The organism is Lutispora saccharofermentans (genome assembly GCF_024363565.1).
Classification (GTDB): Bacteria; Bacillota; Clostridia; order Lutisporales; family Lutisporaceae; genus Lutispora; species Lutispora saccharofermentans.
In genome coordinates, this window is sequence record NZ_JAJEKE010000012.1 from 57672 (window position 1) to 115342 (window position 57671).

Consider the following 57671-nt stretch of genomic DNA (forward strand, 5'->3'; position numbering starts at 1 on the left):
TATTGACAATATAGTTGATAAGTCAGTAATCAACGATAATGTAATAAATCCCATCATGTCGGAGTGCAGTGTGGGCATAAATGATATGGATAGGCTGGTCCATGAGCTTTCCAGTAAGATTATAAATGCGGGATCGGTAAGGATTACAAAGGATTTAAAGGATATTATCACTTTCATTTTAAGCGGACATTGCCTGATTATTACAGACGATAGTGATGATGTGATTCTGATCGACAGCAGAAAATTTGAACAGAGAAGGGTCTCAGAACCTCAATCCGAAGCAGTGGTCATAGGCCCCAGAGAAGGATTTATAGAAAACATTTCAGTGAATATCTCTCTCATCAGAAAAAGGATAAAGTCCACTGAGCTTAAAGTTGAAATGATCCAGATCGGCAAGTACTCAAAAACAGATATTGCAATACTCTACATAGACGGAATAATTGATAATACCATACTAAATGAAGTAAGGACCAGGCTTTCAAAAATAAACATAGATGCAATAATTGAATCTTCATATATAGAACAGTTTATAGAGGATAACCGGTTCACGCCTATGCCTCTTATATCAAGAACCGAAAGGCCTGATGCCGTGACTTCGGCGCTTCTTGAAGGAAGGGCTGCAATAATGACCGATGGGACTCCCTTTGCACTTTTAGTGCCGAGTGTATTTATACACTATGTGCAGTCAAGCGAGGATTACTACCAAAAGCTTTATGCTGCAACGGCTATAAGGTTTTTAAGATATATATTGCTTGCCATATCCCTATTAGGCCCTGCAATCTATATCGCAGTTACCAATTTTCATACGGAAATGGTTCCCGCTCCCCTCCTTGTGAGCATAATGGAAACAAGGGCAAGGGTACCATTCCCAGCTATAGTTGAAGCTCTGCTCATGGAATTTACATTTGAAGCCTTAAGGGAAGCCAGTATAAGGCTGCCAAAGACAATAGGCCAAGCGGTAAGCATAGTAGGTGCACTGGTAATAGGGCAAGCAGCAGTGGAAGCAGGTATAGTGTCACAAATCATGGTCATAGTGGTCGCTGTAACAGGTATTGCATCCTTTGCAACCCCTTCATATGATCTTGGGCTGGCTATAAGGCTGTTAAAATTCCCCTTTATGGCACTTGGGTCTATTTTAGGTATATTCGGCATAATGTCAGGGTTGGTTGCACTGCTTATACATCTTGCATCGCTCGAATCCTTTACGGTACCCTATCTTGCACCCCTGGCCCCCATATATTTCAGCGACTGGCAGAATGTTATTTATAGGACTCCCCTGCCATTTATGAAAAAAAGGCCTTTATTCCTAAAACCCAGAAATAAAAATCGTATGGGTGATTAACACAATACGGCATAAGGTGAGCGTATGGAAAAAGAACTTAAAATCATAGTTTTTGTTTGTATTCTGGCTATAATAATAACAGGCTGTACAGACAAAAGGGAAATAAATGAAACAAGTATAGTATCTGCGACTGCAATCGATTATGACAGTGAATCAGATGAATTCGTTGTCTCGGTGAGCACCATAACTCCTGCTGGCAGCCCATCTAACAAAAATGGCCAGAATGAAAAAATGATATGGACTGCAACTGAAAGAGGAAAAACCATACTTGATGCTACAAGGAACTTGAGGCTAAGGTCGGCATTATCCCTTTCATGGATACACTGCAAGATATATATAATAGGGAAAGATGCTGCCAGCTATGTCTTGCATGAAATCGCAGACACTATGGCAAGAAGCAGGGAAGTAAAATACAGCAGTTATGTGCTTCTCACAGAAGGCAGGGTCCAGGATATACTGACAATAAAGCCTGAGATGTCCAGGGATATTTCAACCGAAATCCTGGGCATGATAACTGCCACAAAAGAACATGGAAGGTCTTACACCTTAAACATAAAGGATTTTCTTGCAAACTTGTCGGGAGAATATAAAGATTCAATTTTAGGAAGGATAAACCTGCGTATATTGCCCTATCCGCCCCAGCCTACCGAACAGACCAGAGATATACTTGAGGGCAAATCTACCGTAGTCATGCTGGAAGGGGCTGCTGTTATAAGGGATGGCAAACTTTCGGGCTGGCTTAATAAAGATGAAACAAGGGCTTTCCTTTTGATCAAAGGTAAGCTCAAGGAAGGGCTTATACCGGTTATTTATAGAGATAATACAGTGTCCGTTATAATAAGAAATATTAAAACGCAGATCGACCCTGTTTTAAGCGGCAATAAGCCGGTATTCAATATCAATATAAGCTATAACGGCCAAATTGACGAGCTTGGACTCAGGGAAAATGCAAATCAGCATACAGAAGTATCTATCATAAAGGCACTGCTGGAAGAGAAAACAAAAGAAGATGTGCTTGGAACAATAAAAAAAGTGCAAACAGAATATGAGGCCGACATATTTGACTTTAATGGAGAGGTATATAGGAAGCATCCTCATATTTGGAAGTCACTGAAGGATAAGTGGCGGGATATATATAAGGATGCGGAATTCAAAGTATCAGTGAATGTAGAGATTAATAAAACAGGATTCATAACCAAACCAATAATGAGGGAAAATGAATGATAATTTTTGTGCTCACCGCTTTTTATATATCAATGATCTATCTGCAGACAAAAAAAATGATCAAAAACAAAAACTATAAAGAATTTATACTGTATCTTTCAATGATGATGGTATCCTTTATATACTTTTACTTGTTTATAAACGATATGAGGATATTAAACCCAGCCATTATTATTAAAAAAATAGCCAGATATTCATCCTGGGGCATCTTAGAATATCTTAAAGAGTAAAGGTGGTGACCATAGTGGAAAAATTAAGTGCAAAGCAATGCCTACTGACCACTATATTTTTTAATTCGCTGCTGATTTTCTGAGGCTTTCCTATGGTCACCAGTGGTGGCACCAAGCAATATGTAATAGGAGCATCAATACTCAGTACAATTTTGGGAATAGCCTTAAGCTATTTTTACGCCCATATAGCCGACAGCAAGGCCCAGGATTTTTATGATTTTTGCTCTATAGAGCGGGTAAAATACTTGCAAAGTTCATTTACCTCTTATACTTTTTTATATTTTTGACCTCTACATCCGTATATTTAAGAGACTTCAGCGAACTTTTTTATTTATCAATACTGCCAAGTGTGCCCTTGCAGGTGTTCGCTTTATTTATAATGGCTTTGGTCGTATATTTGTCATACATGAAAATTCCAATACTTGGGAGGATAAGCGAAGCAGCCTTCATAATCATATATTTCTTTGTATTTATCGTTATTTTGATATCGATAAACAAGCTGGATTATAAAAATTTGCTTCCTGTATTTAATGGCGGGCTAAAGCCTATAATATACGGAACAATTGCCCATGCCCCCGTATATGAAGATCTCATAATATGGCTTTTTCTTATACCCAATCTTCAAAATAAAGCGGATATTAAAAAATGGCTTCCGCTGTCAGCTCTTGCGAGCGGTGTTATAACTCTTGCGGTATCCACTACGGTAATAGGTTTTTTTGGCGCACCGCTTACAAGTAAACTGGATTTTCCCTTTTATTATTACTTCAGAAGCCTTGAGATAGGAAACAACATAAGCGGTATTGACATATTATTCATACCTATATGGTATTTCGTAAGCTTTATAAAAATAGGAGTGTATTTTTTTGCATTGCTCAACATAGTAAAAAGGCTTTTCGGCCTTTCATCATGCAATGACTATATAATCCCCATTTCCCTCATTATCATATCCCTAGCTATGATAATGTTCAGGGGCCATGATGATTTGGTTGAATTTATAAGCATAAAGGTAAGCGCTGAAATAGCTCCAATATATGGTTTATACATACCGGCTTTAATATCAATCCTATACCTTATAAGGAGCAGCTTAAAAAATAAATCCTGTTAAATCATCAAAAACTGTTGCACACCTTCTCTATCTTATTTGCAGCTGCACCGGCCCCTCCGGCTTCCTGCAAGCTTTTAGAGATCACTTCTGCATTTCTTTTATAGGATTGATCATTCAATACTTGTAAAACAATTTCCCGGATACTGCTTGCAGCATCCGACTTTAATCTCTTTCCGGCATTCAGTTCTGCTACCCGGTTTGCCACCATAGCTTCTTCACTGTGCAATGGAAATAAAACGGATGGTACGCCGAAATATAAACTTTCACTTATACTATTCATCCCACAATGTGTAATAAATACATCTGCCTGTTGCAAGACTTTTAATTGTTCAACTCTGGGATAAACTTTAAAATGATCCGGCAACCTAACAAAACTTGAAATATCCGTCTTCTCTCCGACAGACATGATAATTTGACAATCCACATCAGCTAATGCTTGAATACAGTTTTGATAGAAATGTATATTCTGATTCAGCACGGTTCCCAATGAAATGTAAATCAGCGGGTGCTTCTTTTCATTTTGTTCAATCTCTGGAACTAGGAAAGAAGGCCCCACAAAAGCATACTTATCCGAAAATGTTTCTGCCATAGGCTGGAACTCTTTAGATGTATAAACAATCGTATCAGTTTCATTGTCATTTTGAATCATACTTATAAAGTTTTTTACCTTAAAGCCTTTTTCCTGAAGCAGCTTTATCTTTTTATTAATTCTTGGAATGCCCGCAAGCATACGAAGCATTTCTTTTGGACTCTGTTTCATCAGCTTTGCAGTATATCTATTCATTGCAAAGGTCGTAGTAGAGCAAATATAAGGTATATCTAATTTTATTGCAAATAATTTCCCCCAAATACATATGGAATCCGATACAATACAGTCCGGTTTAAATTCTTTAAGCTCTGCACATACCTTTTTATCCAGGTTCACCGTTGTATCTGCTCCCATCTCAATAAGTGCTGCAAAATCCTTCCCAACCTTCTTTTCTATGTCCGGCGTAAACTCTGGCAGATAACCATCACAGGAGATGAATTTTGCCCCTGCTTTTTCAATATTATTTTGAAACATGGAAAAGGAATAATACCAAACTTCATGACCACGTTTTACTAACTCATCTACTACCGCTATAGTAGGATTAGTGTGCCCATAAGCCGGGATGCTGAAAAATACTATTTTACTCATCATTCTCTCCTTCGGACTCACTCAATTTTTTTATTTCTTTGGCAAAAATAATTGAACCTTCTGCTTTACCCGCAAAAATTGCATCAGCAATCTTAGAAAAAACATCATACCGTTCAATCGCAATACCCCTTTGGACATCTGCAAGCAAAATTAAAGTATCTCCCGGAGAAATATCAAACATATCTCTCACTTCCTTTGGAATAACAATCTGCCCCTTTGGACCTACCTTCACAGAACCCATATATTTATCTTCCGAAGTTTTTTTATTCATAGCGCACTTCCTTTTGGTATTACTTCTCATACTAGTTATACTAATTTTACTTCTATATTGAGTTTCTGTCAATATAGCCAACTTAAATATCACCAGATAAATATATAATATTACAAAAAGCTCCTAAACTGTAAGTCTAGGAGCTTACAACATATTGACCTCGCTATACTTAGAACGCACCGACTTCAATCGGCTTCACCGAGATTAGCCTGAAGTCTCCGCTGTCTGCAGGCAGCGCCTCGTACAGGTCACACGGGGTGAACTTTGCCAACACCCAATTGCCTCTGTTTTCCATAGTTTTTTACTCCTTTCATTTTTCCAGTTCAATTACTATCATTTCCGGCAAAATGCTGGCCATCGCTGTAGGCAACGGCTTTGACGGGATGGTGAAGCATGAGGGACTTACTTTTCATGCTTCGGTTATGTTGGGTATACATTAAAATACTGCATGATTTGTACCATCGCTTGTAAGCTTTTCGATTATAATCAACTTAGATTTTTACCTCTTTCTACCCCTACCACACATTCTGTATGCCTTGAGGATACAGAAAGAGCAGAGTACATATATCCTTTTTGCACTACATGGCTAAGGATATGGCTCTGCTCTGTCAGTTTCATGATTCTATTATTTAAGTTTTGAATATATGTTAAATTTTTAATTCCCTGATTCATAAAACGCCATGTTTACCACGACACTGTTAGGATAACAGCCCTCATTGGTTATTGCTAAAATATAGTTAGTATCATACTGAAGGATTCTTTCGTACAGGGTGGATTCTACCGGGGAGCCTCCATAAAATGCGTACCTCGGTATCATACTTTTCTCCAATATTATTCCACCGCAGACATCTGAGGCATCTGAGTAAAAGGAAGTAGCTGCTTGTATTTTAGATCTGCCATCCATATTGATTGCCGGAATCTGTTTGTTTCCAGCTTTAAAGCTTGGATTTTCTATTAGTTTTATCCCCAGTTGCTCAGCCTGACTTGTGATCGTTCTGTTTGTTACATGAGTAATGGTATCTTTCCCTGTGGATATTTGGATATATAAGCTGTTTCCGGGGTTGATCGTGCTCCTATAGGAAATCGTAAAAGCCTGACCTGCAAATGTAAAACCAAGCCAGTAGGGCTGATTCCTGAATTGATAACTTGTCAATGCCATACTATTTCACCTCGAATACTCTAATTGTCACCGGATATTCCTTGGTTTTGGCATAAATGGTCAAATCCTCATTTGGATCAAGATCATATACAATTACTTCGGCTGGTACATTAAAGATGTATTTCCCGCTTTCAAGCGTAAAATCAGGATCAGTAGAATGGTAAATATAAGTTGCAGCATCATTGACCACCCATAGCTGTCTTCTTCCCGGAAGATTTTCCGATTCAACCCTTAAAGGTGTTGGATCAGTTGTAACCCTTACCTTTCCTATCCTGGTGTCTTTTGTCCAATATAACCCAGGTATATTACTATAATCAAAATCATTCACAATATTTACCTCCAAATAACTCCTGCTTTATATTATGTTTCCAATAATTTTCGGTTGCTTATTAGAGAATGATCATTTATTATAAATATATTCAGGTGTTATATAAGAGAAAAAAATATGATGAGGGCAATACCTTTCTTTTTCATTCTACTCGCTCACCTTTTTTGACAACCGGATTGCGGAATCTACTGCTTCCTGTATATCGGCACTATTGGGATGGCCAAATTTTATAAACAAAAAGCTTCCCTGACAGAGTATTTCATCCATAACTTTAATGTTTTTTTCATCCAGAAGCTTTCGTATACTGTCCTGTCCTTGCTTTTTCGATACACAGGATGTAACCAAGGCGGCACTTTTGATTTTTCCCCCGTCTAAATTCTTCACAAAATCTAAAAGCTCCGGCAGACTTCCACCCCCATAAATGCCGCCGACAATAAATAGTAAATCTACGTCTTCCAGTGCAGGATTGTCCGATACGTTATCCGCTTTAATATTCAGAGCTTTTCCAATCGCTTCAGCAAGCTTTTTGGAATGCCTTGTTTTGGTTGCATATACGATTCGAAACTTATTCATAATGAAGGGCCCCTTTCAAAATAATATTGACTGGTTAAGTTGACTAATGTGGCTTGTATATATTTGCCTGATGAATTAAATTCATCTTTACTACAGAAGGTCAATCCAATATATTTCTGTTATTGTTTCGCTTTCTTCATCAAAGCCTTCTCCTGATAAAATGCCTCCGTTGTTTATGGCGACCTTTGCAGAGGCTCTATTGCTTTTATCACATGAAATCATTACTTTTTGAATCTGCAGCGCTCGCGCTTGAAGCAATACAAGCGCAAGCTGCTGTGTCCCATAACCTTTGCCCCTTTCTGACGGGCATATTCCATAACCGATATTTCCTCCGTCTTTCTTTAGCTCTTCTGTTAAATGATGACGCAATTGAATAGAGCCTATGATTTTATTGTCTTCTTTCCGTATTGTGAAATATGTCGTGGCAGGCGTGTCTTCCTGCGAAGCTTCCTTACATTTTTCAAGCTCAATTTTCCTTAGCCATTCATCATAATCTTGATAGTGAATAAATCCACTGCTGCCATTTATATGTTTTTCTCCATGGGATATATAGTCTTGTCTGTATACCATAGCTTGCCTCTCGTATTTCTTTGATGCTTCAACTAATAATAATTCGCACATAATATTCCTTTCTTTTCATCTACATCATCTTTATTAATCATATTCCATTACCATCCTTTTTCTTATTATAAAAGAGAAGGTTATATCTGTAAATTGAGTTTTATTTAATATAGCCGTAACGGTTATATTGTCTTTGCCATACGTCTTTGTCAAATCTTTGACCTGTAAAATAGCCATTATTTGCCCTCCCTATTTTCTTGATAAAAAAGCCCGTTCCAACCTCGTTCCCAATCGACTCAAAACTTCAGTTGAGACTGTGCCTGCTCGCTCTGCAATTTCACAGGCGGTTATCTCTGCTTTGCCGGACTTGCCAATAATAACCGCAATATCGCCCTGCCTTACGCCTTCTATACCCGTAACGTCAACCATCATCTGATCCATACAGATACGGCCAACAACAGGTGCTTTCTGCCCGTTAATCAGGACATGGCCGATACCGCAGGAAAGGCATCGTGGGATGCCGTCAGCGTAGCCGAAAGTCAGCGCCGCAATTCTCATGTTATGCGGCGCTGTAAATGCAAGCCCATAGCCCACCGTTTCACCGGCAAAGAGTGTTTTTACCGCGCTAACCCTTGTCTTTACCGACAAAACGGGGCGAAGCCCGGTATTGTATCTCTCTGTGTCGTTGAGGGTGTATAACATGCCATAAAGGGCAATGCCCACTCTGGCGTAGTCAAAGGATAAATCGGGACGGTTGAATATCCCATAGCTGCTCTGAATATGTGCTTTTGGAAGCGCGAAGCCTTGTTCCTCAATCTTTGAGAGAACGCGATAGAAATTATCAATCTGCATCTGTGTAAAGTCTTTATCGGTTTGCCTGTCGCTGTCGACGGCACAAAGATGGGTATAAATGCCGTTTATAACAAGGTTTTTGCACTTGAAAACCCGCAAAATCTTGTCGATATTTTCCGAACGTTCACCCAAGCGGTGCATCCCCGTATCAATCTTAACATGGACTACGAGTTTTTCGCCGAAACCGTTTAACAATTCAGCATAATCAAGGTCAAGCACAGTCTGCGTCAGGCCATATTTTATAAGCAGGGAAAATTGCTCGGGATGCGTATATCCCAAAATTAAAATCTCACCTTTTATGCTGTGCTTGCGTAATTCCACGCCTTCCGAAACCGATGCGACACAAAACGCGCGTATGCCGTTCGAGTTCAGTTCCTTGGCAATCTCCACCGCCCCATGCCCGTAAGCATCCGCTTTGACGACGGCCATAAGCCGGCACCCATCGGGCAAGAGGCCCCGCACAACGTTTATATTGTGACGCAGGTTGTTCATGTCAAGCTCAATCCACGCCCTACCTGTGCCCTTCATCATCTGCTTGACCTCCATACAGTGACGACAAATCCATCCATATTGTTACCGGATACTGAATATGGCGTATCGCCCTCTATATCAAACGTGACGATTTCCTTGCCGGCAGGTAGATAGGATACTTCTATCTTCGAACTGCCAAAATCGTATTGCAGCGGGTCGCGCCCATAGGGAAATTGCCTAATTCTGGCGTGGTATTCTTCCAGTGTGTCACCCATCTGCTCCATTATCATGGCGTGGGGAGCACCGACATATCTGAAATGCCAGGGTTCATAGGCAATACCTGTTATATTCTCTTTACCTTCCGGGTATCGTTCGATAAATCCAAACCTGCCCGCCATCTCCCTGAAGGCTCCGCATACTCCAGTATAAGGGAAGTATGGCCGTATAAAGTCTATATCCGGCTGGTTCAACGCAAGGTCAACCGCGAGTCCAGTCTGATGTTCGCTATGCCCAGGAAGCGCAACATATTTCGCAGTAAAGTCTGCTCCATTTTCCAACAAGGATTCACTGTAAATCTGTTCTTGTTCCCGTTGTGACCGCCAACCGCTCACCGCCGTAATCCGATTTCGAGCGTATAACTCGTCCATTAGCTTATCGTAGACCGAAGCGACACGGCGTTCCAAAAGCACATTGTTGTTCGTGGCATCTACGGGCGCGAGCGTTTTATATGGTGATCCTTCCCGGTATGGATGATTCCGGTTGACGAGGATTAAGTGACCTGTATGCACCATATTTCTTGAAAGCGATACCGTTTTCATGCGCCCACCGCCAATCCAATAGCCGTATCAATGATCTGTTCAAATGACATGCCAACAGCTTTGAGCATATGCGGGTAGTGGCTGTGTGTTGTAAATCCGGGGATAGTGTTCACTTCGTTAAAGATGATTTCACCTGATGGAGTTAAAAACATATCCACCCGCGCAAAGCCGGTACAACCTAAAGCCCTGTATATCGTCCTGGCAGTATCCTTGATTTCCTCGGCTTTTTGCGCCGGTATTCGCGCCGGAACATGAAAGGAATACGTTTCAGGCGTGTATTTTTCCTTATAATCGAAAAAGCCGTCTGCAAGCTCAATCTCGCCTAATTCTCCCACAGTCAGTTTATCATTGCCTAAAACAGCGCAGCTAACTTCAAAGCCGGATATATTTTCCTCAATGATAACCCTGTCATCATGTCCAAAGGCCAGATTGACGGCTGCGGGCAGCTCATCCCTATTCAAAACTTTGGTAATTCCAAAGGATGAGCCGGCTCTAACGGGCTTGACAAATAAGGGATAGCCGATATTTTCCGCTTGCTCCCAAACCGTTCCCGCATCCATTTCGTTTTCAAGAATGAAAGAGCTAGGTATTCGGACACCGGCCACATGAGCGATTTTATGCGCCTTGTCTTTGTCCATGCAGAGCGCGGAACAAAGAGAGTTGCAGCCGACAATGGGTATACCGGCAAGTTCCAATAAACCTTGAACCGTACCATCCTCGCCGTTTTTACCATGAAGTACGGGCATAGCGGCGTCCAACCTGATTGTGCAGACTTCACCCGCCTCAAATTTCAACACCCCATGCACTTCTCGGCTGGGCGAAATAATGGCCCGAACACAATCAGCGGGATTGTACCAAGTATTTTCTCTTATTTTTACAAGCTCACCGGAAAAATGGAACCATTCGCCCGACGGTGTGATACCGAGCAAAACCGGATTGTACTTGCTTCTATCCAGATGTGTAATCACAGAATAGGCGGATTGTAGGGAAATATCATATTCAGTAGAATAACCGCCGAACAGTACGGCGATTTTAAGTTTATTCATAACATTTTTCTCCTCTCTCAACTATTGATGTATTGTCGGGAAGCCGATAACCAATCTCGCAAAGATTTTTATATAGCAATCTTTCAGACAAGATCACCTGTGTACCGGCGGCCATTTCTCGGCGGTAAATCGAAATTTTCTCATATATCCTGCCGTTCTCGCGGGAATACGATAAGTCTTTGCCTTCGATTTCGTAGACAAAAGATGAATCTTTGTCCGTGAATAAACTCCCGATAATATGCGTATCGTCAAAAGCAATACCAATTTGAAACGTCATATCCGTTTCATTCTTAACTTTAAGGTCAAGCCAACCCTCGCTAATCGTAGCGTCCACGCCCTCCGGCTCCTCATCCCGCATAGTGGGAAAGTCTTTTACTTTGTGCGTATGCCTTTCCACGACGGCAAGCGGCGAGTGTAAAAACACCCAAAACAGCAGATTGCTCATCTGACAAAGACCGCCACCGTTTGAAACACAGAGCTTTCCGTTTTTTAAAACCAGCCCGTCTTTATAGGGCGTATGTTTATCGGCGTTCCGTACTGTTTGCCAGAACGAAAAAGTTTCTCCAGGCTTTATCAAAAGACCGTTCAGTGTCTTAGCAGCAAGTTTCAAGTTAAAAACCTTGTTTTCCTGATATCTCATATCAAAGCCTGTATTTTCATTTAGAAGCTTCGATTTGGTTTCATATATGCAAAAAGGTAAAAGCTCTGGAGCCTTTGTTTTCGCATAACGGTTCCGGTCAAAGTACATCTTGGCATAAAAGATTATTTCTCTTTGTGTCCTACGGATCGGCAGTAAGAATGGAAACAGCTGAGTAATTCTTTTTCTTTTCATGTATGAGGCCCCCCTTTCAGGAATATAAAAGCCTGCCCGATTCGACAATTTCATCTTATCGAAATCATGCAGGCGATGTTGGAATTTTAACTTATCAAAATATAAATAAATTCTTATGAAGAACTTATTATTTTCTTATGCTGCTGTATACGGCTATTGCATCGGTAATGTTAAACTGCTCCGAGTGGTTATCTCCTTTTGCACCAGCTGTAACCAAAACATATTCTTGATTATCCACTTTGGCGAGACTCGCGAGACACAGACCAGCCTCATCAGTATATCCGGTTTTTCCTCCTAAAATTTCTCCACCAATAACATTATGATCACTGAGTCCTTTAAACATGGTACTGTAAAATGATGGATTTGTAAACAAAAGCAGCAACGACAACCATCAACAAAAGTGTTAAAAATATGCGTATTCCTGGCTTTTTCTTTTTTACTTTTCGTACCATAATAGAACAGCTCCTTATTCTGTGATGATATTATTCAACCACAGAACAAGGAGCTATGTTGGAATTCCATCTTATGAACTTCTTAAGATTTTCTTATAACGAATAGGAAAGTTCAACTTTTTCTTTTATAATATAAGGAACTTTCCGTTTATGGGTTTCAAAAAGGCTTCATTGATCTAATAGACTTCGATAGAAGCCTTTTTATAACGGAAGCTTTACTGTAAATGTAGTATTTTCTGGGTTGCTTTCCACAGAGATTGTTCCACCGTGAACCGTGATAATTTCTTGTGCGATTGCCAAACCTAACCCTGCTCCACCGGTGTTTGTGGAACGTGCAGAATCTAATCGGTAAAATTTTTCAAAAATAGTTTCAAGCTTTGCCTGCGGGATTGGATTTCCCTGATTAGTAAAAGTTATAATTATATTTTTGTCCTGCTGTTTAGCAGAAATGTCAATGACGCTGTTTTCATAGCTATAGGCTATCGCATTTTTCAAAATGTTATTGAACACACGGGCCAGTTTGTCTGCATCTCCCCACAGCATGAGGTCGTCTGGTATATTGACAGACACCTGCTTTTCCTGTGGAGTCAGCGTGGGATAGAATTCATCTGCCATCTGCTGGAGCATGAACAGTAAATTGATTTTTTCTTTATTCAAAACAATAGTTTGAAGATTAAATCTTGTGATCTCAAAAAACTCATTTATAAGCTGCTCTAATCGATAAGCTTTTTCCAAGGTAATACCGACATATTTTGCCTTCTGTTCAGGAGGCATATCAGGAGCTTCATCCAGAAGACTTAAGTATCCTATAACGGAGGTCAGAGGTGTCTTTATATCATGAGCCAAGTAAACTACCAAATCATTTTTGCGCTGCTCGGCATCAAGCGCGGCCTTTTTTTGTTTTTCCAAGTTGTTTTTTATCTGATTAAGCTTATTTTCCATAAAATCCAATTCCGGTGATAATATAATTTCATCATCGGATTCCTCAGCAAGTTTATCCATTCCGGCACTGACTTCATCGAAATATTTAGTAAACCAGGAAGTTGAAAATTTAAATATAATAACCAAGAATACGAGAATTATAATTAATGTAATAACTTCTATATTATTGTAAAATATTAACCGATAAATTAATAAAGCAACGTTTTCGCGCAAATGTAACGTATTCTTTAAAAATTGTACAATACTATCTCCAACACTAAAGTTTTTTTGAATTACAAAGCGCAGAAGGATAACAGTTGCAGCCGTGGCAAAAATAATAAGAAACATTCGAAGAAATACTTTTCTTTTTAATTTTGTATAATCATTCCTTCTTTTATCTCTCTTACTTTTCAATTTTATAGCCAACCCCCCACACCGTTTTGATATATTTAGGATGCTCCGCGCTATCATGCATTTTTTCTCTTAAATGCCTGATATGAACCATTATCGTATTATTGCTGTTAGTAAAATATTTATCTCCCCATACCTCATGGAACAATTTTTCCGAACTGACCACACGTCCGCGATTGGAACAAAGGACCCAAAGAATTGAAAACTCTGTAGGAGTGAGAGATAGCTTTTTTTCATTCAGCGTACATTCATGGGTATCTATGTCCAATACCAAGCCGGAAAAGGCAATCAAGTGTTCTTCCTGGTTTGGCTCCGCAGAATTATATTTGGTAAATCTCCGGAGCTGCGCCTTTACACGGGCAATAAGTTCCAAAGGGCGGAACGGTTTAGTCATATAATCGTCCGCGCCTAATGTCAGCCCGGTAATTTTATCGATTTCTTCTTCTTTGGCTGTCAGCATGATAACCGGAAAATTATGCTTTTCCCGGATTTGCTGACAGATTGAAAAACCATCTGCATCGGGAAGCATAACATCCAAAATGGCAAGATCTAACCTTTCATTTTCAATGCAGTCAAAAGCATCCTTCCCGTTATAAAATTTAAAGACATTATAATTCTCATTTTTTAAATAAACTTCTACCAAATCGGCAATTGCTTGTTCGTCATCAACTATCAAAATATTTGCAGCCAAAAGCGTCATCTTCTTTCTTTTAAGTATATATCCCCATAATTATTATACCACGAAGCAAAAATCCATTTTATAGCTTTTTACTTATTAAAATCTTAAGATTTTCTGAATATCGCGATACCGATAGTCTTTTATTGCTGCACCTGAATCTGTGGATGCCGGGAAATCATGATCCCCCAACCTTGTATACTATGAGCAGCAGTACATACCTGCTTCAAGACCTTACGGACCGTCTTATGATATAACCCATGGAATCTGTCATGGCTTGTTTGATTATGCGCACATTTTGGAATGGTCCATAACACGGCTAAAGCGGAAAGCTCCTTCTATACGCTCATCCTCACAGTATTCTTGCACATCCAATCAGGCGATGGAAAAAGTATATAAAGAACGAATTGACTGAAGACTTTGTTCCTTTAATTTATATATTAATAAAACAAAAGCACCAAAACTTTTACATCTCAGTGCTTTTAATACCAGAACAGTTATGTCAAAAAAACGATGTCACATCAATATTGTTTCTTTTTTGCCAGATGATTTGTGTCAATAGATTTTCGGAATACGAAAAATCGGTCATACAAAAATTCCAGAACAAAATTTGTCAGCATAATGAGCAGCGTAACCAAATATTCATTCCAAAGAAGAGTGTCCGCAAGATGATTTCCTAGAATCGTTGAGGCAGGAGTAAATACGCAATAGAAACCTAATGTTTTCAGCATGGCAGCGGATACATTATCAGCAGAACGAAATGTATACCGGCGGTTCAAGGTAAAATTCCACAATACAGACAAAAATAATGCTACTAAATAGCATGGCCAATAACGCCAATTTGTCAGTTCATTAAGCAGGGAAAAAACAGATATCTCTATTATTCCTGCGGAAGCAGAGAATAATCCGAATTTAAGACCGCGAATCATTTCTTTTTTTATGCTTTGATTTTTCTCACTGTCATTCCTTTTGCCCTCTTTTTTTGGTACAATGTTCATTTCATACCCCCATTTCCAGATTACGTACATGATTTGCCGCAACCGGATTTTCCGCAGATATTATTGCTGCACATCCTCACCGCGAAATTCGCTCATACACACCTCAAACGTTCAAACGTAAAGCTTTAAAGCTGCTTTTATTAGATTTGTACAGCCTCTTGAATACCTCAAAATTTCTGTCATACACAGCCTTTGTTTTTTCATCGGGAACAAAAATTTGTTCCGCAGCAACATATTCCTTTATAGTTTCCAGATTGGGAATAATTCCCAGTCCTACTCCCATAACTGCCGCCGCACCTACAGCACCTACATTCTGAGGATTTGCGTTCACATCAATCCTATGTCCGGTTATATCAGCCAAAATCTGCCCGGTTATAGGCGAAAGGGCACCTCCTCCCACAAACCGTATCGTTTCGGACACTTTTATTTTCTTCTCCTGACACTCAAGCATCCATCTCAAATGATAGCAAATACCTTCTACCACTGAGCGGATCAGCTCCGTTTTGCCCGTATCCAAGGTAATATTGAAAAATATTCCGGCAGCATTGGGATCTTCAAAAGGACATCTGTTCCCGTGAAGCCAGGGTGTAAAAATCACGCCGCCTGCCCCCGGTTCTATTTTCTTTATTGTATCCATCAGGTAATCGTACAAATTAGTATAAATGGCTTCCTGATTTTCTGCCACATGCTTTTTCCCCAGGTAAATGCCTATTTCATCCAAAGCCAGATGGTCCTTCATCCATTCCAGGCATTTCCCTGCCGTTTCCATCTCCGCAAAATAATTGTAACGTCCGCTTTGTGCTCCCACTATTGCCGCAATCATTTTGCCTGCATCAACTTTTTGCTTATCCACGATTGTAGAAACCCATCCGGAAGTTCCCAAATATATGTGAGTATCTCCAGTTTCAACGCATCCCGCCCCTATTCCTATCAGAGATGCATCCCCTCCGCCGCCAAATACCGGTATCCCGGAAACAAGCCCCAAATCGGCGGATGCCTTTTGAGTAAGACCGCCCGCCTTGTCCGTGGACTTTATTATATCAGGGAGGTGCTGCATCCGGACGCCGTACATTTTGCACAGGGCTTTGCTCCAGCCTCTTTTCCCCCTTCTGGTATCATACAGCAGGGTGGAAAATGCCGAATCTTCCGTCATGATAAAGCGTCCGGTGCATCTATGAATAAGGTATTCTTTTACATCCAGCCATTTATGTATCCTTTTAAAATTTTCCGGTTCGTTATGCTCAACCCATTTGTATTTCCATACGGGATCTTTGACGCTGGTGGAGGCCGCACGCGATATGATCAGACTTTTAGTCAGTTTAAAAACATTGCCTCCCGCAATCTGTATTCCGTGTGCCATACCTTCCTTTATTTCCTTAACGGCACGCTGGTCCATATAGCTCATGGGCCTGCGGACAGGTGTGCCGTTTTTATCAACCAGCACAAGCCCCTGCATTTGGGAACAAAAAGATATCCCCGCTATTTCGGAGGATTTGATATCAGCAGCTTCAAACAGCTTTTTTGTGGTAGAACACATGGCACTCCACCATTCATCTTCATCCTGCTCCGCTCCGACCTTTCCCACTATATATAGGCCGTAGCCCTGATGGGCATCGGCTATCAGCTCTATATTTTTGCCTATCCCGAATAGGCAAGTTTTTACGCCGGTAGTCCCTATATCATAAGCGATCACGTATTTCATAATTTTATCCTCTTCTTCGTGCTTTTAGCACGCAACTACTTTTTATGGACAACCTCAGATTGGCAAAAAGTAAATGCGGATTCCAGGAATTTTAGTAATTCCGAAACCACCTTTTCATCATCCTCCAAAATATCTTCCCCGCAATATACCTTCGCCCTCTCCGTGTAATAATCACAACAATATGAAAACTGCAGCATCATAAGCAAATTATCAAAGAAAAATGCAAAAAGCCGTGGATTAATATCGTTTCTTATGTCTCCGTCCTTTATGGCCCTTTCGATAAACCCGGTATATACTTTAGCTGTCATGCTCTCTATCTCCGCCGCATACAGCGGTGCATATTTTTTGCCGCTCCCCGAAGTGATTAAGTTATACATTTTAATATAATTACTATATTCCCTTGAATAGCGCTGCACTGCCCGTATCATCTTTTCCGCACGAGTCAGAAGCTTGTCATCACTTTCTATTACTTCATGCAATACCGATTCCAGAACACCGAGGCTTCTTCTGAGGCAAGCCTGAAAAAAAGCTTCTTTATTTTCATAGTATTTATATAGAACCCCCACACTGATACCGGCTTTCTTTGCAATCACATTGACATTAGCCCTGTCCGGCCCTTTTTCCGCAAATTCCGCTATTCCCGTTTCAAGAATTTCCGCCAATTTTTCTTCTGTCAGCTTTTTCAGCATATATTTTACCTCATTATTTTTTCATCTTCGAATATTTCTTTACATATATAATTCGTTGAATGTAGGCATCCGCTGTGCTTAGCCTGTCCGTTTTATTCAGCGCTGCAGCATATAAATCTGCCGTGCACCCCTTCCTCAGCACCATAGCCACCGCCTCCGCATCGCTTTCGGTTATTCCCGTGCACAAGGCGCCTTCATTCTCCAGTAAAACAGCGTTTTTATTCTTTAATTCCTTTGCCACAGCTTTTGCATTTATAAAGCCGTTTTTCACCGTCTTGATATTTACGCCTGCAATCTGGGCAAGGTCATCCAACAATGGCCTTAAAATCCGTCCGGTACTGCTGGCTTCCACTACCTCCTCATCTGTGGAATGGATGATATGAATGGCATTGCCGCATTTATAAATTTCAGCATGAAGCACCGCTGCTTTTGGAGCTCCCTCAGGCAGCCCGTCTATCCTGTATTCGGCAGCATGCCCGCCGCATTTCAGAATAAATATATTCCCTTCCCGTTTACTCCTTCCGTAATCCGTAATGGAGGCCGACGGCTTTTTATTTTCTCCGCATGCCTTTCGGTACCTTTCTTCTGCCATCTTTTCAAGAGCCAGCGCAATTTCAAAGGAATTCTCAAGATCTTTTCCCATACACATTGTTCCGTGATACTTCATCAGTACAGCTTTACTCCCGGGATAATTGCATACCGCTTCTGCCACCTTCTTACGAAGCTTCCCGGTTGACGGCATTCCATAGGCTGCACAGGGAACTGTGTCTCCCAATATTCTTTTATATTCATCATCATGCACTTCGATGTCTTTTCCTTCAATGCTGAGAACAGAAGCCATTACCTGGTGCGTATGGATTATAAAATTAACCTCCGCCCGCATCCGGTAGGCTTCCGCATGTATCCCCTTTTCACTGGACGGTTTTATGTTCCCCTCATAGGAGCAATCCGCAGTATTAACCGCCACTATCTGTTCAGGGGTCAGCGTTTCATAGGCCAAGCCGCTTGGGGTTACTACAAATTGTTCATCTGAAATCCTGGCGCTGATATTTCCCCATGTCCTCGCTATAAGGCCCTTTTCCACCAGTATTTTTCCTGCGCGGATTACAAGCTCCTTTGCCTCTTCTATTGAATATGCCATATTAACTCCAATCTATGCGCTCACGCACATGTACAAATCAAGAAATATCCACAGGCCCGCATTTGGACAAAACACGTTCAAACCTTACTAATACATCATCTATCATATCTTCCGTATATGCGGCACTTGTATATAATCTTGAGCCGGCCAATGTTACAATTCCTTCCGCCATATATGCAGCTCCCATATGCTCCATTTCTTTTTGACGGATGCCTGTTTCTTTTAAAACATTGGGAATTTTCCACGGTCTCTTCCAGTCTACGCAAAAATGCATGGTGCCCGCATTATCCAGATGACAGATAGAGCCCTGATTAAATGCCACAAAGGGCAGTCTATATTTCTTAATTATTTCCTGCAGACCCTTAGTCAGACGGTCACCCATACGTCCGGCAGTCTCGCAGGCATTTGTCCTTTCAATCTCACAAAGTGTATGATATCCTGCCACACAGGATATAGGAGTTGCGGCCATCGTACCTCCGCACATGGCCTTGGGTATTTTCTTGCCGGAGGAATCGAGCCCGGCACCCAAATGCGCCATACAGTCCTTGTGCCCTCCTACTCCGCCGGCACCGGGATACCCGCCTGCGATTATCTTTCCGAAAATCGTCAAATCCGGATCCACGCCGAAATAACCTTGGGCCCCGCTTGTTCCGATACGAAATCCCGTCACAACCTCGTCAAAAATTAGAAGCGCTCCGTATTTGTGGGCCAGATGCTCGGCTCCTTTGATAAACTCTTTGGAAACGGGGCGCGTACCGCTTTCCGGTCCCATGGGCTCAATATAAACCGCTGCCGTACCGCCGTACATTTTATTTTTTCTCAGCTTTCTTTCCAAATCCTCCAGGTCGTTGGGGAAAAATTCATCCGTGTGTTTAAACACAAACTTAGGTACACCCTTTGACATGAGACCCTTCGTACCCGGAACGCGCATACCGTAGGCCAGTTGGTCCGACCATCCGTGATAGGCTCCTCCCATTTTCAAAATATTTTTCTTTCCCGTTTTCAGCCGTGCAATGCGTGCGGCACACATACATGCCTCCGTTCCGGACCCCAGCATGCGGAACATATCAACAGACGGCACCATTTCAGATATTTTTTTTGCCAGCTTATATTCATATTCATGAAAAAGCCCCGTTGAAGGACCGCATGTATTCAAAAGTTCAATCACCTGATCTCTTACGGCAGGCGGATTGCTCCCTAAAATCGTGGGCCCTCCGGCCTGCAGCAAGTCATAATACCAGTTCCCGTCAATATCATATAATTTTGCGCCTTCAGCTTTCGTTATTACGATAGGAAACGGATAATTAAACGCCAGATTATGCTGTACCCCACCGGGTATTATTTGTTTTGCTTCATCAATCATTGCTTTGGACTTAGTACATTTTTTATCAAAATAATTTTCAACATAATCATCCAGATATGTTTTCCGAATTGAATACACAGGTTTCTTAATTAATTCATCAAGTTCCCTGGTTACCTTTTCCGCATCGAGGTAATTATCAATAGCAAATCCGTTATAAGCCATTTGAGCACCTCCCTCTTTCACATGAATCTTCGCTCACGTCTTACATATATTATATGCTTCCAGATATTTCTTGTCAATATATAGAAATTAATATACTTCTATATAGGCAGAGCGATAACCATCAAAGAGTTCTGTGAAAAAGCAGGTATCAAACGTGCTTTCGATGAGTTGCGTACCAACGCTCGTACGGTTTCATCCCTAGATAACAGAACACGGGGAAATATTGCCGCCTAAATTTGCCTTTCTCAATTCAGCTTCGGCAAATCATTGCCACCAAAGCTATGTGGTGGCAAAAGCTCCATATCCTCTGGCTTTTACATCATTATTTTTTCCTTGCCGATACAATCAGCATCATTGGGCGCCGCATTTCATCCTCCATCCCCGGAATATCCATCATGTTCTCTGGCGGCTGTGGCTCCACAATCTGATTTATTATAAAACCATTTGAAAGCAGTGTATTTAAATACGTAGTCAATGTTTTATGATATTTTGTAACTTTTTCTCCCAAAAATACAGCTGTTCGTTTTCCCTCATAATAATAATTGTCCACCGGAAAATGCAGTATTTCTCCTTTTTCGTTATAATACCAATCTTGTGTTCCATAAGCAGTAAAAACAGGATGTTCAACTGTAAAAACTAAATTGCCATCAGCCTTTAGCATTCTATATATCTTTTTTATTAAAATCTCATAATCTGCTACATAATGAAACGCAAGTGAGCTTAATATTACATCAAAGCTCTCCTCTGGAAAATCTACATCTTCTATGGCACAGCATTCATATTCAATCTGTGGAAAACGCGTTTTTTCTTTTGCTACTTCGAGCATTTTATGAGAAATATCAACACCTACAACAGAAGAAGCACCATTTTCCATAGCATATATACAGTGCCATCCATAGCCGCATCCTAAATCAAGCACACGCCTACCCTTAAAATCCGGCAGCATCTTTTTCAAAGTCTCCCATTCTCCTGCACCAGCCAGTCCTTTCTGCGAGCGCCCCATTTGACTGTATTTTTGAAAAAATATATTGTCATCATATTTGTTTTCTTTCATATGAATTCTCCTCATTTCAAAAGTTATTTATTTCCGATGCAATTTGCTTCACCTCTTTGCCTTCTATATAAGGCAAAGAGGATAGTTTCTCTGTTACTAATTCAATAATATTACCTGCCATACAAACGCACTCCTAATAATTTCTATTTTGAATCTAACTTCCTGACCTCATTCACCATAGGACAAATTACAGCAATGCCGATAATTAAAATACCTGATATTAAAAACCAATGATTTACACCGATTTTATCAGCAAAGAATCCGGAAAGGATTAACCCAACGGGCATAGCAAGCGACATGATGCTTCCTGTAAGGGAAAACACGCGTCCTAAATATTCAGGCTTAATTTTTTCTTGAAAAAGAGCTGTTTGAACTCCACTGTAAAATGGCACTGAAAGTCCCATAATCGCACAGCAGACTACAAATATAACAAATCCGCTTGGAGGAAGTAACCCCGCAATGGCTAAACTAGCTCCCATCATAAAAATAGACGCCGTTATCAATAGGGTCCGCTTTTTAAAGCCGCCAAATAGTCCTAATAGCAAACCACCTGCCAGCATACCGGAAGCATAGGCAATTTCGGTAACAGATACATGCATCGGTGTTCCCGAAAAATATTCCATGCTGATCAAAGGATAAAGCGCATTGATTGGCATATAAACAAACATATATGCTGTGCCTATGAGCAGCAATGCAAATAATCCTTTGTTTTGTTTCAAAACAGCAAGTCCTTCTTTCATCTCTTGCATAAAATTTTGATTTAAACTTTGTTGCTCTGGCCTTAGCCTGGGAATGCGTACAAGCCCTACCGTGATACATGCAATCACAGCACCCAGCACATCGATGGCTATAATTGCATTTAATTCCCAAACAGTATATAAAAATGCCGCAGCAGCAGGGCTAAGAATATAGCTTACAGACTGCAAGGACTGGCTGTAACCTGCACATTTGGTCAGCTGTTCTTCCGGTACTAAAAGAGGTGTAACCGCGCTTAGTGCCGGGGAATGAAAAGCAGTTCCAATGCTCCTGACAAACAACACTGCCATAACCATCCAGACCGGTAATTCCATATACAAAGCGATAATAGCCTGTACTGCCCCGGCTGCTGCAATAATTAAGTCAGCGCCAATCATTATCTTTTTTCTATCATAGCGGTCCACTAATACGCCTATCACAGGCCCAAAGACTGCGTATGGCAGAAAACCAACTAATGAAGCAATTGACAGCACCATCGCTGATCCTGTTTTTTCTGTAAGATAAAAAATTATCGCCATTTGCAGGACAGCACTGGTAATAAGCGAAATTGCCTGCCCTATCCATATCGTAAAAAAGTCCTGTTTCCATTTTGAAATTTGTTTTCTCATATCTTATTCTCCTGCCTTTTTATTGTTGGTTTGGTTCTGTTTATAGGCAATAAAAAATGCAGACTAGAATCCACAGTGCAAGCTTTAGTCTGCATTTTAACGTTAAAAAGACATAGGTAAAAAACGTATCGCCTCAGTTGGTTACGCTCCACCCGTATCTATGTCTCAATTCGCAAAATAAGCACAACAAAAAAGCCCACCGTTGTGGATGACATTACAGCTTTTTTATTGCCGGCTTATCTTAAACGAACAGAATACATAGATAGAATGTCCCCCTTTAATTTTCTTTGTTTGAAAAATATTTTATCATAAGTAATATATTACAGTCAAACTTAAGATTAAAAATCCCATCTTACAGTTTATTCAGGTTTAGAGGCTGGCTTCCCTGCCTCAATCAGCACTTTGTTGCCTAACATGAAAAGGCTTTCAGTAAGCATCAGCAAACCGGTTCCTATAAATAACCATTCTATTTTGATGAAATCAGCTAAAGGCCCATACACAAGCATCCCCAGTGGCATAATAGAACTCGAAATCATGCTTAAAACGCCAAATACTCTGCCTAAAAAATCTCCTTGTACCTTCTCCTGCAGTAAAACTGTAAAGGGTGTATTAAAGAAAGGCATCGCAGCACCGATCAATCCCATGGAAAAAAGGTAGAACCAAAAGATGGGAATAATGCCAAGTGCACATGTACAGGCTCCAATAACAAAGATTGAAAGGGCCATTGAATAAACTTTGTTTTTAAAACCGCTCCAGGTCGCCACGATCACGCCTCCCGCCATCATGCCGGCAGAATAGGCGACAGACATTGCAGTTAGGCGCCAAACATCCTCCCCGAAGCTGCGCGTGATAAGCAAGGGTGTTAGAAATGCCGCAGGTGCAATCAATATAAAGTAGATTGCTATAAACGAAAAAATTGTCTTAACAAATCCATGATTCTTGATATAATTGATACCTTCATGCATATCTCCAAAATAAGTAATTCTTTGTTTCTCAAGGGCTTTAGCATGAGCAGGCACATGTAAAAACAGAAGTAATATCGAAACCGCCACGGCAGCCGTAATAACATCTAACAAGAATATTACTTCTATAGTAGACATAGTTAGCAGCATACCGCTAAGCATCGGTGATACAAGCGCGACCAGTGATTGTATGCTGCTATTTGTTCCGTTTACCTTAGTAAGCTTATCCTTTGGCACAAGCTGCGGAAGAATAGCTCCTATGGCTGGCGTTTGAACTCCAGAGCCAAGCGCACGTATGACAGATGCCGCAAAGAGCAGCCATACTGAGTCGTATCCTATAAAAAACAGTATAGCTAAAACAAGCGTTGCTATCGCTATCATAGAATCGGATAGAATAATTAATGTCTTTCTATTATATCGGTCTGCCCATACCCCTGCAAATGGAGACAGAAAAAATGTCGGCAAGAAGCCGCAAATAATTGATATGGTCATCATTATCCCTGATTGTGTTCGTAATGTAATATGCCAGGTAATTGCATACTGAACCAGCATCGACCCAAAAAGAGATATGTTCTGGCTAGCTAGAAAGAGTATTATGTTCTTTTTCCAATTTTTATTTATATCTATCATTTTTACTCCAATCTAAATCAATTACTTTTATTGTCAGTGATATCGAACTTGACTCGGCTGCATTCGTCATAATAATATCCTTATTTTTATTCAAAATGCTTTTTTATCTCCTTAACTGCTTTCACAGTCATCGAATCCAGATCACTTTCGGTCAATTTATAGACTTCGACTGCCTTAGGGTCAATTTTTGCATCTTTAGGCAGAAGATCAGCAATGTACATGTTAATAAAAACCGCTGGGGCGATGCCAGCACGCCTTGTTATGTTATTGCAGAGCTGAGGATTAGGGTTTAACGAGCCTCCGCTGATGCTGACAAATCCATATTTACGCGGGTTCAGTTTTATATATTTCAGATATGACCTTAGCGGAAAGGCTGGCTGCCCCATCCACACAGGAGCAACGAAAATTATTCCGTCATATTTATCAAGTGTTTGTGGTTCTGGCAAGATATGCGGGGTCCTGTTAAATGTAATATCCAAAGTGATGGTACCGTAGCTGCGCTTTTTCGCTTCTGTTATTCTTATGTGCTCTGCCGATATTGCTTTGGCAAGATTAGCTGCCAATGCCTCGTTGTTTCCTGTCATGGAATATGAAACTACTGCGATACTCATAAGATTGCTCCTTCCTATTATTCGGATTGCGCTTTATTAAGCGCATCTTCCACCGCTTTAAGATAAGATTTCGAGGTAAGAGTCGCTCCGCTGATGACATCCACCTGTAATGTCTCTCTCTCAATTATGCTGTCAAACAAGTCATTCAGGGATTTCCCGTTATTAATTTCGTTTGCCTGTTTTTCACCAGCAAGAGCCCCTCCAACAGCATTGATTTTCATTATCTTGCCTGAGGATATTGTAACCTCTACGCTGGTGTCCCGCGAACTATCCTTAACCCCTTTGTAATGGCCAATATATATACCATCGTGCAGCTTGTCAAAATCAATATTTGAGAAGGTAAGGTTTTTTACCTCGGCGCGGCTGGGGCCTGTTGCCAGGAAAACGACCATCATCAATCCGGCAATGGCCGCAACAATTCCCAAGATGACATGCCAGGTTCTAAACTTCCTCTTTTGCTTCATTTTTGTTTTCATTAATCATCAACCCCTTCATCGTAAACTCTGCCAGATATTCAATCACCTGCGGAAAATATTCAAGGCCTATTTCTTCTTTGTGCGTGTCCACATTAACCAGGGCAGCAAATATTGCCATAATCATCTCTGCACTGATATCAGAACGCATTTTACCTTCATTTTGCCATTTTCTAACGACCTCAACGAAGCTATCATAGAGAAAATCTACTCGTTCTGCACCGTCTTCTTCTCGGAAGCCTTTCTCAAGCTTTTGAAAAACATCCCGGTTGTACCATTCTCTCAATATGGGGTTCTCTTGCATACCCTGAAGGTTTTTCATCATCATCTCCTTCATGACCAGTATGGGTTCTGCCTCCATGTTAAGCGATGCCAGTATCCTTCTTTTCAGTTTTGCATTTTCATCGTTGTATATCTCCATGAAGAGCTTATCCTTCGAGTTATAGTAACTATAAAAGGTTCCTGTAGCCATACCGGCTTGCTTCATTATCTCCGCAACATTCGTATCCTTAAAGCCCTTTTTCTCAAATATCTCTTTACCGCAATTGTATATTATATCTTTCTTTTCACTCAAAAATGTAACCTCCCGATACCATAAAATATGAATGAATATCTTTTTATTCATTCATATTTTATCAACAGAACTATTTGATGTCAATACTTATATGTAGAAATTTTTAAAGTTACTTGGATTAACGTAAGACCTTAAAAAGATATAAAAAAAGAAGCGTCATGGCTCATAAATATTTTATTTCCAGTGTTTAGCTGTAATTTCGGACAAAGCAGCATTCAGCACATCTGCTTCACTAACATAATCATAACTACAACATCATTTTATTAGAAACTTTTCTACTACTCCAGCCAAGACTCCGTGCCCATGCACGAGCATCAGCACTTTCTTCTTTATCTTCACCCTCATAAATAGTTCCTAAGAAATCAGCAAACCCACTCAATCCTCCAACATCATCAAGCACGGATATGCCATCTTTATTAATACAAACCGGTTTGTACTTATTTAATACAGTATCCTTCGCTTCTTCAAGCTCATATTCATCAATAATGTTTTGTTTCAGAAGATCATCGCAATCTTTGTGCTTAGTTATTGTAACAATCCAGTTATCTCCAAAATCATAATTATAAATAAGTTCCCTTGTTACAGGAAACAGCTCTTTTGAATCAATATTCTCACCTTGAGCTGCAATAACTTTATTAACTTCTAACCGTTCCAACAAACTCTCAGTGCCACTTTCAATGACAAGAGATGAATTCATCTCTTCAAGAGTCAACTCAACTAACGGTGCTCTGCGTATTATTCTAACTTCATCATTCTTATCTTGTTTTGATCTTTCCATATAGTCTGTGAGCGATTCCCTAACCTCTAACATTTTGAATCTATCCAGTAGTTCCTGTATATCTTGCTTTGCTATCTCTGGATGCTCCATAATTCCTCCATAGCTATATGGTCCTGTATATTTCTTCTTTAGCCATGTGCTGATACTGCCTTTCTGATAATCATCATCCCAAAAAATATCATCTTCTGCTTCGGATGGTGGTTGAAATAGTATGCCTACTAAATTCGACCAGCCCTTGACTGTACCACCAGTCAATTTATTATATACATCCTCTGGTAAATAAAAATTACGCAGATGTGAATTCTGCCATCCAAATAGTTTTTGAATCGCATAATGCAGATTGTGCAATGGCATATCAGAAGGTATAAAGATATCTCTGGTTATTGACTCGCCCATTCTAGATTCTCCATATCTTCTCAGCATTCTTTTTTGATAATCCGAAAGATAATCATCCTTCAATTCTAGATGAAGACATACTGGAGTAATTTTATCTTTTGTTTCATTTATATCGTTTCTCATATTCTGCTCCTTTCAATTACTCATTTAACATTTGTTATGCTCTCTTGTGTGAAGCAAACAAACTTTCATGTCTCAATTCTAACTCATTTCTATTAATTTTTCCGCTATATTTTAATTATTTTTTCTTGAAAACAGATTAAAAACTCTGAATTTTGATATGCTCCAAATTGGAGAAATATAGCCAAGTCTGGAAGTATACATATTTTCTATAGTTAGAGAGGACTTGCAAAATTGCTTGCGTCCATTTTCAGTTCGCAAATCAATTCCCAAATCTTCCTTCACAACATCCGTGGGTAAAAACATTCCCTGCAAAGCTAAGACCATCAGCATCGTCAATTCTTTGGGGTTACCGGTGAGGAAAAACCCGACAATGCCAAAGTGTAATAGCGGCCGACCTCGGCCTGATATAAACAATATCCGGTTTCCGCTCATACCGGCAGCCGCCATCAGTACCGTGAGCACAAGGATGACAGCAGCTATTCTTCAATGTTTGCACGAACTGAAAAGGCCGAGGTCCTCTTCTGATATCTTATCGTTGGTATGGAACATAATATTCCCAAAATGCCAAATGCAATTACCCCCTTGGAAATAAATCCTTTATCAATAAATTGCCAAACAGCGAAGGCTAAAAGCATAACGACAGTTGCCAACCACGCGTTTCTTAAGGACTTGTAATAATTGGATTTATCGGAATTTGTGGTATGTAGCTCGAAAGGTTTGCCGGTATTCTTTTTTTCAACAATAAATAATTCTTTATTATAGTTCCCGGGTTTAGTGGAAATCTGCCCCATACCGCTGCCATATGGTCTCCATCTCAATTTGATTACTGAGAAATTGAGATTGGCGTTTTTATAGAATACTTTATAACCGAGTTCCTCTAAAAAGGCCCGGTATTCCTTTTCTTTTTTAAAACTCTGTTGAGCAACAAACTCAACTGCATATTGATATTCACCAGGCTGACACTCTTCAAAGTCATAAGTCATTTTCCCTGTTTTTATTAGCCGATACCCTTTTTGTGCCATTTGATTTAACCAGTTTTCCTGAGTATCCAAAAATCCGCCAAAAAAACGATAACATTTTTTCATTGTTCTTGCCCCCCTGTAATTTCTTCTGCTATATCGATTAAGCTTTTTAGTCTTTTCATCTCTGCTTCTGCTATTTCCTTACCAATCTCTGTAATAACATATTCTTTTTTTCTGCCGCTTCCGTCGTCAACAGGCATTATCCAATTCCGTTCCTGCAAGGTGTTTATCGCACCGTAGAGCGAACCTGCTCCCAAAACTAAACGGCCTTGTGTTTTATCTTCTACAAATTTCATAATTCCATATCCGTGGCTTGGAGTATATAAAGACAGCAATATAAAAAAAGTTACTTCTGTTAAAGCACCGCCTTTTGCGTTGTCTCTCATCATTTTCCCTCCTGTATAGCTATTACGGTTACTGTAATAAATATATCACTAACCGTAATATGTGTCAATAGAAAAAGCATTATCATGCGATAATGCTTTTAAGCCCAATTTTTGTTTCTAAGAAAATAATTATTCTTTTTGCAATGCTTCTATCATCTTCAGGTGGATTCCATGCTACTCCAAATATTGGGCAACTTAATCCTGTAATCCTATTTAAAGTATTGATGGCAATTTGAATTTACTCTATGAAAGTTTGAGTCATGTAGTTCTCCGGCAGAGGTTTGGTTATCCCAATGAAAATCTCGTTCATTTTAGCATGATCACAAAGGAAGGAAGCTGCACTTGCCTCAATCATTTTTTGTCGGTCACCTGAGAAAAGTCCACACTATATCCTGCATTTTCGGCCAAATATTCAATAAAAAGTCTTTGTACTCTGCCGTTTCCTTCTCTGAAGGGGTGAAGGACATTGATTTCACTTAGATAATATGCAAGTCGGAACGACATTTCACCTTTAGAGACATCCTTTAGATTCATAGCTGTAATCGTAATTATTGTTCATGGCTATAGTCTCTGACATCGGTATGCTTTTTTATGAGTTCAGCTATCGTTTCTTCAACCAGTTTATCATTTCCTGAACAACGTCTGATTCTATCTTTATCAGTCTGAGTAAGCGGCATGCCTTCCATTGACATTGAGCCGTTAACCTCATTAATTAGCCTTTCCAAATCCCTCATATTAACACCACCTTATCTATATATTATACTATATTGTCATTGAGAATTCAAAACTGTCCACCGTCTGACCAGCTAGACCATCTGACCAGTTACTTTATATTTAAGCTTCCACTATAGTGCATCTTTTTTGTATATACAAGGGTTATATAGTTTTCCCAAGTCTCTCCTCTAACTACCTTCCACTAGTTCAATCCTTGCGATGCTTTCCACGTGCCTTGCGGATACAAAATGATAAGATGCTCTAATAATTTATCAATACTGGCTTATAGTCGTCAGGCAGTTCTTCTTCACTTAAAAATTTGAAATTATCATCATTCAGTATTGGTAAGAATACTTCATATGGAATCCTGGAAAACTCACAGGCATAATTACTGGCTCCGAACCACATACCTTCTTTGCTGCTCAAATTTAAACCTCTAGCAAATTTTGTATAGTTTGAGCAATCATGAACTGCTAAATCCCAGTTTTCTTTATCGGCTATTTTCATAAATTTCAACGTTAATTCCCTGCTCCAAATTGGAGAGATATAGCCAAGTCTGGAAATATACATGTTCTCTCCATAATAATTGTATATGTTATTCTCATTTAGATGTAATTCTGCACAATTGATAAAATCGAGTTTTGTCTCTAAGATCGCTTGCTTTTTCTTAAAAAATGCTTCGGAAAACTCAGGCGTCATTGGAGTCTCAATACCTACATTTCTAATATATTTTTTCGCTACTCCAATATTTTCAATAACTTTGTCTGAGCAATTGGTAGCGCCCAGGTTGAAACGTATCTCGTCAAGACCGGCTTCACCTAATGCTTTCAACGTTTCTTCCGCGGCTAAAGTGCCATTTGTATATAGATGTTGATAAATTTGAGCATCACTAAATTTCTTTATAAACGAATAGTATTTTTCTATTTCCATGAATGGTTCTAAATAAACGTAGGAAATGCCAGTGGGTTTCTTGCAGATGGAAAGAAGCAAATCAATATCCTTCTCATAAAATTTAGTGCCTCCGATTTCCCACATACCTTCGCCAACGGTCGGAATATCATCCAGCTCTCCATAATTATAACAAAACTTGCACTCCAAGTTACATTTGTTCGTTTTCCTAATTGCACCTAAACCAGTGCCCAGCAGACAAGAACGGCATCCTTTGGGGAATTTACTCTCATTTCCCACAAAAAAAGTTCTATTCTCTAAAGTTTTCAAACCTCTAATTTCCGACATTAACGCATCATTTCTATGATCGATAGCTGACTCAATTTGTGCAAGAGTAGAGTAAATGATTTCTTCATGCTTTGTACTAATTTCCTCTTTCTCAGGTAATTGTGAAAAAAAATCAAACCATATCAACGCATCTTTCTTTGAAATTTTCATAATGTATTCTCCTCTAACTTAATCTTTCTGAAGATTCGATTTAAATCTTCTTGCAATTCTTTTTAATGTAAGTACTGCTTTCTCCATCTATCCAATTGGCCTTTTTCTTATGGTATTTAGTTCCAATATTATATATTAAAGCCGCTCATATATTTATCTCCCTCTTATATGATTCTGCTTCAACAAGAAACGGATGGATCATCTCAAGCTGGCTGTGTAGCAGTGCAGGCCTGAACGACAGCGATATATTATCATTTTCATGAAGGAATTTTTCAAACCGCTCTCGTTTCCATAAGATCCTCCTCATTTGCAGTCTTGAAGTGATTATATTATTTTTTTATTTGCACTTCAATGCATTATTTGAAAACTATTTTAACATGCCCGTCATACCTAAAAAGGGAGCATTAGTCTGAACTAATACTCCTTTTCAATCCTCAGCTAAGTTGATTCTGACCACCTGATTGCGGCCGTAATCGGCAACATAGGCATATTGCTCGCCAAATTCCCCTCTTCCCAGTACGATGCCTGTAGCATAGCCCATTTTGCCATCACAAAGGGTTTCTATTTCGCCGGATGGATCGATCCTAATCAGAGAGCCTTCTCTGAACAGGGTAACATAGAGCCGTCCTTGCGCGTCTACCTCGAGATGATCGGGCTCCATAAGGCTATCGGCGATGATGGATGGCTCTCCAGGCAGACCATCAGGTCCTATAGGATATTTAAGGACTTCGCCCTTTAGCATTCGAGCAATGTAAAGGTTTTCAAAGGTATTGTCGAAGCTGATCCCTGTGATATGCCATCCGCGCGTAAGCTCCGACTGGCTTTGGTCGCTCTCGATGAACACGCTCTTCTCAAGCATGGGCGTGATTTTATAAACCCGGTTTTCAGATGAGTCCGTAACGTAAAGATTGCCCTCTCCGTCCAGCCGCACATCGTCCGCGCACGAAAAGCCCGTGCCGATTTCATGCGTATCTCCCTGCGGATTTATTTTGAAAACCTTATTGCGCCCCGCTGCGTAAAGATTATTCTCCTCATCCGTCGTCATGCAAAGTAACTCCTGGCAATCGAGGCTTACGAAGTCCATTACTTCTCCCTTCGTCGATACCTTATAGATGCGGTTGGTCTTCCGGTTGCCCACATACATGTTGCCGCTATCATCCATAGCAATACCGTCGGCACCGTCAAAACCCGTGGCAAACACCTCAGGCTCCCCCGTGGTTTCCATGGCGGGTATGGAGGTATTTTCCGGCATTTGCACCAAATCCTCCGCACCGTCCGATATGTCAGGATTTTTCGTGTGGGAACAGCCTGGTAAAAGTAGGCATAGCGCAAGCGCCGCGCAAAGCAAAACGTTTTTCGTTTTACCCTTTAGCGGACAAAATGCAAAGCATTTCTTTAGAACCATAACAAACCCCTCCCAAGCAAATAAATACTATTTTCCCGGCATGCGCTATCGAACCCCGTCTTTATATCTTTTAGACATATATCTATATAATATATTATACCAACTAATAATATTAAAGAAATATGTCCTTTATTTATTTTTGTGAATCAATAATAAACAAAGATGCATCATGCCCCATGAATATTTTACTTCCGGTGTAAAAAGTTCTAGATTGAATTCCTCTATATCCTATTTTTATCATGAGATCAATAAGCTTTTCTTGTTCAAACCCATTGTGAACCATATCTGAAATTATTTCTTCATTTTTATTAAAATCTACAATTAATAGATGCCCTCTTACATTCAAGATATCATATAATCTTGATAAAACTAACTCTACATCCTTAATATGAAGTAGAACCTGAGCCATAAAAATATAGTCAGCATGTAAATTAGAAAGACTATTCTTTTCAAAGTCAAAGCATAATGTGGCTGCATTCTGTATATTAGAGCCAGAAATTTTTTGCTTTATTTGATTAATCATATTCTGTGATGTATCCAAAAATAGTATGGATTTAAATTCATTTAACAAATTCATTCCAACAAGACCAGTTCCACACCCAAAATCAATAGCATTCTTATTTTTAGCATCACCTAAATATTCACGAATGGCATTTGATGACACCTTTGCAATTTGAATTCTTTCAGAAGTGTCATATATATTTGCTATCATTTCAAACTTATCTGTATTTCCCATTATCATTTCTCCAATCTACCTTAATAAAAATCTAATGTCATCTGTTTTATATCCTAAGGAGTACTTTGTCACCATAGCTCTATGATCAATCAAATTTTTATTTATCAAGGTTTATGCTTGTTTCAGCAGATGAACCGTTTCCACATGGAGGTGAATGGAGAATAGTTAATGCGCGCCAGCTCTTCCGGGATGCCGAAATGTCCATTGCCATATACCTTCTTTTTTCTAGGCAAAAACAATGCAATTGCAAGCATTATGGCTATAGCCTTAAAGCACCTTTTTCTCATAATTCACTATCCCTCTATTCCCTACTTGAAATAAGGTTCAGCTATCATCATTTTGTCCGGATTAGTGCTTTTAGGTACATGGTCGGATACTAAATTTTGAATGTACAGTGTTTTTATTTGGGGAATATCTATTTCAAATGGTATGGATTCACCTTTTTTAATGGTTATTTCTTTCAATACTTTACCCTGGCAATCGTCTTCCCTGATTTTAATTATGACCTCGTCGGTAGCACCATCTACATCCTCCATACAAGCTACACCGCCGAATTTCTGGTATTTTTCGTTGGGATAGATAAAGCCGCTGTACTCATAAGACCCAGCAGTTCCCGTATAAACGATTCCCCATTTGTACTGTTTATCATTGACTGCAAGCTGGCTTTTATCAATAGGGTATAGTCACTTCCGCTTAGTTTAATCTTAAGGCTGTAGCTAAGGATTGCTTTAATTTCTTCATTTTTAGGTGTTTCAATGAAGAGAGCTTCAGTTAGTTTCCCAGAATGCTGATTGCTTTTTTTAGTATTTCTAATGCGTCCTGGGCGTCTCTTAGTTCTTTTCGTAGTCTTGTACTCTCTTTTGCTTCGTCACTTTGGTAATTACCTGATCCTCTTGTATGTATCTCTCCATTGTTTGCTCTCCTCTTTTGCCCAAGTACATAATACGATTCTACTTCTGCTCTAAAGCCACAACATCTTGTAGCTAAAGCTTCTCATTTCTACTTTGGACCACAATTCGTCATCAGAACCACGCTCTCCCCATACCTTGGGGATACAATAATAAATTTTCATTGTTAATATTTGTAAATTCAATGTGTAAAAATAGGCTCGTCCCCAATGACCGCCCTGGATTCCTTCGACGCTGGTTCGGAAAATGGTGCAATGCATCATCAGATTCCCCGACCCCAATTTGGTACTAATAGAACAATTCTAATCATATTCTTATAAAAGAAAAGAATATAAAGGAGTGTAAAGTTAGTTGTTAAAAAAAGTTAAAGTAAGTTTACGACCCATTGCTGGTAAGATAAATATGCCTACTGTTTTGAAAACAGCTATACTTCCGGGTGACTCAATGGAAAGATTATTTATTGCAACCCAGGTAGGAGAGATTCTTTACATTGGAAATGGAGTTATAAAAACCTTTTTAGATATTCGCTCCCGAATCATAAAACTAGGTTTTTCCGGTGGTAAATATGACGAACGTGGATTGATAGGGTTAGCATTTCATCCCCAATTTTCTTATAATGGTCTGTTTTATCTTCATTATTCAGTAGTTGGAACACAAGGTCCAGGTGCTCTTCCGAGCTCAGAAGTTTCAAGACAAGGTCTTCCTGAGTTTTTTAAGCCTGACCCATGTGACCCCAGAACCTTAAACCAAAAGTGGATAAATAGAGAAGTTAATTATGATCATATTGATACAGTTGAAGAATGGATTTTACAATCCAATGGTCAAACTCAAAAACGGCGGGCATTACTTAATTTAAGAAGACCATTTTTTAATCATAATGGTGTCAATAGCTTAAACTTTTCACCTGAAACGGGAAAACTTGTTTTAACAACCGGTGATGGTGGATCAGGCTACGATCCATTTAATTTAAGCCAGGATAATATGGAAATTGCCGGTAAAATAATTGAAATTGATGTAGCTAAGAATACATTTATCAATAATCCACCGGTAGTCACACGTTTTGATGAACTTCCCGTACCTATTCAGGAAACGCTTACGGTAATTGCCAAAGGGGTTCGCAATATACCTGGCATTTCATTTCAAAGGTTTTATAATCAGTATATCAAATATATAGGAATTGTCGGACAGGATCTGGTAGAGTCAATTTTTTCATTCGTTAATTATAAACCAATATCGATTACTCAGCTTGTTCAAGCTTATTTAATGAAATCTGAACCTGACCAAGAAGGATTTATTAACTTTGGCTGGCGAGGATGGGAAGGTGCTCTTCCTACTTCGATTATAAGGGGCTGCTCTGCAAATCCAACTTTGGATGAGAAAACAATCGCTTATTACAATGATGCAGTAAAAACCTCAGTGCAGCGTCTTCAGCCTGTAACTAGTTACTTTCATAAAGATCCCCGACCGGATAAGTTTGGAGGAACTGCACTTACGGGAGTCCAATCATATATGGGGAATAGAATTCCCAGTTTAACTGGAAGCGTTGTATTTACTGATTTTGCCCGAAATGAAGAATCTCAACCTCCGATTAGAGGAGTTTTAGCTTATACCAGAGTAAGAACAGATTGTAAACTAAGTGATTTTAGTGTCATTGAAACCGATTATAATTTTGGGTCTCAATCAGCTTATTATGCTAGTTTGGGAACGAATCTGAATAAAACCAGACTATATTTAGGGGTTTATGGCTCTATGAATGTGACTGATTTTAACCAAGGTACTGTTTTTGAAATTGTTCCATGATTCATAACTATAAAATTCGACTTAATACCAGATAAATCCCTTTCTAGGATTTATTGAATCGAAATATAAAACAAACAAGAGCGCAATCATATTCCCTCGTCAATTTTGAAACTGATTTGAGGTAAATGATGAAAGCTTTTACAGAAATATGCACATATAAATCAGTATTCTAAAATACTAGTAGTACCTGATAGGAGGCATTTAAATTGAAAAAAATGAATATAAGTAGGTTTATTTGTATTGGAGGTATATTAACAACAATAGCTGTGCTATTCCAATCAGCACCTGTATTTTTACCCACGATTGGGTTGGCCTTAAGTCCATTAAGTACACTACCTATTGCAATAGCTGCTGTTTCTAATATTTCTCTTGGTTTTACTGTATTTTTTTCTTCCGCATTAATTCTTGTTATAGTTAGTGCACAGGAGACAATAATCCTGCTTTTTACCACCGGGCTACTAGGTATCGTTATCGGAACATTGCTTTATAGGAAGGGAATAATAATTTCTATATTATTTTCAAGCATAACACTATCTCTTGGAATGGTATTTTTAACTTATATAGTAGGTATTTCGGCGTTTGTAGATTTAACCAATTCGTTATCAACTCCTTTAACTTTTTTAATTTTTTTCTCATTTTCACTTGTTTACGCAAGCATCTGGAATATTTGCTTTAAAATATTCATGAATTATCTAATAAAAATAAAATTAATTAGTTAACTCAAATATGGATTTCTTATCATTTTGGCTATTTGAAGTTTTCAAAATGCAGGCAGTAGAACCAGAGTTTATTATTTCATAGTTGATTCTAGTAAACAAAATTTTTTCAATACCACATTGTTATAACAGAAAATCTCTAGATAGGATCTATAATCCGTTCTTTTCTTGTCACAAGTAGCATAAAGAACTTAGCCTGAGCATCAAACCGATTGAACAGGCGAAGATTTCCTGTGCTAAAAAGCTGTTCAATGAGATTTCTACGAGTAAGGTTAAATATCACGACGTGGACAGCTATCAAATCTTACTTAACATCATAAGGGCGTTGTAGTAAATCCGCTAATATTGTAAGGCTTTAGATGACAAAAAACCGCCAGTTTGAAGCTGGCGATAAATTTGACCGAATTTTTTTGGTAGGTGAGGGGTAGCACAGGCGATGAATCAGGTTCCGAGTTATACTTAACTTAAAACTAATTCATAAAGATGTATATTGAGTTAAGTCATACCGTCTTATTTGTCCTTATGACCACAATTCGTCATCAGAACTATACTCTCAACATGCCTTGAGGTGACAATAACGATGTCATGAAGACCCATTGACTCCTTGGCGGAAGTTGGTTTTCTCGAAAATCAGTCTCTGAAACCTGCATTTTATATTTATGTTTCTATTACTTATATTTTGCAATGTAATCAATGCCCCTTATCAAATCCATTGCCTATGATAAAAATTTCATTTATAATCCTTGCTTACATTCATATTTAATACTATTCATTTTTCCATTACAAGCCATCAACACCTATCCAGAACACTATTCACAATCCTCAAATATTGGTTCAATATACTCTTTAATAAGTTCTATTCTACCCTTGACCTTTGGCACAAAAAGAGAAGCAATAGAAACTACTATTTTTTTCTTTGTATTGACATAAATCACATTTCCTCCATCTCCCATAGCTGCATATCCATTCCCATTCTCTACCCACCATAAATATCCATATGACAGATTAAGTTTTTCCCATCGGCTATGTTCCTTCGTACTCTCGTCTATCCATCTTGTCGATACAATTTGTTTTCCATTCCACATTCCGCCATCTAAGTATAATTGACCTATTTTTGCCATATCCGTAGGAGAGAGAGTAAGACCCCACCCGCCTGTATTTACTCCAGTTGAGTCAGCAACCCAGCCGCTGATATTTTTAGCTTTATTAAATGCGAGTTGTTCCTCTTTACTATGAAAAACCACATTACTCTCAACAGTGATTCCCAGTGGCGAGAATAAATTTTCTGTTGCGAAATCAAACACAGATTGCCCAGTCGCTTTTACAAGAATACCCGACAAAATATCTGGTCCTATGAGGGGGGTGTATCTGAATTTCCCTATCTGCCCCCTGCCTCCTAATAAATCAAGCGTAAATTTTACCCAGTCATCACTCGTAAAATACTTTATGTAGGGTGCAAACTTATATTTATAAGGAGCTGTCATTGTCAGCAAATTCTTAAGTGTAACATTCTGTATTGTTTTTTCTCTTCTTTTAACTATGTAATCTGGAAAAAAATCCAATACTTTTTGGTTGATACTTTTGATGTACCCTTTGTCCGTGGCAATCCCAATCAATATGGAAATAATACTTTTTGTTACTGAATAAACATGGATTCGGCTAGTAGCAGTGCATTCATTAAAGTAACTTTCATATAGTGTTTTACCGTCTTTTAATACAACCATGCCTGCAATATTGCTATAATCATTGTTTATCTTCCTTTCCAACTCTGTCACTTTTTCTTGATTCATATAATTTTCTCCTTTATCATTTATTGTCTCTCTAGCTCAATCGTCTTTTCTTAGTTCATATGATTATGTGAAAGTTGAGTGGTCGTGGTTTCTTGGTTTAAATATTTGACACTTTCTTTTTGACAGGATAATAAATTTCAGTTATAAGCTCACTTTCTTTTGAAACTTGATAAGGGTCAGTTACATATACTTCATAAAGGGCATTGTTAGATTCATAGCCTTCCTTTTCTGCCCATTCACGTTGTTTAGTGTATACAGAAGATAGGCCAGAATAAGAACCATATAGAACTGTTTTTAAGCATAGTCCTGGGTAAAAATCCCTTGTACCTGTAACATACTCTTTTACTGGAATAGCAAATTCAGTATCTAAACCAAATGAACTAAATTCTGCACTGTGAAAAAGCACCATTGGTGGAGCAAGCATAGTTAATTTGTTGTCTGCAATTTTCCTAAATAATTTACTAAAGCAATTACCATATTCTTCAGGAAAATCGTATTCATGAACCATTTTTCGGATAGATAGAAGATACATCATTGGTACTTCTACAAGTTGAACATCAATGCTTTCCAGATATGACATAATTGACTTGCCTTGTTTGAAATTTGATATATCATTATTTAGTTGGTCTAAAGTTTTTTCAAATTCTTGTACTTGTTTCTCAATTTCTTTTTTCTTTCCGGTAAGTGCCAAGTAAAGTTTTTCGTCCTGTGATTCTTCTGATTCAAGTATTGTTTTAATCTCTTCTAAAGAAAAATTGTATGATTTTAGGCGGTTGATAAATAACATCGTTTCTAATTGTTCGATAGAATAATATCTATAACCATTTTCAGGGTTTATTTCATCAGGCAGAATTAGCCCTATTTCAGCATAATAGCGAAGCGTCTTTGTAGATACTTTACATATATTTGAAAACTCTCCAATTGATAGCATGCAAATTCTCCTTTCCAATACCTGCTATACCTAGTATAAACTTTGCCCTAAGGTCAAAGTCAACCGCACTTTAAACCGCCTCCTACAGGTAACTAGCAGTTTAACTTAATATAAAAATCATTGCAAGTTCTTTTAAAGGAGAATATCTTTCACTGTATATCGCCTATAAACGCAAAATGCTTTCGCCAAAAAGTATCAAACAATTTGGCGAAAGCATACATCTTCGCAAAACTCTTTTTTCTTATATTTTGGCGTAACCCCACCCCTGCAATGGTCTAGAATAACGTCCGCACCCCCCCTTCCAAGTAGCTAATTCATAGGACCTCTCCGGAAGGGACAGTAAAAACAGCTTTTCCTCTGCATAAATGGTTGCCCTACTACCGTCCTTCTTCTGAAAGGGTTTGTTGTTGAACTCGGCAAGTTTCTCTCTGACTGCCAGGTTCAACTCACGTAAAGAAAGGAACTGCTGGTTTCGCAGTGCCGCCAGTATCCAAGTTGAGATAACTCCTACTGAGCCTTCTACCGAGGGCTTATCCTTCGGCGCTCTCGGTCTTGCCGGAATGACTGCAGTTCCATAGTGCTCAGCAAGTTCCTGATATATTTTGTTGACGATAGTTTCACTTTTAGAGTTCTTTATGATGCCGGTCTTTAAGTTATCCGGTACCAGAATACGGGTAACGCCGCCGAAATATTTGTATGCATTTACATGAGCTGTTACCCAGCATTCCTGATTCTGTGAGAGGAAGGTTTCCACATAAGCGTAGCCACTATAAGCCAGTACGGCTACAAACACATAGGCTTTGATAGGTTCACCGGTGTCCGTGTCAATGATAAAGGCATTTTGACCAGCCCAGTCCACCTCCATGATTTCGCCTGGCTTATGGTTAAGATGCATAGTAGCCTTGGTTTTGCAGACATAGTCGCTGTAATATTTGTTAAACTGAGTAGATTTGTACGGGATATCTCCAGCTTCACGGCATTGCTCGCAGTACTCCACCCATAGTAAGCTCAGTGTAACGCCGCTTTTTGCCATCTCACGGTGAATATACTCATAGTCCGGCATCTTGTAGGCGGGCTTTACTGCATTGGGAGGGAACAACTTATCCGATATATCCTTGTTGTTCCAGTCTTGCACCTGCTCCCAAGTAAGCCCACAATTTCCTGCTCGTTTTAGGACATTTGCCACAGTGTTCCTAGAACATTCACAAGCAGTAGCTATGTCTTGCTTGTTGATCCCTAGGTGAGAAAGCCTCAGAATTTCTCTGTAATTGGTCATCTTATGACCTCCCTTGAATTTATTTGTATCGAAAATCCGACACATAAATTCATTATACAGAGAAACGAGTGCCCTCTTTTTCATGCACAATCCGGGCGTTGAACATGCACAGTTATAACCGGTCAGCATGCACAATTTATGCGGTCAATGTGCTCATTCTGCGACGCTATATTCACTTTTAAAGTATAGATTGTATTTTAACTTTATCCTATTCTACTAAGACTATGATTAGGTGGCATTAATTCTCAAAGCCTTTTTTATAGGGTTCCGATAAATATTGAATGTTTTTGCACCAAATCCTCTGCAATATTATACCTTGAGCAATAATTGCAGCACAAGCTACTCAAATACTTGACACAATTCAATCTGACCCTCCACATACCCTTGCGGGTCTGGCATCCGCATAGCCCATTCGATGGCTTCCCCCCTTGACTTCACATCAATCAAAATGAACCCAGCAATCAATTCTTTCGTTTCTGTAAATGAACCCTCAGTTACCACCGGCTTTTGTCCTGAATTTGGAAACGAAATGCGTATCCTATTTGAACTTGGATGAAGCTCTTTAGCCATAACCCGTACACCTGCCTTAACTAATACCTGATTGTACTTCGTCATAGCTTCAATGAGTTCTGCACTCGGGAGATTTCCAGCTTCCGAATTATTCGAAGCTTTAACAACTAACATAAACAGCATACAAATTACCTTTTATTTTTTAGAAAACTATATTTCTTCAGCGTTTTATTTTTGTTAGGAGACAACATGTCTCCACGTGCCTTAAGGTGACAATAAAGATGTCGTAAAGACCTAGAGACTGCTTGGTGGAGAACTATAGTCTTTTTATATGCCTTTCATAGGGTTATATTCATTTTCTATTACCAGCGTCTTTAACTATTTTAAACAACTCTTTATTAAGATATATTCTTTCTCTTCCAATTTTTTCTGAAACTAAGAATCCTTCTTCTTCTAAAATGGATAAATACTTAGCCGCAGTCTTTCTTGAGATATTAAGACCTTCTTCTATATAGCCAATCTTAGTATAGAATTCAAAAAATATCAGATTCACTAATTCTCTTGAATAGAGGTTAGGAAGCTTCTCTCTTATTTCTTCAGCTGTTTTTTCTAACAATATATTTATTTTTTTTACAAGTAAAAGCGTTTCTTCTGCAGTTTCCTCAACACCTTGTAGTATAAATATTATCCAATCTTCCCATTTACCTTCGTTGGTTACACTTTGAAGTAATCCATAATAAGCAGATTTGTTCCTAATGATAAACTTACTTAGGTATAATATAGGGCTATCTAATAACTCTTTTAAGACTAAGTATAAAACATTGATTATTCTTCCTGTCCTTCCATTTCCATCATAAAAGGGATGAATGCATTCAAATTGATAATGGATGACAGCTAACTTTATAAGGGAATCAATATCATCATAATCATTGTTTATATATTGTTCAAGGTTATCTAAGTATGATAAGATTTCTTCTTTCCCACTTGGAGGTGTATAAATTACTTCTCCTGTAGTTTCATTCTTAAGTACCGTACCTGGAAGTTTTCTAATACCTCCTTTATCTGGCTCTATAATTTCATGTATATCAATAATCATGTTAGTTGATAAAAAATTATTTTTTTTAATTAGTTCATAACCCTTCCATAAGGCAGTTCTATAGTTAACAACCTCTTTAGCCGAAGGAGAAGCATAATTTTCTCTACTCATTGTTTTAAACAATTCATCATGAGTGGTTACAATATTTTCTATCTCTGAACTATCTTTAGCCTCGTTTATTGTTATTGCATTTATTAATATGTTTTTGTTAGGTATCATTTCTGAAAAACCTTTTAGTTCTGCTAAAGCTCTATGAGACCCAGCTAATTGTTTTAAAATATACTTGGTTTCAAGCTCAACATTTGGTGGTAACTTAGATAATGAATTGTTCATTTTTCCACCCCTATTTTATATGATACATATATTATATAGGTAATTCTCTCCTATCACAATAGAATATAGGTAATTTTTAAGATTTTTTACCCATATTTTTATGACATGGGTAATTATTACCTATGTTTAATTACTGCCACTTATTTTGCTGCAAGTTTGGCATTATGTTTTAAATCCAGTAGCTTGCTACTAATCAGCCTTCGCTATGCTCGCCTTCTTGGGCAAGCCTGACATGAGACGTACATCGACTTCTTCAGTCATTTCACTCCCTCACAAGTCGTGTTACGGCTTCAATATGGGTTGTGGTGATGGACTTGATGTCTTAATACATATCTGTTTGGCAAAACATATCTAGAATAATACACCACCCCATCTCACACAAATTATACCTCTCTTGCCTTTTTTATAAGTCGTTTAATATCTATAAAATCCAATATATTATCCATAGCATCCCGATCGATAGTATAACCGTATTTTTCACATATCGTATTTGCCGTTTCCACTAATTCCCGTATACTATTTACCAATTTGTAATTATCATATTTATCGGTTACCTCAATATAACAATCATCAAAATTCTCATCTAGTATTTCGTAATTTTTTCTTCTTGCACAATATTCTGTCTTAATAATTTTACCATTAGTCTTTAGTGAAACTTGTCCAATATCTTTATGCATTCCATTGTCTGTTTTAGTTTTTTTATACACTTGCAATTCAAATATTGTTTTTGCAAGTATGACTAAAGGTTTCATGACTTCTGATTTCGTCTTTTCGTTAGTTATTAACCCCGCTTTTATCTTCACTGTTTGATGAAACCTTTTTAAAAGTTCATCTTTATGTTCTTTAGAATTGATCCACATATCCCCGTATTCACTCTTAAAATCAAGATATATTTTATATAATTCTTCTTTACCCACTAATACTTTATACTTTTCATACAGTTTCTTACTATTAAAAGCCCTTTCCAGAACATTGTCCCTTTCTTTTTCAAGTTTTTCATAGACATTAGAAATATTTTTTGCAAATCTAGTAAGGCTTGGCATAATGACACTACATTTTATGGTTTTATCATTTTTACGCTTTTTATCTAACTTTAAATCCTTTTCTTCTTGCTCCTGCAGCCTTATATCAATACAATTAATTTCAACAAATGGGCTTCCTTCAATACTGGTATGATTTATAGTAATACCATAGCTTTCAATCGCCTCTTCAGCTACTTTTAATTGATAACTCAATATTGCATACATTTTGTCATCACCATGTAATTCTTTCCCTCTCTGATACTGAGGCAATTTTTCATCTGGGATAAAGAATGCTTGTATACTTTCACTACAATATATTAGCGATTCATCAAATTCCAAAGAGAATGAGTATTTTGAAGTTTTATCCAATTTCTGTATTTCTTCATTTACAGCTAATTGTATCTTTTCGCCCAATTTTTCCTCAAACAAATTTGTTCTGGGTAAAGTTATTTTCATTTAATCCCTCCGTATAAATATTTATCTCTATATATTGTAATCATCATGATATTTAACATTATCATCCATATATAAAATTCTGGAACTGGTAAAAAACTGAACCATGCCATTGCAAAAGAAAAACATGGCATTTCTCTTCAAAATCGTCCTAAAACCACTACACGTTGTGTCAAATGCTATTTCTCCTCTAAACCACAATACGTCATCAGAATTATACTCTCAACATGCCTTGTTGCTGTATTTCTGATGACCATCGAACCTAATACCCCCTTGGTGTCATTGAATTATTTCGAGTTTCTGATTTCTGCAGTAGCTCCCCTAAGTAAAACAAAAAATATAAATAACATCGAAAATATTACCAACACTTTCATACAATCATTAGCTGCTAAAATTACCGTTCCCTTTAAATTATATACTAATAAAGAATGACAGTAGCAGCACCAGACTGTGGCAGGTTCATTTATTTATCATGTTTGCTTATGAATCCCTTTACTACTTCGCCTGCTGTAAGCGGAAGTTGCATCCAAACATAAGCATGGATGGAATTTTCTATATGCTCAATTTCATATGTATCCAGTAGACTGGTGAACGCAGATAGTATACTTCTAATTTTCTCATCCTTCCATTCTTCTTCGCTTGGAAGGAATAGAATAGGGCATTTTACCTTTTTATAATATTGCTCAAACTTCACATCCCAATATTTCTGAACATATTCTGTTCTAATATGGTTTAAATAGCAATATGTAAAATTACCATTTTGCATCTGTTGTAGATTGTGTTCAAAGAAGGCTAAGAAATATTCATTCCATAATCCTTGTTGTGCTAATTCCGCTCGTTTTTCCTCGATATACTCTTCTTTCGTTTTAAATACACGTTCTTCCCTTTCAGCTAGTTCAGCCCGCATGACTTGTTTTCTGTGTTGAATTTCATCCCTCGTTCCATTAAATAACCCATACTCTCCAAACTCATTATATAAGGCGCCCTCACATATGAGGGATAGGACGAGTTCTGGGTGTGATGCAGCTAAACTAAGTCCAACCTCAGCCCCCATTGAGCTGCCTACAATATGGCAGCGCTCTACATTTAGTTTCTCTAACAATAAATAAATATCGTTTGCCATGTCGTCTATATGATACCCTGCTAAGGGTTTATCGGATTTGCCATGTCCTCTAAAATCAGGAACAATGATACTGTATTTATTTTCAAATTGCGGTAAAATGCCTTCCCACATATTCAAATTTCCTCCACTAAAGTGGAGAAATAAAACAACTGATTTATCATTTAATGAATATCGTACATTAATCCCTATATCGTCTATCTTAATCATTTCCTCTATCATTTTTCTGCCTCCAATACTACAAAATTATAATTTAAAGACCTAAAACAATTCTTCCTGATTTTAAAATTATCTGATGGGCTTTTATCCTGTCATATCAACTTTTCTTAATTTTTTGACAAAAGTACGCAACGCTCCACGTGCCTTGCTGCTGCAATTCTGATGACTATAATGCCTAATATCCCCTTGGCGGTAGAATTATGTTTATTAAAACTTCCCCTTCATCCTATAACTGGTTGAATGGCACATATTGTTTTAATAAACAAATTATGTCCTAATCCATTTTTTATTCATTGAGAACTATCTGCAAAGTCTAACTTGTTAGTCATAATTCAAATTATAGTTTCAGCCACAAAGCAGGACGAACGCCCCCTGTACATTTGCCATCGCTGATGTTGCCTTTCAATATATTATTGCCTTGAATACCTATATTACCGTCAGTCCCGAAGATATACACGGCTTTTACATTAACGCGGCCGGGCGACCGAAGCCACCACCACCAACTCCATTCTTTACCCTGAAGTCTTGCTATTCGCTTACTATTGTTTTCATCTTTTCTTTCAAACCAATATCTTTGATTTTTTCCTCGGTTTTGCAGTTTTGAACGGCTATCACCGAAATATTTGCACACTTCCTCAATGCTTAATAAAAATACGCTGTCTTGCGTATCAGCTCCGCCTTTTGAACCATACCACTGATTGTCAGGATTTTTATTTATTACCGGAATTATTCTTGATTTATCAGTTGCGTTGAATTTGTCATAAAATTCACCATTAAGATATTTTCTTAACGCGCAGTCAGCCCACGTTATATCTTTATAGGCATCGTGGTAAGCGCGTTGTTCTATAATATCTTCGGTTATAATCAAAGCCGTATTGTTTTGTATGTCTAGTATGCGCCACTCGTATCTGCCAAATACTATTTTATCTCCTGCCTGCATATCTACCTACCTTCCTTTACTGTTCAAAATATAAATAATGTGAAACATGCACTGTACCCAACGAAATCGTAGGATCAGTTGCAAAATCCAAAAAGTCATTGTGATAAAACAGCAGACAGCCATATATAGCTGTCCGTGCCCTATTATGCAATCTTCCCTTGAATCCGCCTAGCCTAAGGCATCTATATATTCGATGCCATTTTTAAGCATCGAATATATAGATACGGCTTACCACCTTATTTAATTTTCCCTTCTTCAGTCTCCACTTTATTCACAAAGTCCATATTGTAACGAACAGCACCGTGATCTTTAATTACCGTGGCTCTTGTGATGCGGATTGCCAAAATAATGCAGTTTTCATCCTTTTCATTATTTGCATCGTCGTACCAATCGGCAAATGCTTCACGAAGTTTAGACCTTAACTCAGCATTTTTGGGATCTAGAACCCATCCGAGATTTTCGCCGATTCCGTTTCCAGAAAACCACTCGAAGCAAACCGTAAAGGCAACTTCTTGGTTTTGAGCTATCTGCTGCATTTTAGTTGATTTGGCCCAAGTAGTAACATAAAACACACCATCTTCATAATAAGCATCCACATCACGGACATAAGGACGAGGGTTACCGTTAGCGTTCGGTTCCATTGCGATAGTCGAGAGAGAGATGATATTATCTTTTCCGTTGCCACACCTTTCCTCAATTATTTTTAATCCTTCTTCATACCTGCCTATTTCTAATTCCTCCTCATAATATTAATAAATTCTCCAAATTCTAGCTTTTATTTTTCAAAGCTTTCCATCCCTGTATTCTAAAAATCATCCACTTTTTTCACAAATACTTCTCATAAATAAAATATTTAAATAACAGTTTTTACTAATCTTTTTCCTATTTTACCATATCCTTGCCCTCAAGTCATTTACAAGCTTTAGTAAACTAAAAATTCCCTCAAACCGTAGTCTGAGAGAACATAAAACACACTTCATTATTCGCTTAAAATCCTTAAACCCTTTGGTATCAGTCTATTCTTTAACTAGCAACACAACGGTCTCAACATGTCGCAAGTGCAATATGCAGTTCTCTTATAAGCAATTTACTTTTCCTTAATTGGGAGCAGCAAATCAAGCTGTAAATAACTCATTTCAGCATTGTGCTTTTGAATAAAATTATAGAGATTCAACGTTTCTTCAAAACCTTGGCCATAACCTGTTTCGGCCGGCTCCCATCGTGGGGAACCACAGTCATTATCGTATTTATCACTTGCATCAACCCATTCCTTAAGCCGCCGCCAATCCTGGAAGTCCCACGACCTTAACACATGAGCAGCATATAACCCACCTTGAACTCTCGTCTTATTAACGGTGCGGGTATTTCCATATCATCAGGAACAGACACCCACGCTTCATGCCCATGTGAATTTTCTCCAAGTTCTGCCGCACCTCCCAAGCAGTCGAAATCGAAACCGCGTGCGTCGGGTTTAATTTTTAGCAATCCGCTCTCTTTTATAAACTTATTTACTATCTCCGATGCTTTGTCTAAACAGCCTTCTCCCGAAGCAAAAGCGGCGGCCACAGTCATTGGTGGCAGATATATAATCCGCACATCCTTGTCCTCCAGTTTCATTAATTCTTCGTTAGCTTTGTTTAATTCTTCCATTGATAAATTCTCCCTCGTTTCTTTGATTTGATTATCAGAAAAAGAAAGAGAGCTTATAACTGAGAACACAGCTTCGTCACCGAGGAGCTTTAAATTAACATCGACTTTTTCATTGATTTCCTCAACAAAACGCGTCAATATGGATTTAACGGTAGACAGTGCGGTAATTTCACCGTCTATTTCACTTATGTTTTTTCTGAAAATTTCCACTGTTTCCACCGCGTCGCAATTGTTAAGTATGCTTAAGATTTGCTTCACGGGAACGCGCAACTTACGTAGGATTATGATTTGCCGCAAACGACTTATGGCGGTTTCATCATAAACCCGGTAAGCATAATCATCTTTTCGCAGACTTTGAATTAATCCCACTTGCTCATAAGATGCTGTCAAGTAGGGACTAATAATTTTTAACATATTCTCATCAAAAATTCAGAATAAGGTTTGTCCGGTTTTCCTGCATGACCTGTTCGTGGTAGATTTCATCCGACAGAGCTTTCAGCTCCAAAAAATCCTCCGCAGTTTTGCCGGGATTCTCTGTCAGATAGTCCTCCAGCGTAACTTCCACAATGCGGTCGGCAAATTTATATACAATGCCCTCGCTGAATTTATTTAGGGCATAATCGCTGTCTTTGTAATTTTTCATGTTCCTTTCCTCCGAACTTTGAATTTCTGAAAAATCCAAAGTCCGAAGGCGGGGAACGGCAACGAAACATCGGTGCTACCTTGTGGAAATTATAATTGTTAAAATATGTAAATGCAAGTCGGGGTTTACTCTTTTTTGTCGAAAAGAAAAAGTCAGCAAGTTGCCAATGGCAAAATACTGACTTTTTTAGAAATTGAATATATAACTGTATGTATAAGAAATGGTATATATAGGCTTTATCGTCTTTATTTCCACCTCAAGGAAAAAAGCAAATGATATATCTTCATAGGACTACCCCCTTCGCCGTAGCGTATGACGAAAGCCGGTATTCCCATATCCTGTTATTCGTCAAAAGCCAGGCAATCATAACGTCCGAAAACAGCTTAAACCCTGTGGCTTTACCATCGGCATTATTTACACGTTAACAATCCTTCTAACATATAACTTATATAAACGCCTTCTATCTCAAGGCCGTTGTTGGATTTATCCACATTAAAAGGAGCAAAAAAACGGCGGCCTTGATATTCTCAAAACCGCCGTGTCCTAAAAATAGTGCATGTTAAATTATCTGCTGCACGACAGTTTTTTTCTTTTGCCGTCGTGCGGCAAATAGAATTATTTATGGTGTGCAGACAGCAAGATCAAGTATGGGTTTCCATGCGAATAACTGCATCAGCTTCCTTCGCCAATTCCTTGTTATGCGTTACAACAATAACGCATTTATTTTCTTCATGGGCAATCCGCTTTAATAGATCAATTACATCCCATGCAGTGGCGTCATCGAGATTTCCGGTGGGTTCGTCGACCAATAATAGTTTGGCCTCACTGGCCAATGCCCGGGCTATAGCGACCCGTTGCTGTTGACCTCCAGAAAGCTGCAAGACATTTCGCTTCCAAAACTCTTTTCCAATGCCGATGGTGCCAAGCAGCGTTTCAGGATTCCCCTTACCACCAAGTTTTACATTTTCTATAGGCGTGAGGTAATCAATCAGGTTGTAGTTTTGAAATACCAATGAACTGTGGTACTTGCGATGAGTTGTAAGCCCCTTGGAAGTAAGTGGCTTGCCGTCATAGAGAATTTGCCCCTTGACAGGGACATCCAACCCTGCCAACAAGGATAAGAGCGTCGTCTTACCCGCGCCGCTCGGCCCGAGGATCGCATACATTTTCCCACAATCAAAGCCGTAGTTTACGTCGTCAAGAATCAAAGCCTCTTTATTTGATTTGTAATAATAGGACACACTTTTTGCTTCTAAAATCATAATTGCCTCCTTAACTCAATTCGCCCAATATATCTCTGGGCTTTTTGCGCAAGATGCTTATTCCTGCGATTCCAACAGATGCACCCACTAATGAAATCATGCCCAACCCGCAGAAGATCATCATTTCATCGGTAACTGCAACATTTACGCCAATTACGGTTTGTTCCGATTCCCTATATTCCGTTAATACCTTGCCTGCGTCCATGTCTTTTTGTATTTGTGCTTGTTCTATTTGCTGAGTGACCAAATAGTTGGCTGCGACTTCCGTTATTACCGGCGCACAGGCAAAGGAGATTGCAAAAGACAGAAATGTAATAATCAGAGCTTCCACGAAAAGCTGACTTAAAATATTTACCTTTTGGCAACCAAGTGCAAGCAAAACACCAATTTCATGGTTTCTGTTCTTCACCCAAAAGACAAAGATTAAAAAGAGAATCATTAGGCCCGCAACAAAGGTAATGACAATAAGCAATGTGCTAATTTTCGCCAAGTCATTAAAATTGGAGGACATTGTAGACATATTACCGTTGCGGTCAATCAGATCGTACCGCTCCCAGTCAATGCCTACATTTTCGACAGCAGTCTTTACGCTATCATATTGATCTACATCTCTGATTTTGAAATAAGCATGTTCAAATAAAGGGTCATTCTCGTATCCCTCTGCCTTTTCTGGAAAGCGTAAATCCGTGAAAACAATATTTTCTGAACGATAAGTATCCCCACTCATTTTGGGGGACATCAATTGTTTGGTTTGATATATCCCAATAACCGTCGATTCATATGTGGTGGTATTTTCCGGATCGCGGCGGTTTTTAAACTGCAAAACATCGCCTACAGAAATGACGTTTTCTTTCGCCAGTTGTTCGGAAATAACGCATACATTCTGATCATCTGCCTCAACCATGCGCCCGCTCTTAATACTAACATTGCCGGAAAGTACATTGAAGTCAAGTGCCATCCTCCTGTTGCCTATGAGTGAAACACAGCCAATATCAGCATATTGATCGACATCCGCATCCTCAATTCTCTCGAAATTCCCGGGCAAAACCGGAGTAATAACGGTTGTGATATTATAATCGGCTATCCCCGGCACAGTGGCTATTTCTTCAATGTCATCCATTTGCAAGGAATCAAAAGAGTTATCCGTCCACGATGACCATTGCGGACCCCAAGCGGTATCAGTAATCTCCTGGTGTACTCCTCCGTAGGAGCCTTCGCCGTTCTCATCAAAATGCTCAGATGCCTCCATGATTCGTTTGAAGCGGTTTCGCTCATTAGCGTCTAAGCGTAAACCAGCGCCTATTGCTTGCCGAGTATTGTCCTGTGTTTGCACACTGGCGTTTCTGCTAGCCATGCCACATAATATAAGCAAGCTGATGGTCACGATAACCAATAGCAAAAGCAAGGTTTTGATCGGCTTGCGAATCACGCTACGCCAAGCTCTCTGTATACTGTTCATCCTATCCCTCCATTCTCGAAAGTGTATCTCTGGGGTTTGTGTACAGTGTCGGAGAAATTGAAATTCCTACCGTCAATAGTACAATCGCGCTTCCCAGTAAAATAAGCATCAAGACATGTTGACCCTCTAATCGAATATTCGCAATGCCAATAAAACTATCCGACGAGAATAAATTGTTCATCAGCTTGTTCAAAAACAGGCTACTACAAGTGGTTGCACCGATGATCGCCAAGCAAAGCAGGGAAAGGCTTTCCGTTATTGCCTGCAAAAAAAGATCGAGTTTTGATACACCTAAGCTGATTAAAACGGCCATTTCTTTTTTACGCGTTCTCATCCACATACAAAGGAGCAATGAAATGACAATTATAGCTGTTGCGACAATCAACGCAAGTATCAGAGATGTGATACGAATAATCTGCTTTAATGGCGCCTGTATCTGTTGATACAGTGCATCGGACGAGGTGATACTGATACTGTCGTCAATTATCGATTCTATTTGTTGATGCAGAGTAGTCAATGCATCGGGGTCGGCTGCATAAACGGAAAGTTTGGAGAAATCGTATGAGGTAAACAGCGAGGCAAATATTCCGTGATCAACAAAAACCTGATTTTCTATGCGATATACGGACATTACCGATTTTTCCTGTTGCCGTTCCATACCTGAAAAGAAAATTCCGACAATCTCTCCCGATGCACTAGCCCCGGCTTCCGTTCTAAATGTGATCATGTCGCCTATACTAAGCCCGTTGGCATCCGCCAGTATAGAGTCGATAATTACCCCGCCCCGTTTTTCAGTGATGGGGTTGCCTTCAAGCAGACGGTATTTTTCCTCCGCAAACAATCCGTCAATTTCAGTATTATCATAAGCGTGGAGAGTTACTGTGAAGTTTGCAGTATCCGCTGAATCTATATATGTTACAGGGGAAAAATCGGTGGGATAAGCTGTGGCTCTTGCCGCCCGATTGATACGGCTCACAGAATCTAAGCCGGAAATCAAGGCTATACTTTCAGCGGAAATGTTATTTATACCTTGCTGATTTTCCAAAACGAGTTTTGAGCCTGTCTTTTCTTTAAGAGAGTCGCTCGTTGCCTGTGCGGTCATTAAAACGATTGTGGCGCACAAAATCATGGTACTCATAATGAAAAAACAGGAGATCAGAAGAATACTTTTGCTCTTTTTGCGCCTGATATAGCAAAGAGCGCGTTTGAAAAAGTTCATATAATCACTCCACCATCCTGTAGATATACACTTGCTCCGCGTGAAGAATGCTCTCGCCGTCATATTCGCCAGCGACAAATAATCCTGTTTGTTTCTTAACGTCATCGATGGTTGCATCCTCATAAGTCATCGCCCCTGTGGAAAGGCTTACCTGTACGATTTGGAATGTACAGCTTTCGTCATAGGTAACTATAACTTGTTTAACCCGACTCTCATTTTCAGGTGCAGCCGCGTAAGCCAAATCACCCTCATAAACTGTTGGTGAAATCGTACAGCCACTATCTGAAAACTCTGTTACAGAGCCATTCAATTGGCAGCGTTCAGATAGCTCATCAAAGGTTTCTGGATTATTGACCGCTAGATTATCTTTGTTTTCTTTGCTTTCGTCTGTAGAACCTCTACTTGTCTGCGCCGAAGGATTTGGAGAATTGTTGTTATCAAACGGCTTATTTCCGCAACCAGAGCAGAATATCAGTAGAAGTATTGTGATTAAAGTGAAAAGCATCCTGTGTTTCATAAAACTACCTCCTTCATTTTCATGTCTATCGTATAGCCATGTTTCTCTAAAAGTCCTGTAGGGTTTCGTGGAAATACACCCTGTTCTTAAAGGATTTTTAGATAGTTGTATGGTATGATGTAAATGGTATAATGTAATCGGTATCATAAAAAGAGGGTCTAAACATGAGAGTATTATTAATTGAAGATGACGAAAATCTATCTGCTGTAATTGAGGAGCAGTTGCAAAAAGAGGGCTACATTACAAACCGTTGCGCTGATGGCGAAACGGCTTTGTCTTATGCCCTGAATCTCGAATATGGCCATGATATTGTTTTACTGGACAGGATGCTGCCTATTATAGACGGCTTGACGATTTTGAAAGCAATGCGGCGAAAGCAAATATACACACCTGTGCTGATGATGACCGGGCTCGGTGAATTGGATGATAAAATCGATGGGTTAGATTGCGGGGCCGACGATTACTTGGTCAAGCCGTTCCATATGAAAGAATTGCTGGCGCGGGTCAGAGCTTTGACACGCCGCCCAACAGATATTGTCGATAAAGAGGTATTGACGGCATATGATCTCACCTTGGACGCTGGGCAGAGAAGGCTTACCTGCAATGGTTATTCGATTATACTGACACAAAAGGAAGCCGATGTGATGACTGTTTTTTTAGAATCACCTGATAAGATGCAGACCCGTGATGGGTTGCTCTGGAAGGTGTGGGGCGGACGCGGAGAAGTTGAGGATGGCAATATAGACAACTATATTCATTTCCTGCGTAAGCGCCTGCGTGAATTAGGTTGCAAAACTACAATCAAAACTGTATACGGCGCAGGCTATAGGTTGGAGGAATCGCCGTGATAAAAAAGCTTCGGAAAAAATTGGTAGTAATGTTTTTGTCTTTCACTATGTTGGCTTTTACTATAATGGAATTGCTAATGGTAGGCAACACAGTGGCAAGAGTGCAGGAATCCGAGATGATATTTGTTGGCAATATGTGTGATAGCATCATTGAGCAAATCAAAGATGGAGTGGGAATAAATGACCCTAATTTGTTAAGTTATGTTACTAAATTCCACGGGTGGGTTTATATATCCGACGGAATTTCTGAAATATCCAGTGTGGAAAGTTTCGTTACATCCTCAGATATTTTGATCAAGCAAATGAAATCCGGGAATATGCTTCTTTCAACAACCGTTGAATCGAACGCTAATATTGAGATGGCTACTCGCACCATATACTTAATTAGTGAAACGCAAAATGAAAAATACTGTGGGGTGAACGACGCTTTTCAAGCATCTGGAACCGAATATAATTTGATTTTGATTGTTCCACAATCTACGCCATGGGAAATCATAAAAAGTTATTGCAGTTGGTATCCTCTGGTATGGTTGGGTATGCTCTTGCTCATGTATTTTATGAGCCGTATACTGATCGGCAAAGCAGTAGAGCCGGTGGAGGCAACCATAAAAAGCCAGAAGAGGTTTATTGCGGCTGCTTCACATGAATTAAAAGCACCACTATCGGTGATACAAGCCAATACAGAAACTCTATGTATTGATCAAGCCACAGCTTCACAGAAAAAACAAAAGGTTGTATTGGATGAATGCGGGCGCATGTCCACGCTCATACAATCCATGCTTAGATTAGCGTCGAGTGACACCGGAAGCTGGAAAATGAGCATGAAAGAAACAGATGTGGATTCTCTTTTGATTGAGGCATGGGAAGCATTCCAAGAATCTGCACGGAAGAAAAACATCCGTATAGAGTTGAACATAGAAGAACATTATCCCAAGTTCGTTGGGGATAAGGAACATATTGGCACGGTTCTTGGTATCTTGATTGATAATGCAATCTCGTATTCTATGCCCGACTTGTCTATTGAAATGGGTGCGGAGGTACAGCAGAAGCAAATTGTGTTCTTTGTAACAGATCATGGGGCGGGCATCTCCAATAGCGAAAAAGAAAAGGTATTTGAGCGTTTCTATCGCGCTGACCCGTCAAGAAATAGCAAGGAGCATTTTGGACTAGGCTTGTGCATTGCCAAAGAAATTGTTCAGCTACATCAAGGGACTATCACATTGGAGGATACTCCAGGTGGCGGATGTACCTTTAAAGTTAAATTACCTATAAATCAGTAGTCTATACACGTAACCGGTTATCGTGCAGCGTATAAGGTCATTGAATGCTTGTTTCATCATGAGGTAGTACTCTTTAATACGAATGTTTGACTGCAGTGCAGCTAACATTCATATTATTACCATCTCTAGAAAAATATATATTCGGAACGTTCCGATTAGATTAGTTATCAGCACGTAATGATTATATTGGCAAGCAGGGGGAATGGCGCGCCAAAGCGCCCATTCCCACGCTTCACGCATTCCTTCCTCCGGTCGCAATGGCTCCGCTCTGCTTGTTGAGGCTCTGCCCCAAACCCCGTCAGACAGCCTGCTTTCGCGTCTGTCTGTTAAGCGCCTGACGGCGCTGCTGCACGTCCCTTTCGGGACGCTTTTTACATGCGGAGGGAGGAATGCGTTCCAAATGCCGTTACCGCTGTTTTTCCTGAAAGGAAGGCTCCTTATTTTCGCCCAGCCATGTTTCCGTAATGCTCCCGGCTCGGCTTGGGATTCTCTATAATAGACAGTCCGTTCTCCAGACAAATCATATCGCTTAACCGGCGAATGGCTCTTGCGGAATGCCGGAAATCCTCAAACTTTTTCCTGCAGTCCAGCGCCGTGGATTTGAGCAGCCCCTTTCTTAAGTTTGAAATGCAATAAAAACCTGCCCCCTAATGATAAAAACATAAGGGACAGGTCATTTGCTTTAGAGAAACGGTTGGATAGAAAAACTTGTATTCACATGCTATAATGTTTTATATATCACAGTTAAACAAAAAATTTGGTAGAATTATTAAGTCAATGTCAAGGAGCAAAAAATGAATTATGATATAGATATCTGGATGAAAGCATACTTGGAGGATCTGAAAACTCTGCTTGGCTCTCGTCTGCTGTTTGTCGGGCTGCAGGGAAGTTATTGTCGCGGCGAAGCAACGGACAGCAGCGATATTGATGCGGTTGTTATACTTGACCATGTGACTCCGCAAGATTTGAAAGCATATAGCGTCATGTTGGACACCCTTCCGAACCGGGAAAAAGTATGTGGATTTATCTCCGGCCGGCAGGAGTTAATCAATTGGGAACGTTCCGATCTGTTTCAGTTCTATCATGACACCACGCCGATTTTTGGCAGCATCGATTTTCTGCTGCCGCTGATTGGTAAGGAAGATATTCGTCGTGCCGTCCGAATAGGAGCCTGCAACATCTATCACATGTGCGGCCACAACATAGTGCACGAAAAAAGCGCCGAGATATTGAAAGCCCTTTATAAATCAGCCGCTTTCACCGTACAGGCAGTCTATTATGATCAAACGGGAACATACATAAAACAAAAGTCCGAGCTTATCCCCATGCTGCAACCACAGGAACGGGAAATTTTGCAGACCGGCATTATGTTCAGAAAACAGCCTAATATGGCGCAGGCTGAGTTTGACCGACTCTCTGAACTGCTGTTCAATTGGGCGGCAGGGTTGATTATCGAGTACAAAACCGACTGAGAAAAAGCAGAAATTACACGAGCGTTATAGAACTCAAATTTATACCCTACACAGGTTAGAAAGGACAAGTCAAATGGAAGATTGGTTTACAATAAATCATATTGATGCGGATACGCATATTATCAGTGAATACCGGCATTGTGGGAGGAAACGCACTGCTATCTTTTAAACGGTTCCAAGCGCAGTCTTCTGATTGATACCGGACTTGGTATTTGTAATATTTATAACGAGGTAAGGAAGCTAACGGACAAATCGGTTACTGCCGTTGCCACCCACATCCATTGGGATCATATCGGAGGTCACAAATATTTTCCGGATTTTTACGCTCATGAGGATGAATTGAATTGGCTGAGCGGCGAATTTCCTTTGACTATGGAGCAGATCAAAAGTATGGTAATCGACCGCTGTGAGTTGCCGGAAGGTTATGAGGTAAACAAGTATGAGTTTTTTCAAGGTACTCCAACACGAGCGCTGAAGGATGACGACGTAATTGATATCGGAGGCCGCCGCATTCAGATGCTGCATACTCCCGGACATTCGCCGGGACATATGTGCTTTTGGTAAAAAGATCGCGGCTATCTTTTTACCGGCGATCTGGTCTACAAAGACACACTGTTTGCCTATTACCCCTCCACTGACCCGACTGCCTATCTTGCTTCTCTTGAGCGAGTGGCGGCACTTCCGGTCAAGCGGGTGTTCCCGGCACATCACAGTCTTGATATTCAGCCGGAGATTCTCGTCCGTATGCGGAACGCTTTTCGTCGACTGAAAGCGGATGGCAAGTTGCATCACGGCAGCGGAACATTCGATTACGGCGATTGGGCCTTTACATTCCTCCCATCACCGGACCGCCGTATCCAGCATCAGGCGAGCTGTTTTTCATCTCCTGCTCCAGCTTCATGGAGTAATTTTCGCTGTCCCAAAAGCTGACATAGATTTCTCCATCCGGCGTTTTGATGGGACGCTGCTCAAATCCTTCCCCATAACCATCAGAGTTCTGACCGCACACATAGTCCATAAGCGCAGCGGTTTCTTCTCCGGTGAGAGTCTCCTTCAGTCCTACAGTCATGACTCCCCACAGCTCACCAT

General features: G+C 39.4%; 58 protein-coding genes and 4 pseudogenes (2 of these 62 cut by a window edge). 10 read left to right on the forward strand and 52 right to left on the reverse strand.

Going from position 1 to position 57671, the window contains the following annotated elements; genetic code table 11:
• From LJD61_RS13135 to LJD61_RS13150, 4 genes are all read left to right on the forward strand, one after another.
• On the forward strand, positions 1-1342 hold the 3' portion of the coding sequence (locus tag LJD61_RS13135) for a spore germination protein (RefSeq protein ID WP_255228010.1). Its footprint begins 209 nt before the window's first position; 1342 of the gene's 1551 nt are visible here — the last part of the coding sequence; the start codon falls outside the window, past its left edge; the stop codon is at positions 1340-1342.
• Positions 1343-1366: 24 nt separating this feature from the next.
• Positions 1367-2566, forward strand: a complete 1200-nt coding sequence (locus LJD61_RS13140; protein ID WP_255228011.1) for a Ger(x)C family spore germination protein — start codon at positions 1367-1369, stop codon at positions 2564-2566.
• A complete protein-coding gene (locus LJD61_RS13145; protein ID WP_255228012.1) occupies positions 2563-2796 on the forward strand; it encodes a hypothetical protein in 234 nt (77 codons plus the stop codon). The genes LJD61_RS13140 and LJD61_RS13145 overlap by 4 nt, the downstream gene beginning before the upstream one ends.
• 220 nt (positions 2797-3016) lie before the next feature.
• Positions 3017-3901, forward strand: coding sequence for a GerAB/ArcD/ProY family transporter (locus LJD61_RS13150; RefSeq protein ID WP_255228013.1), 885 nt, complete (start codon positions 3017-3019; stop codon positions 3899-3901).
• Positions 3902-3905: 4 nt separating this feature from the next.
• On the opposite strand, the gene LJD61_RS13155 is transcribed toward LJD61_RS13150, so the two are convergent.
• From LJD61_RS13155 to LJD61_RS13325, 36 genes and pseudogenes are all read right to left on the reverse strand, one after another.
• Entirely contained in the window at positions 3906-5078 is a 1173-nt protein-coding gene (locus LJD61_RS13155; RefSeq protein ID WP_255228014.1) for a macrolide family glycosyltransferase, read from the reverse strand.
• A complete protein-coding gene (locus LJD61_RS13160; protein WP_255228015.1) occupies positions 5071-5349 on the reverse strand; it encodes an AbrB/MazE/SpoVT family DNA-binding domain-containing protein in 279 nt (92 codons plus the stop codon). The genes LJD61_RS13155 and LJD61_RS13160 overlap by 8 nt, the downstream gene beginning before the upstream one ends.
• Positions 5350-5518: 169 nt before the next feature.
• Positions 5519-5644: a hypothetical protein gene (locus LJD61_RS13165; RefSeq protein WP_255228016.1), complete on the reverse strand. Its 126-nt coding sequence runs from the start codon at positions 5642-5644 to the stop codon at positions 5519-5521.
• Positions 5645-6004: 360 nt separating this feature from the next.
• Positions 6005-6508: a hypothetical protein gene (locus LJD61_RS13170; protein WP_255228017.1), complete on the reverse strand. Its 504-nt coding sequence runs from the start codon at positions 6506-6508 to the stop codon at positions 6005-6007.
• Position 6509: 1 nt separating this feature from the next.
• Positions 6510-6836, reverse strand: a complete 327-nt coding sequence (locus tag LJD61_RS13175) for a hypothetical protein (RefSeq protein ID WP_255228018.1) — start codon at positions 6834-6836, stop codon at positions 6510-6512.
• 147 nt (positions 6837-6983) lie between these two features.
• Positions 6984-7409: a flavodoxin domain-containing protein gene (locus tag LJD61_RS13180; protein ID WP_255228019.1), complete on the reverse strand. Its 426-nt coding sequence runs from the start codon at positions 7407-7409 to the stop codon at positions 6984-6986.
• Between the two features lie 90 nt (positions 7410-7499).
• Positions 7500-8030: a GNAT family N-acetyltransferase gene (locus LJD61_RS13185; protein ID WP_255228020.1), complete on the reverse strand. Its 531-nt coding sequence runs from the start codon at positions 8028-8030 to the stop codon at positions 7500-7502.
• Between the two features lie 33 nt (positions 8031-8063).
• Entirely contained in the window at positions 8064-8207 is a 144-nt protein-coding gene (locus LJD61_RS13190) for a hypothetical protein (protein WP_255228021.1), read from the reverse strand.
• 12 nt (positions 8208-8219) lie between these two features.
• Positions 8220-9353, reverse strand: coding sequence for a serine racemase VanT catalytic subunit (gene vanT, locus LJD61_RS13195; RefSeq protein ID WP_255228022.1), 1134 nt, complete (start codon positions 9351-9353; stop codon positions 8220-8222).
• Positions 9350-10111, reverse strand: coding sequence for a M15 family metallopeptidase (locus LJD61_RS13200; protein WP_333783121.1), 762 nt, complete (start codon positions 10109-10111; stop codon positions 9350-9352). Before LJD61_RS13200 ends, vanT begins: the two co-directional genes overlap by 4 nt.
• Positions 10108-11157, reverse strand: a complete 1050-nt coding sequence (gene vanG / locus LJD61_RS13205) for a D-alanine--D-serine ligase VanG (protein ID WP_255228023.1) — start codon at positions 11155-11157, stop codon at positions 10108-10110. Before vanG ends, LJD61_RS13200 begins: the two co-directional genes overlap by 4 nt.
• Entirely contained in the window at positions 11150-11989 is an 840-nt protein-coding gene (vanW, locus tag LJD61_RS13210) for a glycopeptide resistance accessory protein VanW (RefSeq protein WP_255228024.1), read from the reverse strand. Before vanW ends, vanG begins: the two co-directional genes overlap by 8 nt.
• Positions 11990-12116: 127 nt before the next feature.
• Positions 12117-12347, reverse strand: a pseudogene (locus tag LJD61_RS13215) (D-alanyl-D-alanine carboxypeptidase family protein); the annotation flags it as partial.
• Between the two features lie 295 nt (positions 12348-12642).
• Positions 12643-13788, reverse strand: coding sequence for a vancomycin resistance histidine kinase VanS (gene vanS / locus LJD61_RS13220; RefSeq protein WP_408615442.1), 1146 nt, complete (start codon positions 13786-13788; stop codon positions 12643-12645).
• Positions 13766-14464, reverse strand: a complete 699-nt coding sequence (gene vanR, locus LJD61_RS13225; protein WP_255228026.1) for a VanR-ABDEGLN family response regulator transcription factor — start codon at positions 14462-14464, stop codon at positions 13766-13768. Before vanR ends, vanS begins: the two co-directional genes overlap by 23 nt.
• A gap of 506 nt (positions 14465-14970) precedes the next feature.
• On the reverse strand, positions 14971-15447 hold the full coding sequence (locus LJD61_RS13230; RefSeq protein WP_255228027.1) for a GtrA family protein: 477 nt from the start codon (positions 15445-15447) through the stop codon (positions 14971-14973).
• Positions 15448-15550: 103 nt separating this feature from the next.
• Positions 15551-17149, reverse strand: a complete 1599-nt coding sequence (locus LJD61_RS13235) for a xylulokinase (protein WP_255228028.1) — start codon at positions 17147-17149, stop codon at positions 15551-15553.
• Between the two features lie 35 nt (positions 17150-17184).
• The gene (locus LJD61_RS13240; RefSeq protein ID WP_255228029.1) at positions 17185-17838 is read right to left on the reverse strand and encodes a TetR/AcrR family transcriptional regulator; all 654 of its coding nucleotides are present in this window, start codon (positions 17836-17838) and stop codon (positions 17185-17187) included.
• A 13-nt stretch (positions 17839-17851) separates the two neighbouring features.
• A complete protein-coding gene (locus LJD61_RS13245; RefSeq protein ID WP_255228030.1) occupies positions 17852-18979 on the reverse strand; it encodes a class II aldolase/adducin family protein in 1128 nt (375 codons plus the stop codon).
• Between the two features lie 37 nt (positions 18980-19016).
• A complete protein-coding gene (locus tag LJD61_RS13250) occupies positions 19017-20504 on the reverse strand; it encodes an aspartate aminotransferase family protein (protein ID WP_255228031.1) in 1488 nt (495 codons plus the stop codon).
• Between the two features lie 322 nt (positions 20505-20826).
• The gene (locus LJD61_RS13255; RefSeq protein ID WP_255228032.1) at positions 20827-21558 is read right to left on the reverse strand and encodes a class I SAM-dependent methyltransferase; all 732 of its coding nucleotides are present in this window, start codon (positions 21556-21558) and stop codon (positions 20827-20829) included.
• 143 nt (positions 21559-21701) lie between these two features.
• Positions 21702-22922, reverse strand: coding sequence for a macrolide efflux MFS transporter Mef(A) (gene mef(A) / locus LJD61_RS13260; RefSeq protein WP_255228033.1), 1221 nt, complete (start codon positions 22920-22922; stop codon positions 21702-21704).
• A gap of 359 nt (positions 22923-23281) precedes the next feature.
• Positions 23282-24514: an MFS transporter gene (locus tag LJD61_RS13265; RefSeq protein ID WP_255228034.1), complete on the reverse strand. Its 1233-nt coding sequence runs from the start codon at positions 24512-24514 to the stop codon at positions 23282-23284.
• Positions 24515-24600: 86 nt separating this feature from the next.
• On the reverse strand, positions 24601-25125 hold the full coding sequence (locus LJD61_RS13270; protein ID WP_255228035.1) for a flavodoxin family protein: 525 nt from the start codon (positions 25123-25125) through the stop codon (positions 24601-24603).
• 17 nt (positions 25126-25142) lie between these two features.
• Positions 25143-25601, reverse strand: coding sequence for an FMN-binding protein (locus LJD61_RS13275; RefSeq protein WP_255228036.1), 459 nt, complete (start codon positions 25599-25601; stop codon positions 25143-25145).
• Positions 25567-26172 carry a TetR/AcrR family transcriptional regulator gene (locus LJD61_RS13280; protein ID WP_255228037.1) on the reverse strand — a complete coding sequence of 202 codons (606 nt, stop codon included), beginning with the start codon at positions 26170-26172 and terminating at the stop codon, positions 25567-25569. The genes LJD61_RS13275 and LJD61_RS13280 overlap by 35 nt, the downstream gene beginning before the upstream one ends.
• Before the next feature lie 247 nt (positions 26173-26419).
• Positions 26420-27469, reverse strand: coding sequence for a plasmid pRiA4b ORF-3 family protein (locus LJD61_RS13285; protein ID WP_255228038.1), 1050 nt, complete (start codon positions 27467-27469; stop codon positions 26420-26422).
• 476 nt (positions 27470-27945) lie between these two features.
• On the reverse strand, positions 27946-28554 hold the full coding sequence (locus LJD61_RS13290; RefSeq protein ID WP_255228039.1) for a DUF2812 domain-containing protein: 609 nt from the start codon (positions 28552-28554) through the stop codon (positions 27946-27948).
• Positions 28551-28877 carry a PadR family transcriptional regulator gene (locus LJD61_RS13295; RefSeq protein WP_255228040.1) on the reverse strand — a complete coding sequence of 109 codons (327 nt, stop codon included), beginning with the start codon at positions 28875-28877 and terminating at the stop codon, positions 28551-28553. Before LJD61_RS13295 ends, LJD61_RS13290 begins: the two co-directional genes overlap by 4 nt.
• 238 nt (positions 28878-29115) lie before the next feature.
• Positions 29116-29405, reverse strand: a pseudogene (locus LJD61_RS20800) (Fic family protein); the annotation flags it as partial.
• Between the two features lie 20 nt (positions 29406-29425).
• The gene (locus tag LJD61_RS13300) at positions 29426-29611 is read right to left on the reverse strand and encodes a hypothetical protein (RefSeq protein WP_255228041.1); all 186 of its coding nucleotides are present in this window, start codon (positions 29609-29611) and stop codon (positions 29426-29428) included.
• 241 nt (positions 29612-29852) lie between these two features.
• Positions 29853-30977 (reverse strand): radical SAM protein, encoded by a 1125-nt coding sequence (locus LJD61_RS13305; protein ID WP_255228042.1) that lies wholly within the window; start codon positions 30975-30977, stop codon positions 29853-29855.
• 427 nt (positions 30978-31404) lie between these two features.
• Positions 31405-32382 carry an SMP-30/gluconolactonase/LRE family protein gene (locus LJD61_RS13310; RefSeq protein ID WP_255228043.1) on the reverse strand — a complete coding sequence of 326 codons (978 nt, stop codon included), beginning with the start codon at positions 32380-32382 and terminating at the stop codon, positions 31405-31407.
• Between the two features lie 133 nt (positions 32383-32515).
• Positions 32516-33118, reverse strand: coding sequence for a class I SAM-dependent methyltransferase (locus tag LJD61_RS13315; protein ID WP_255228044.1), 603 nt, complete (start codon positions 33116-33118; stop codon positions 32516-32518).
• A gap of 122 nt (positions 33119-33240) precedes the next feature.
• The gene (locus tag LJD61_RS13320) at positions 33241-33405 is read right to left on the reverse strand and encodes a hypothetical protein (RefSeq protein ID WP_255228045.1); all 165 of its coding nucleotides are present in this window, start codon (positions 33403-33405) and stop codon (positions 33241-33243) included.
• A gap of 21 nt (positions 33406-33426) precedes the next feature.
• Positions 33427-33654 (reverse strand): hypothetical protein, encoded by a 228-nt coding sequence (locus tag LJD61_RS13325; RefSeq protein WP_255228046.1) that lies wholly within the window; start codon positions 33652-33654, stop codon positions 33427-33429.
• A gap of 774 nt (positions 33655-34428) precedes the next feature.
• Here LJD61_RS13325 and LJD61_RS13330 point away from each other — a divergent pair.
• The gene (locus LJD61_RS13330) at positions 34429-35826 is read left to right on the forward strand and encodes a PQQ-dependent sugar dehydrogenase (RefSeq protein WP_255228078.1); all 1398 of its coding nucleotides are present in this window, start codon (positions 34429-34431) and stop codon (positions 35824-35826) included.
• Positions 35827-36041: 215 nt separating this feature from the next.
• Positions 36042-36545, forward strand: coding sequence for a hypothetical protein (locus LJD61_RS13335; RefSeq protein ID WP_255228079.1), 504 nt, complete (start codon positions 36042-36044; stop codon positions 36543-36545).
• An 806-nt stretch (positions 36546-37351) separates the two neighbouring features.
• Here LJD61_RS13335 and LJD61_RS13340 read toward each other — a convergent pair.
• From LJD61_RS13340 to LJD61_RS13410, 15 genes are all read right to left on the reverse strand, one after another.
• Entirely contained in the window at positions 37352-38332 is a 981-nt protein-coding gene (locus LJD61_RS13340; RefSeq protein WP_255228047.1) for a serine hydrolase domain-containing protein, read from the reverse strand.
• A gap of 97 nt (positions 38333-38429) precedes the next feature.
• Positions 38430-39263: a MerR family transcriptional regulator gene (locus LJD61_RS13345; RefSeq protein WP_255228048.1), complete on the reverse strand. Its 834-nt coding sequence runs from the start codon at positions 39261-39263 to the stop codon at positions 38430-38432.
• Between the two features lie 241 nt (positions 39264-39504).
• Entirely contained in the window at positions 39505-40539 is a 1035-nt protein-coding gene (gene istA, locus LJD61_RS13350) for an IS21 family transposase (RefSeq protein ID WP_255228049.1), read from the reverse strand.
• 339 nt (positions 40540-40878) lie between these two features.
• Complete coding sequence (locus LJD61_RS13355) at positions 40879-41232, reverse strand: YciI family protein (RefSeq protein ID WP_333783125.1); 354 nt, start codon at positions 41230-41232, stop codon at positions 40879-40881.
• 169 nt (positions 41233-41401) lie between these two features.
• Complete coding sequence (locus tag LJD61_RS13360; protein WP_255228050.1) at positions 41402-42478, reverse strand: Fic family protein; 1077 nt, start codon at positions 42476-42478, stop codon at positions 41402-41404.
• A gap of 383 nt (positions 42479-42861) precedes the next feature.
• The gene (locus LJD61_RS13365) at positions 42862-43956 is read right to left on the reverse strand and encodes a hypothetical protein (protein ID WP_255228051.1); all 1095 of its coding nucleotides are present in this window, start codon (positions 43954-43956) and stop codon (positions 42862-42864) included.
• A 460-nt stretch (positions 43957-44416) separates the two neighbouring features.
• A complete protein-coding gene (locus tag LJD61_RS13370; RefSeq protein WP_255228052.1) occupies positions 44417-45295 on the reverse strand; it encodes an alpha/beta fold hydrolase in 879 nt (292 codons plus the stop codon).
• A gap of 334 nt (positions 45296-45629) precedes the next feature.
• On the reverse strand, positions 45630-46232 hold the full coding sequence (locus LJD61_RS13375; protein WP_255228053.1) for a DUF6273 domain-containing protein: 603 nt from the start codon (positions 46230-46232) through the stop codon (positions 45630-45632).
• 236 nt (positions 46233-46468) lie between these two features.
• A complete protein-coding gene (locus LJD61_RS13380; protein ID WP_255228081.1) occupies positions 46469-46960 on the reverse strand; it encodes a pyridoxamine 5'-phosphate oxidase family protein in 492 nt (163 codons plus the stop codon).
• A gap of 577 nt (positions 46961-47537) precedes the next feature.
• Complete coding sequence (locus tag LJD61_RS13385) at positions 47538-48092, reverse strand: GyrI-like domain-containing protein (RefSeq protein WP_255228054.1); 555 nt, start codon at positions 48090-48092, stop codon at positions 47538-47540.
• Positions 48093-48303: 211 nt separating this feature from the next.
• Complete coding sequence (locus LJD61_RS13390) at positions 48304-48525, reverse strand: hypothetical protein (RefSeq protein WP_333783126.1); 222 nt, start codon at positions 48523-48525, stop codon at positions 48304-48306.
• A gap of 641 nt (positions 48526-49166) precedes the next feature.
• Complete coding sequence (locus tag LJD61_RS13395) at positions 49167-49787, reverse strand: ABC transporter ATP-binding protein (protein ID WP_303740762.1); 621 nt, start codon at positions 49785-49787, stop codon at positions 49167-49169.
• A 10-nt stretch (positions 49788-49797) separates the two neighbouring features.
• Positions 49798-51246: an ABC transporter permease gene (locus LJD61_RS13400; protein ID WP_255228055.1), complete on the reverse strand. Its 1449-nt coding sequence runs from the start codon at positions 51244-51246 to the stop codon at positions 49798-49800.
• 1 nt (position 51247) lies between these two features.
• A complete protein-coding gene (locus LJD61_RS13405) occupies positions 51248-52465 on the reverse strand; it encodes an ABC transporter permease (protein ID WP_255228056.1) in 1218 nt (405 codons plus the stop codon).
• Positions 52466-52469: 4 nt separating this feature from the next.
• On the reverse strand, positions 52470-52982 hold the full coding sequence (locus LJD61_RS13410) for a hypothetical protein (protein ID WP_255228057.1): 513 nt from the start codon (positions 52980-52982) through the stop codon (positions 52470-52472).
• Positions 52983-53146: 164 nt separating this feature from the next.
• Between LJD61_RS13410 and LJD61_RS13415 the strand changes: the two genes are divergently transcribed.
• From LJD61_RS13415 to LJD61_RS20810, 4 genes and pseudogenes are all read left to right on the forward strand, one after another.
• A complete protein-coding gene (locus tag LJD61_RS13415; protein ID WP_255228058.1) occupies positions 53147-53830 on the forward strand; it encodes a response regulator transcription factor in 684 nt (227 codons plus the stop codon).
• Positions 53827-55110 (forward strand): sensor histidine kinase, encoded by a 1284-nt coding sequence (locus LJD61_RS20565; protein ID WP_255228059.1) that lies wholly within the window; start codon positions 53827-53829, stop codon positions 55108-55110. Before LJD61_RS13415 ends, LJD61_RS20565 begins: the two co-directional genes overlap by 4 nt.
• Positions 55111-55904: 794 nt before the next feature.
• Entirely contained in the window at positions 55905-56582 is a 678-nt protein-coding gene (locus LJD61_RS13430) for a nucleotidyltransferase domain-containing protein (RefSeq protein ID WP_255228060.1), read from the forward strand.
• 73 nt (positions 56583-56655) lie between these two features.
• Positions 56656-57407, forward strand: a pseudogene (locus LJD61_RS20810) (MBL fold metallo-hydrolase); the annotation flags it as partial.
• 1 nt (position 57408) lies between these two features.
• Here LJD61_RS20810 and LJD61_RS13440 read toward each other — a convergent pair.
• Positions 57409-57671 (reverse strand): annotated as a pseudogene (locus LJD61_RS13440) (hypothetical protein) (its annotated part continues 175 nt past the right edge of the window); the annotation flags it as partial.

Coding starts and splice junctions, on each gene's coding strand:
- LJD61_RS13340 (WP_255228047.1), bottom strand. CDS start 38,332: ATGAATCAAGAAAAAGTGACAGAGTTGGAAAGGAAGATAAACAATGAT.
- LJD61_RS13285 (WP_255228038.1), bottom strand. CDS start 27,469: ATGAGAAACGATATAAATGAAACAAAAGATAAAATTACTCCAGTATGT.
- LJD61_RS13410 (WP_255228057.1), bottom strand. CDS start 52,982: ATGAAACACAGGATGCTTTTCACTTTAATCACAATACTTCTACTGATA.
- vanT (WP_255228022.1), bottom strand. CDS start 9,353: ATGATGAAGGGCACAGGTAGGGCGTGGATTGAGCTTGACATGAACAAC.
- LJD61_RS13155 (WP_255228014.1), bottom strand. CDS start 5,078: ATGAGTAAAATAGTATTTTTCAGCATCCCGGCTTATGGGCACACTAAT.
- LJD61_RS13365 (WP_255228051.1), bottom strand. CDS start 43,956: ATGAAAATAACTTTACCCAGAACAAATTTGTTTGAGGAAAAATTGGGC.
- LJD61_RS13415 (WP_255228058.1), top strand. CDS start 53,147: ATGAGAGTATTATTAATTGAAGATGACGAAAATCTATCTGCTGTAATT.
- vanW (WP_255228024.1), bottom strand. CDS start 11,989: ATGAAAAGAAAAAGAATTACTCAGCTGTTTCCATTCTTACTGCCGATC.
- LJD61_RS13185 (WP_255228020.1), bottom strand. CDS start 8,030: ATGTGCGAATTATTATTAGTTGAAGCATCAAAGAAATACGAGAGGCAA.
- LJD61_RS13295 (WP_255228040.1), bottom strand. CDS start 28,877: ATGAGAGACAACGCAAAAGGCGGTGCTTTAACAGAAGTAACTTTTTTT.
- LJD61_RS13275 (WP_255228036.1), bottom strand. CDS start 25,601: ATGAAAACAAAAATGAAGCAAAAGAGGAAGTTTAGAACCTGGCATGTC.
- LJD61_RS13400 (WP_255228055.1), bottom strand. CDS start 51,246: ATGAACAGTATACAGAGAGCTTGGCGTAGCGTGATTCGCAAGCCGATC.
- LJD61_RS13200 (WP_333783121.1), bottom strand. CDS start 10,111: ATGAAAACGGTATCGCTTTCAAGAAATATGGTGCATACAGGTCACTTA.
- LJD61_RS13315 (WP_255228044.1), bottom strand. CDS start 33,118: ATGGGAAATACAGATAAGTTTGAAATGATAGCAAATATATATGACACT.
- LJD61_RS13290 (WP_255228039.1), bottom strand. CDS start 28,554: ATGAAAAAATGTTATCGTTTTTTTGGCGGATTTTTGGATACTCAGGAA.
- LJD61_RS13405 (WP_255228056.1), bottom strand. CDS start 52,465: ATGAACTTTTTCAAACGCGCTCTTTGCTATATCAGGCGCAAAAAGAGC.
- LJD61_RS13355 (WP_333783125.1), bottom strand. CDS start 41,232: ATGCTGTTTATGTTAGTTGTTAAAGCTTCGAATAATTCGGAAGCTGGA.
- LJD61_RS13330 (WP_255228078.1), top strand. CDS start 34,429: ATGCCTACTGTTTTGAAAACAGCTATACTTCCGGGTGACTCAATGGAA.
- LJD61_RS13335 (WP_255228079.1), top strand. CDS start 36,042: ATGAATATAAGTAGGTTTATTTGTATTGGAGGTATATTAACAACAATA.
- LJD61_RS13345 (WP_255228048.1), bottom strand. CDS start 39,263: ATGCTATCAATTGGAGAGTTTTCAAATATATGTAAAGTATCTACAAAG.
- LJD61_RS13170 (WP_255228017.1), bottom strand. CDS start 6,508: ATGGCATTGACAAGTTATCAATTCAGGAATCAGCCCTACTGGCTTGGT.
- LJD61_RS13305 (WP_255228042.1), bottom strand. CDS start 30,977: ATGAAAATTTCAAAGAAAGATGCGTTGATATGGTTTGATTTTTTTTCA.
- LJD61_RS13240 (WP_255228029.1), bottom strand. CDS start 17,838: ATGCTGAAAAAGCTGACAGAAGAAAAATTGGCGGAAATTCTTGAAACG.
- LJD61_RS13245 (WP_255228030.1), bottom strand. CDS start 18,979: ATGGCATATTCAATAGAAGAGGCAAAGGAGCTTGTAATCCGCGCAGGA.
- LJD61_RS13145 (WP_255228012.1), top strand. CDS start 2,563: ATGATAATTTTTGTGCTCACCGCTTTTTATATATCAATGATCTATCTG.
- LJD61_RS13250 (WP_255228031.1), bottom strand. CDS start 20,504: ATGGCTTATAACGGATTTGCTATTGATAATTACCTCGATGCGGAAAAG.
- LJD61_RS13235 (WP_255228028.1), bottom strand. CDS start 17,149: ATGAAATACGTGATCGCTTATGATATAGGGACTACCGGCGTAAAAACT.
- LJD61_RS13300 (WP_255228041.1), bottom strand. CDS start 29,611: ATGAGGGATTTGGAAAGGCTAATTAATGAGGTTAACGGCTCAATGTCA.
- LJD61_RS13325 (WP_255228046.1), bottom strand. CDS start 33,654: ATGGAGGATGTAGATGGTGCTACCGACGAGGTCATAATTAAAATCAGG.
- LJD61_RS13190 (WP_255228021.1), bottom strand. CDS start 8,207: ATGGCTATTTTACAGGTCAAAGATTTGACAAAGACGTATGGCAAAGAC.
- istA (WP_255228049.1), bottom strand. CDS start 40,539: ATGACCAATTACAGAGAAATTCTGAGGCTTTCTCACCTAGGGATCAAC.
- LJD61_RS13370 (WP_255228052.1), bottom strand. CDS start 45,295: ATGATAGAGGAAATGATTAAGATAGACGATATAGGGATTAATGTACGA.
- LJD61_RS13360 (WP_255228050.1), bottom strand. CDS start 42,478: ATGAACAATTCATTATCTAAGTTACCACCAAATGTTGAGCTTGAAACC.
- LJD61_RS13255 (WP_255228032.1), bottom strand. CDS start 21,558: ATGAAAGAAAACAAATATGATGACAATATATTTTTTCAAAAATACAGT.
- LJD61_RS13390 (WP_333783126.1), bottom strand. CDS start 48,525: ATGAAAAATTACAAAGACAGCGATTATGCCCTAAATAAATTCAGCGAG.
- LJD61_RS13160 (WP_255228015.1), bottom strand. CDS start 5,349: ATGAATAAAAAAACTTCGGAAGATAAATATATGGGTTCTGTGAAGGTA.
- LJD61_RS13165 (WP_255228016.1), bottom strand. CDS start 5,644: ATGGAAAACAGAGGCAATTGGGTGTTGGCAAAGTTCACCCCGTGTGAC.
- LJD61_RS13320 (WP_255228045.1), bottom strand. CDS start 33,405: ATGAGAAAAAGGTGCTTTAAGGCTATAGCCATAATGCTTGCAATTGCA.
- LJD61_RS13265 (WP_255228034.1), bottom strand. CDS start 24,514: ATGATAGATATAAATAAAAATTGGAAAAAGAACATAATACTCTTTCTA.
- LJD61_RS13430 (WP_255228060.1), top strand. CDS start 55,905: ATGAATTATGATATAGATATCTGGATGAAAGCATACTTGGAGGATCTG.
- LJD61_RS13310 (WP_255228043.1), bottom strand. CDS start 32,382: ATGGTTCTAAAGAAATGCTTTGCATTTTGTCCGCTAAAGGGTAAAACG.
- LJD61_RS13375 (WP_255228053.1), bottom strand. CDS start 46,232: ATGCAGGCAGGAGATAAAATAGTATTTGGCAGATACGAGTGGCGCATA.
- LJD61_RS13180 (WP_255228019.1), bottom strand. CDS start 7,409: ATGAATAAGTTTCGAATCGTATATGCAACCAAAACAAGGCATTCCAAA.
- vanG (WP_255228023.1), bottom strand. CDS start 11,157: ATGAATAAACTTAAAATCGCCGTACTGTTCGGCGGTTATTCTACTGAA.
- LJD61_RS13270 (WP_255228035.1), bottom strand. CDS start 25,125: ATGAGTATCGCAGTAGTTTCATATTCCATGACAGGAAACAACGAGGCA.
- LJD61_RS13140 (WP_255228011.1), top strand. CDS start 1,367: ATGGAAAAAGAACTTAAAATCATAGTTTTTGTTTGTATTCTGGCTATA.
- LJD61_RS13230 (WP_255228027.1), bottom strand. CDS start 15,447: ATGAACATTGTACCAAAAAAAGAGGGCAAAAGGAATGACAGTGAGAAA.
- LJD61_RS13395 (WP_303740762.1), bottom strand. CDS start 49,787: ATGATTTTAGAAGCAAAAAGTGTGTCCTATTATTACAAATCAAATAAA.